Consider the following 57,671-nt stretch of genomic DNA (forward strand, 5'->3'; position numbering starts at 1 on the left):
ACCGCTCAAATGGCGCGCCAGCAGGGAAATACTCGGAAAATCGTAGACGACGGTAGGCGAGACCGGCAGCCCGAGCCAGTCCTGCAACTCGCCCGACAGCATGATGGCGTCCTTCGAATCGAGCCCGTAGATGCTGAACGGCGCGTCGGGGTCGATCTTGCCGGCATCGATTCCCGACAGACGCGAGACACGCTCGACGCACCATTGCACCAGCGCTTGCGTGTCGCGTAGCGCGGCCGTGGAGGGCGCGTACGCCGCGGAGAACGAACGCCGCCACTCGCCCGCGATCGCGAGCCCCTGTTCATCGAGGAACGCTTGCCTGATTCGGCGCCGCTGGATTTTTCCGCTGGACGTGCGCAGGATCGTGGCGGGCTTCAACAGGATCGCCGCATACAGATCGACGTCATGCGCTTCGGCGAGCGTGCGCCGGATCGCCGCGGCGACGGCTTCCGCGTCCAGCGTGTTGAGCGCTTCCCGGCGCACTTCGCATGCGATAACGACCCGCTCCACGTCATCGACGTTGATCGAGAAAGCCGCCGACGCGTTGGGCGCCAGCGCGGGGTGGCTGCCCTCGGCGGATTGCTCGAGATCCTGCGGGTAGTGATTGCGCCCGGCGACGATGATGAGGTCCTTGAGACGGCCGGTGACGAAGAGGTTCTCGCCATCGACGAAGCCGAGATCGCCCGTGCGCAGGTAATGCGCATCATCGCCATCGAGCTTCGCGCGAAACGTGTGCTCCGTTTCGTCGACGCGGTTCCAGTAACCGACGCCGACGCTCGGGCCCGTCACCCAGATTTCGCCGATCCGGTCGGGCGGGCAGCGCTCGCCGGTATCCGGATTCACGATCTGCAGGCGGTGCTCTGCCCAGGCCCGGCCGCATGACACCAGCGCGTGGCGCTTGCCGCCGTCGCTTCTCGTCGCCACGCCTTGTGCGAGGCCGTCGGCGTCGTAGTCGGCCACGAGCGGCAGCGAGCGTGCCGGCTGACCGGAGATGAACAAGGTCGCCTCGGCCATGCCGTAGACTGGGCGCATGGTGTGCGCGTGGAAGCCACATGCGGCGAAGGCACGCGAAAAACGCGCCACCGACTCCGCGCGCACCGGTTCCGCGCCGTTGAATGCAACGCGCCAACTGCTCAGATCCAGCTGCGCGCGGGCTTCATCGGAAATTTTGCGCGCGCATAGGTCGTACGCGAAATCCGGCGCGGCGCAATGCGTGCCGCGATACTTCGTGATTGCCTGCAGCCAGCGGATGGGTTTCTGCACGAACGCCGCGGGCGCCATCAGCACTGCCGGCACACCGAGATAGATCGGCAGCAGCACCTTCCCGAAGAAACCCATGTCGTGAAACACCGGGAGCCAACTGACGAACACCGTCGACGCATCGGCATCGCTCGCCTCGGCGATGACCGCCATATTGCTCAGGATGTTCGCGTGGCTGATCATCACGCCTTTTGGCGTACCGGTGGAGCCCGACGTGTATTGCAGAAGCGCCAGCGTCTGCGGCGTGATGTCCGGTGCGCGCCATTGGTCGGCCGGTGCGTCGAAGCCCTGGTCCGTCGCAAGGATCTTCAGTTCCAGCGTGTCGGAATAGCCATCCGCGCGATGCGCGATGCCGTCGAGCGTGGCTGCGTCGGTCAGCGCGACGACCGGGCTAGCGTCGGCGACGATGGCCTTCAGACGATCGGCGGGACGATGCCGGCGCGGAGGATAGGCCGGCACGCCGATCAGGCCGGCGTACAGGCATCCCGCCCATGCGCAGATGAATTCAAGGCCGGGCGGATAGACCAGCAGGACGCGATCGCCCGGTTGCGCCATGCCCTGCAGCCTGGCGGCGATGCCGCGCGCGCGTTTGTCCAGGTCGCCGAACGTGAGTCGAGCCCGCTCCGATTCGCCGTTCTCGAGAAAAATGAATGCCGTCTTCTCCGGTTCGACCTTGCCGCGAAATATGAAAATTTCTGTAACAGTCCTGAATTTTGTATCGGGAAGCATCTCGACCTTCGTTGTCTGCTGAACGTTGAATTCCTCAGGACCCGTTGCGACGATCCCGCCAAGCTTGCTTCTTGAATTGGATGGCATGAAATTAGAGCACCGCTCCAACCCGACGTCTGCCCCGTAATCCATGGACACGGCGTTTCGCGCACTGGATCAATACGGGTTTTAATTTGCGCGCGCGGCCCTGCTAACGACCGGCCATTCCTTCGATGTCGGGGGAGTACGGGTCCAGCAGAGACACGACGACCTTGCGCTCGCCTTCGAACGGGTTGCGGCCATGCGCGAAGCGCATGTTGTCGACCAGCAGCACGTCGCCTCGTTGCCATGGAAACGTGATCGCGCATTCGCGGAACGCGTTGCGGATCTGCTCGATGTCGGCGAGATCGAACGGACTCCCGTCGCCATGGCACGCGTTGCGCGGAATTCGGTCAGTGCCGAACAGGCTGACGATCGAACTGGCGAGCGATGCTTCCAGGTTCGAGATATGGAACAGGTGCGCCTGATTGAAGAACACCCTGTCGCGGGTGACCGGATGGTAGGCCACGCCCTGATTGATCTGTACGGTGCGTAACGTGTCGTCGTCGAGCCATTCGAGCTCGATGTCGTTGTCCGCGCAGAAGGCCGCAACCTCGCTGCGGTCGCAGGTCTGAAAGACGGTTTCCCACGGAATGTCGACATGCCGCCGGTAGTGCCTCACGTAGCGCACCCGTTTCGCCTCGAAGCGCTCCATGATGCGCGGCCCGATCCTGCGGCTCACCTCCCGCATGTCGGCAATCGGCGTTTCGCCGCCGGTCGTGGCCGGCGTCAGGCAACAGAATGCAACTCTCAGCGGCCAGCTTCGTTGATACGCGTTTTCGCAATGAAGTGCGATTGTCTCGCTCGGCGGATACTCGGTTGCGGTGAAGATGCCGTTGCCGATCGAGGTGCGCGGCGTGGAACGATAGACGTAGTCGGACTTATGGGCCGAAATCGCGTTGGCAAACGCTTCGAAGCCGCGCACGGATGAAACGTCGAAGCCGCGAAACAGCAGCGCACCCTGTTCCAGAAGCCGGGATTCGAGTTCCACCCGGTTGTCGTTCACCGCCAGCACGAGATCGTGCCCGTTCGCGCGTGCGTTCGACGCAGGCTCCAGCAGCCACGGAGAGCTCCCCTCGGCAAGCAGCTTGCGTTCCGTCATGCCCAGCATCGTCAATGGTCCTTTTCTGAACGAGGATCGCGGCGCAACCCGGACCGGTCGGCCTGCAGGGTCGCGCCGCCGTGCGGCTAGGCACGGCAGGCCGTTTCCACGGCATGCTCGAAGCGATTGAGGATTTCGAAGATGTCCGCTTCCGAAACGACCAGCGGCGGCAGGAATCGGAGCACCGCGCCGTTGCGGCCGCCGGTTTCGATCACGAGTCCGTTTCGCAGGCAGTTCAGCTTGATGGCTTTCGCCCGTGCCGCATCGGTCGGGCCGGTTTGGCCGTTCGTGCCGGGTACGACGACTTCAGCGCCGATCATCAGGCCGCGGCCGCGTATCTGGCCAAGACACGGGAAGCGTTCGGCCAACCTTTCGAGGCCGGCAACCAGCAGTTTGCCCACTCTGTCCGCGTGCGCCGACAGGCCGTCCCGTTCGACGATCTGCATGGTCGACAAGCCGGCCACCATCGCAATCTGGTTGCCTCTAAAGGTGCCGGCGTGCGCGCCGGGCGGCCAGGTGTCCAGGCGCTCGTCATAGACCACCACCGATAACGGATAGCCGCCGCCGAATGCCTTCGACAACACCAGTACGTCCGGCCGGATGCCGGAATGTTCGATGGCGAACAGGGCGCCGGTTCGACCGAGCCCGGTCTGCACTTCGTCGACGATCAACGGGATTTCATGCCGAAGCGTCAGGTCGCGCAATTCGATCAACCAGGCGTCGGAAGCGGGGATGCAGCCGCCTTCGCCTTGCACGACTTCGACGATGATTGCCGCCGGTTTGGTTATCCCGCTCTCGGGATCGGACAGGACGGTCCGAATGTAGTTGATGCTGAGTTGATCGGTCGCCGAGCCATCGGTGCCGAACGGGCAGCGAAACACATACGGATACGGCAGGAAATGAACGTCGCGTCCGTTGCCGCCGGCCGATTTGGGCGTGAGATTTCCCGATGCGGCGAGTGCGCCGGCCGTCATGCCGTGGTAGGCGCCGTGGAACGCCATGATCGTCGAGCGGCCCGTATAGTGCTTGGTCAGCTTGACAGCCGCTTCGACGCCATCCGCGCCGCTGGGACTGCAAAACTGGATCTTGCCGGATTCGGCGATCTTCCCGGGCAGGAGCGAGAAAAGCTTCTCGACGAACGCGTGCTTTGCCGGCGTTGCCAGGTCGAGTGCCTGTTGCATTTGATCGGACGACAGAAACCGCATGACGGCCTCATTGACTTCCGGGTGATTGTGTCCGAGCGCGAGCGTACCTGCATTCGACAGACAGTCGATGTATTCCTGCCCGTCGGAGTCGCGTACGCGTACGCCTTTGGCATGGGTAAACAGCCGTGGGAAAGATGTCGCGTAGGTCCGTGCCTTCGATTCGACATGCTTCAGATACTCGAGTTTTTCCATGCGCGGAGAGCCGGCTTGCGAGGCGGATTGATGGACACTGGCGCACGAGAATCGCTTCATCCCGGCCAATGGCGTGATTGGAGCATGTCCTCCCTATCACGTCTGTCACGTAAAAATGGGACACAGGCCATGCAACGTCACGACGTCATGCCATCGCCTCCCGACCATCGACGCGTGGTTTTTGGACGCGGCGTCAAGTCGGCACGGTCGAGCGGAAATAGTCGATGGTCCGCCGCAGCCCGGCTTCGAGCCCGACCGTCGGCGCCCAGTCGAGGTGGGCGCGTGCGAGGCCGATATCGGGGCAACGTTGTGTCGGATCATCCTTCGGCAGCGGACGGAATACGAGCCGCGACGTCGAGCCGGTCAGGCGCAAAATGATCTGCGCGAGTTCGCTGATCGCGATCTCGTGCGGATTGCCGAGATTGATCGGGCCGGTGAGGTCCGCGGGCGACGCCATCATCCGGATCAAACCGTCGACCATATCGTCGACATAGCAGAACGCCCGGGTCTGGCTGCCGTCGCCGTACAGCGTGATGTTCTCGCCGCGCAGCGCCTGCACGATGAAGTTGGACACCACGCGGCCGTCATTGGGATGCATGCGCGGCCCGTACGTGTTGAAGATGCGGACCACCTTGATTCGCACGTTTTGCTGGCGGTGATAGTCGAAGAACAGGGTCTCCGCGCAACGTTTTCCTTCGTCGTAGCAGGCGCGCGGCCCGAGCGGGTTGACGTTGCCCCGGTAACTCTCCGGTTGCGGATGCACATCGGGGTCGCCGTACACTTCGCTCGTCGAGGTTTGCAGCACGCGTGCATGCGTGCGCTTGGCGAGCCCCAGCATGTTGATCGCGCCCATCACACTGGTCTTGGTGGTCTGCACGGGATCGAATTGATAGTGGATCGGCGAAGCCGGACAGGCGAGGTTGTAGATCTCGTCCACCTCCACGTACAACGGAAAGGTCACGTCGTGGCGCAGCGCCTCGAAGCTCGGGTTGCCGAGCAGTGCGGCCACGTTCTGCTTCGTGCCGGTGAAATAGTTGTCGACGCACAATACGTCGTGACCGAGTTCGACCAGCCGCTCGCAAAGATGCGAACCGAGGAAACCCGCGCCACCTGTCACGAGGATGCGTTTTCGATTACGTTGCACAATTGCACTCCAAGTATCGCGCGCAAGGAAGCGACGCGCGGCCTCCACGCATGCTTGACCGGCCCGCGGCGCCGGCATGGAAGCCGATAACGCGCGAGCCTCTTCATTCGACGATCACGGCACCGGCCGGCACGCCGGTCGCGAGGATCGGCCCGTCATGCTTGCAGTGCGCTCCACGCAACGTGTTCCGTGCGCCGCAGGCGCGCCGCGATGATGCCGGCCATCGCCCGCATTTCGCTTCTCATAAAGAAATGATCGCCTTCGATCACATGAAAATCGAAGTGCCCGGTCGTCTCGGCGCCCCAGCCTGCAACGGCATCAACCGGGGCGTGTTCATCCGCGCGGCCCGCGAACGCGGTGATGTCCACCGCGAGCCGGCGCCCGGGCACGGGCCGGTAGTTTTCGATCAGCGTGAAATCCGCACGCAGCGCCGGCATCAGCAGCGCCATCAGTTCGCTGTTGTCCAGCACCGGCCTCGGTGTGCCGCCCATCTCGTGCAGTGCATCGACGAAGGCGCGGTCGTCCAGCGCCTGCATGCGTCGCACCGGCCGCTCCCTGCCAGGTGCGGCGCGCCCGCTCACGAACAGATGCCGCAGATTCGGTTGCGCCCGGGCGGGAAGCCGCAGCGCCAGTTCGACGGCAATAGCCGCGCCCATGCTGTGTCCGAGCAGTGCGAAGGGACGATCGAAGCAGTTGTCCAGGTCGCACAGCAACGCGTCGATCAGCGTCGACATTTCGCGTGCGGCAGGCTCGGACAGGCGGCTGCCCCGGCCTGCAAGTTCATGACGGCACACTTCGATGCCGGGCAACAACGCTTGCAGCGCACGATAAACGGCGGCCGAGCCGCCCGCATAGGGAAAACAGATCAGGCGCATGCGAGCGGGGTCTCGAACGGCTCGCTTGCTGCCGGCGCGCGGGAGATCGCGCTGCGGGAATTCACGTGTTCGGCGTTTTTCACCATTCAAGTTCCAGTCATTGTTGCCATGGCGATGCGCCGGCAATCTTCACGTGGAGCGAAACGGGCGCGACAGCCAGGCGCGCCCCGGTTCACGCTCCGATGGCCGGTTCGTCAACGCTACAAGGGCGGTGCGTCGAGCACGACGCAACGCATGGAAGCATCGATTTGCGTCATGAAAATTCACGGTGCGCGCCGCTCGGATCCGGAATACGCCCGATCCGCTCTGGCATGAGTTAAACATGCGGCCGCGTGAATGTATGTCGTAGGAAAAGGGGACGCGCGGAGTCGAAATTGGCTGCCCCTGACGTCATGCGCACATCACATGCTGGGCTTGGCGATCCATCCGGATCGCTTAAGCCGGCTGTCGGTCAGACCATCGCAGTCGCCTTCGACGCAAATCCCGATCCAAAGTCGAGACCGCGTCTGCGGTACACGGAAACCTGAGCGAGCCCCTCGCGTTGATGCGAGGACGGTACTGACGAACGGGCGCATCTTGCGCAGCGCGCGCCGTGCCGACTCGGGCGGGGAAACACGTAGGGAAACACCCGCTCTTGTTTCAGCGCGGATACATCGGAGTCGGTCCCGGTGCGTTGCGCGGCCGTGCGTATCGCAGTCCGCATGTCGGGCGGCATCCGACGCGTGCATGTGCAACGGTTGTGGATGAGAGTCGGTTGTCGGCTCTGCCGTCCGTTGCACGGCCTGTTCGCCGCGCGGAGCCGCGCGCGCAAACGGCCCCGTCCGGTCCGGGAAATCAGTGCGAACCTGACGCGGCACGTAGCAGATTTGAAACGAAAACGCGTTTTTGCGTCGCGATTCTCGTGCGCGCCGCCCGGTGTCCCTCAAAGGGGCTGGATTTCCGATGGGTGGCACGCTTCTCGCTGGCGCTCGGAGGTAAGGCCAACGCCGACGCATATCAGCGCTGTGCCTGCATGGCAGCGGTTCGCCCTCTGAAGGGTGGGCGCTCACGCGTTCGCACTGCATTGCGCGGAACGCTGCGGCTCTTGCGATCGTATGAACGGCCGGTGCCCCCATACACGCAACCTCGGCAGCGGTGCCCGTGCATTGCTGCCTCGATACGAAGAGGTATGACGCGATGTTACCTAATCGACGTGAACGGGCGAAGGCGCCGGGGCTTGAATCCGGCGGCAGGGCGGCTTCTGATCGACCAGTGGCCGCCATGGCAGCGGGCACGTCGTGGCTGGCGGTCCTGACCATCGCGGCGATCGTGCTGAACGGATGCACGCTGGCGCCGGGCATGAGCTTCAGCGACAGTTCGGCAGGGGGCGCCGCGACCACCGCACGGTTTGGCGACGCGTCGCGCGCGGTCCACGATGCCAGAGGCACCGGCGGGAAGGGCTCGGCTGCATCCGGACGCGACGCGGCCCCGGCGGGCTCGCTGATCGAGATCAATGACGAGCTGATCCGTACCGAACGCGCCGCCGTCGAACCGGGCATCCCCACCAAAGTGCGCAAACTGTTTGCCCGGCCCGGCCCCTATACGCTCGGTCCCGGCGATGTGTTGAGCATCGTCGTCTGGGATCATCCGGAGCTCAACATGCCGCCCCCGACGATCGGCGCCGGCGCGGACGCAGCCGGATCGAACTCGGTCGTCGCCGGCTATACGGTCGATTCCGGTGGCAACGTGCAATTTGCCTATGCCGGCCCGATCAAGCTGAGCGGCCTGACCGAGATGAAAGCGCGCGACCTGCTGGCGTCGAAGATCGCTCGCTACATCCGCAACCCGCAGGTGACGCTGCGCATACAGGCATATCGCAGCAAGCGCGTCTATCTCGACGGAGAAGTGCGCAACCCGGGCATCCAGATCCTCAACGACCTGCCGATGACGTTGCCCGAGGCGATCAACCGGGCGGGCGGCTTTACCGCGAACGGCGATCGTGCGGCGGTCGCGGTGACGCGTGGCGACGATACCGCCGTCGTCGACATCGCCGCGATGATCGAAAAGGGCATCAATCCGGACAAGATCCTGCTGCGCGATGGCGACCTCGTGCGCGTGTACTCCGTGAACGACCGAAAGGTGTTCGTGCTGGGCGAAGTCGGGCGCGCGACCTCGCTGCCGCTCAACAACGGACGGCTGTCGCTGAACGAGGCCCTCGGGTCCGCCGGCGGGGTCAGCCAATACTCGGGCGATGCCGGGCAGGTGTATGTCGTGCGCAACAAGCGTCCTGGCAAACCGGAAATTTTCCATCTCGACGCTCGATCGCCGGTTGCAATGGCGCTGGCCAACGACTTCGAACTGAAGCCGAACGATGTCGTGTTCGTCGATGCGTCGCCGCTCGTTCGCTGGAGCCGCGTCATCAACATGCTCCTGCCGAGCGCGCAGACCCTCGCCACCGGTCGAAACGCTGCGTACTGACGGCGGGCGGGACTCTGTAACCCTTCGTTTTCCGATCATTCAGCGCGCCGTCCTGGCGGCGCGCTGAATGATCGCGTTCATCCCATCGATCATGTTGTTAGAACGACGAAGCGTACGCATCATGCCATTGGTTGCTCATACATCTATATCGATGAATCTCTCAAGCCTTGGTCTCGCATCGCCGCTCGTATGCGAGTGTGCTCTAACACACCGTAACGGAGGCCACGTGCGCATAACCTTCTTCCTTGAGATGCGTCACCTGATTCGATTCATCGAGTCCGGGCCATTTGCCGATGCGCACGAAGGCGTTTCCCCGTCGATCGATGCGCATGCCGGGCTTTGACGAACACGAAAGGGTGCCGACGGGATTCGGCGTATGAAAGACACAATTGATGGAGACGTTTCCATGTCGCACGCATACGATTCTGACCAGAAGGTCGCGGTTGTCGTGGTCGGCTGCTCGCTCAACGGGCTGGGCGTTGTCCGCTCGCTCGCCCGCGAGCGGGTTCCGATCGTCGCGGTGGATTGCAAACGAATCGGGCCGGCCTTGTGGTCGCGCCATGTCCGCGGGCATTTGATCCGCAGCTTCGTGGGGCGCAAGTTTGTCGACGACATGGCGCGTCTCGGCGCGACGTTCGAGCGTCCGCCGGTGCTCCTGCTGACAGACGAGGATGCCGTTCATTCCGTGTCCGAGAACCGCGACGAGCTGGCGAAATGGTTCTGCTTCTGTCTCCCCGAGGATCGCAATGTCAAGCTCCTGAGCAGCAAGTCGTCGTTTCATGAATTTGCGTGGCAGCACGGTTTCCCGGTTCCGCGCTCCGTCATTCTGCAGACGCAGGCCGACCTCGGCCTGCTCGCCGAGCTGCGCTTTCCGTGCGTGCTGAAGCCCGACGACAAGCGCTACGTGCTGACGGGGAAGAAAGAGCGGGCGGTGCGCGTGCGGACGTTGAGCGAGGCGCGTGAGCATGCGGTCGTCATGCTCAGTTCACCGGGCGGCATCGTCGCACAGGAATGGATCGAGGGGCCGGGCAGCAATATCCATTTCACACTCTTCTATCGCGGAGCGGGCGGCGAAGTCGTCAGCGTGTTCACCGGCCGCAAGATCCTGAGCGATCCCCCCGACATCGGCAATACGGCGATTTGCGTCGCCGCGGATGAAGCGCGCGATGTCCTCGAGCCCATGACGCTGGACTTCGCGGAGCGCGCGGGCATGGTCGGCATGGGCAGCATGGAATACAAATGGGACGACAACTACAAGGAATTCGTGATGATCGAGCCGACCGTCGGAAGGACGGACTGGCAGGAGGAAATCGCGACGCTGTGCGGGGTCAATATTCCCGCGGCCGCGTATCGATATGAACTCGGCTTTCCGCCATTGCCCGCTCAAATGAATCATGCATCGGTCGCGTGGCGCGCGACCTTCCTCGACCGGCCTCCGCCCCGCCTGACGCGTGCCGGTACGAGGATGATCGACGGCTACTTCCGATGGAACGATCCGTTGCCGGCGTTGCAGTTTTACTGCGCGATTGGTCCTCTGCGCCGCGTCGTCAGAGGGTGGAGGGAAAAAAAGCGTACGCGGATTGCTCGACAAATACTCAGGGAGGCAAAGAATGCCATCGACTGACACGGTAATCATTGGCGCAGGTCCGTACGGCTTGTCGCTCGCGACACATCTGAAGGCCGCCGGCGTGCCGCATCAAATCCTCGGTCAGCCGATGTGCGCGTGGCGAAACTACATGCCGCCCGGCATGCTCATGCGCTCGGAGGCATTTGCTTCGAATCTCAGTGCGCCGCGACGCGGCTATACGCTGAAGGACTATTGCCGGGTGAAGGGCATCCCGTATCAGCCGGTGGGCATGAAGCTGACATTGGAAACCTTCGTCGACTACGGGCTTTGGTTTCAATCAACCCTGGCCGTCGAGACCCGGCCGGTCGAAGTCGTCGACCTGCGCCGCAGCGACGATGGCTTCAACCTGAGCCTGAGCGACGGCAGCACGTTGGACGCGCGCAGGGTGGTGATGGCGCTGGGCCTCAAGGGATTTGCCCACACACCGCCGGCGCTGCAGGGATTGCCGGATACCTACGTGTCGCATTCCGAAAAGTACGGCAGCCTGACGTGGGCCGCCGGACGGGACATCGTCATCGTCGGTGGCGGGCAATCGGCGCTCGGGCTGGCTGCACTGCTGAACGAAGTGGGCGCAAGCGTTCGCGTGCTGGTGCGAGATCAGTCGGTGGACTGGAATCCGACGCCGGAAACCGAGCGCTCGTTCGTGTCGAAGATGCGGAGTCCGGACGCAGGCCTGGGCCGTGGCTGGCGAACGCATGTGCTGTGCGAATATCCGCAGATCTTTCACGCGCTGAGCCCGCGATTGCGCAAGCATCTCATCGAGCGATTGCATGGGCCGTCCGGCGCGTGGTGGCTACATGATCGCGTCGTCGACAAAATCCCGATCGCCGTCGGCACGGAAGTACGAAGCGCGGCAATCGACGACGACAAGGTGGCGCTGCGGGTCGCGAACGGGAACGGAGAGTCGACCGTCACGGCTTCGCATGTCATTGTCGCCACCGGATTCAAGACCGACATGACGCGGCACACGTTCATTTCGAAAGAAATCATGGAGTCGATTTCACTCTTCAGCGGCGGGCCGGAGCTGACGAGCCACTTCGAGACGACGGTGCGCGGGCTTTACGTGATCGGCCCGGCTTCCGCGCAATCCTTTGGTCCGGTGATGCGCTTCGTCTACGGGGCAAAACACGCCGCTCCGCACGTGGCATTGCACATCGGCAACGCGCACCGAAGCGAGACGGCGAAGATCGGATGGCGCGACGCGGCAGGCCAACTCCTCGAGCCGACGAGCGAGCGAGACGGTTCGTTATAGGAAACCGGCACCAGCGCACCGTTGCTGAACGAAACCATTCGAATCGGTTGCTCGAATGCAACGATACGGAGAGTCGACGATGATCTCGGGTAAAGCAATGTTGAGAGAGATCCTTTCGCGATGTGTGATGCTGTTCGGCATCGACCATATGGTTCGCGTGTTGCTATGGCGCGATCGAGTGGCGATCCTGCTCTACCACGACCCCGATCCGGCGACGCTGGATCGGCACCTCACTTACCTGAAAACCATCTGCGATCTCGTGCCGCTCGACGCACGCGGTTTGCCGGGGAACGGGCGTCCGCGCGCGGCCATCACGTTTGACGACGGACTGGCGGGGAATGCCCGCCTGCTGCCGATCTTCATCAAGCACAAGGTGCGGCCGACGATTTTCCTGTGCAGCCGCATTGTCTGCCGGCCGCGCAGGCACTGGTGGTTGCATCCGGCCGCGGAGCAGCTTGGCGTCGAGCGCCTGAAGCGCCTCGCGAACGATCAACGCCTCGCCGAGCTGCGTGTGCACGGCTTTGACCAGGATGGCGACGACGAGCCGACAGGGCTGAACCTGCAACAGCTCGAAGCGATGCGCCCATTCGTGGATTTTCAGGCGCATACGCGCTTTCACCCGATACTGACGCGCTGCGGCGACAGCGAATGCAAAGCGGAAATCATCGAATCCCGGCGTGAAGTCGAGGCGTTGACCGGCAACCGTTGCGAACACTTCGCCTATCCGAACGGCAATTACGGCAAGCGGGAAATCAATCTGCTGAAGGCGGCGGGGTACAAGAGCGCGCGAACCTGCGATGTCGGCTGGAACGATCACCGTAGCGACGCGTTTCGTCTGAAAACCATCATCATCGACGATCGCGCATCGCTCCGGTGGTTCATCTGCAATTTGACGGGCATCCCGCCGTTTTTGGGTTATCTGCGCAAGGGCGGCGGTTTGCGCGGGCATTTTCCCCAGTTCTGATCCGGCCGCGACCCTGTCGATACGCGAGCGCGCCCCGATATGGAACGTGCAATGTGCGCTGGTGAACATACACGGCGCCCGCCGATGACAGACTACGGATATCGCAAGACGAACGACGTCTCTTGCGGATATTTCGGATTTCGAAAGAGTCGTGCGTAAGGAGTATTCGACATGATTGCCCGACAGCTTGAAATGGGGACGATCGATGCCAGCGATGAAACCGGCGGTTCGTCTCCGAAGGAGATGATGCGTTTCGTCATCGACAACATCTGGACCGTCATCCTCATCACCGCGGCGGTGACGATAGCGGCGAGCCTTTACTGCGTGTTCGCCACGCGCGTTTACTCCGCCGATGCGATTCTGCAGGTCGATCGATCGAATTCCGGCGGGCTGAGCATCGCTGCGCAGCCGACCGCGCAGACCCAGCAGCAGCCAGCCACGCCGATGGCGCAGCTGAGCCAGACCGAAATACAGATCATCCGCAGCCGCTCGGTGCTGACGCCGATCATCGAGCAATACCGGTTGTTCGTGTCCGTTACGCCGCGCACAGTCCCGGTGCTCGGCCAGATTGCCGAGCGATTTGCGACGCCCGGCCATCTCGCCGCGCCCTGGCTCGGACTGAGCGACTACGGCTGGGGCGGAGAACGAGCCGATATTGCCGTTCTGGATGTGCCGGCCAGTCTCGAGAGCAAGGAACTGCAATTGATCGCGCTGCAACATGGCGGCTATCGGCTTGCCGATCCGAATGGACGGGTGCTGGTGGAAGGGACGGTGGGCAAGGAGGCGACCGGCAATGGCGTGCGGATCCGGATTACGCAACTGGTGGCGCACTCGGGGATGCGCTTCGGCGTGGTCCGTTATAACGACATCGATGCCATGCAGCGCTTCTTGCGCGATCTGCGGGTGAGCGAGCAGGGCGCGGATACCGGCCTCATCAAGGTTTCCTACGAGAGTGCCGACCCCGCGCGTGCCACCGCGGTCGCCAACGATATCGCGCAGAACTACATGGCCTCGCATATTGCATACCGTCAGGACGAGGCCACCCGGATGCTGGCCTTCGTCAACGGCGAGCTGCCGCGCCTGCGTACCGAGATGAAGGAGGCGGAAGACAAGCTCACCAAGCATCAGGCGACGACCGCTTCGCTGCAGCCGGCCAGCGAGAGCCAGGTCTACCTGCAAGGGATCATGGACTTCGACCGACAGATCGCGACGCTCTCGATTCAGCGCACACAAATGCTCGAGCGCTTCACGACGGAGAGCGCGCAAGTCCGGACTATCGATCAGCAGCTCGGCCAGCTCAACATGGCGAAGCGCAATTTCGAGGCCCGCTTTGCCAGCATGCCTGCCGCCGCGCGCCAGTCGGCCGATCTGACACGCGATGCGAAAGTGGCCGAGCAGATCTACGTGGCAATGGTCGGCAAGGCAAACGAGTTGTCGGTCACGCGTGCGGGCACGATCGGCAACGCGCACATTCTCGATGCCGCCGTGCGACCCGCGGCGCCGATCAAGCCGCAGAGCGCCTTCATCATCCCCATCGGCGGCGTGCTGGGGCTCATGTGCGGCGTGTTGTTCGTTACCGTGCCGCGCCGGTTCTCGTCGAAGATCGAGGATCCGGTTGCCGTCGAGCGGCGCTTCCGGCTATCCGGTCTGGGCGTGATCCCGTTCAGCGAAGAACAGGTCAGGCTCTCGCGTTGCCTGCAGCAGGTCGATGCAATGCAACGCGAGCCGGATGCGTGCGGCGATGCGCAGGCTCCCCGGATTCCGGACGGACGTGCAGGCGCCGCGGACGAAGCCGCGCCGCCGGTGTGCGACTTGCGCGCCACGCTGCTGGCGATGCGGTGCCCTCAGGATGTGTCGGTCGAGGCGCTGCGCTGCGTGCGCACCGCGGTCGTCAACGAGATGGCGGACGTGCCCAGCAAGGTGCTGGTGATCACGAGCCCGACGCCGTCGACCGGCAAGAGCTTCGTCGCGTCCAACCTTGCCGTGCTCCTGGCGGAAACGGGCAGTCGGGTGCTGCTGATCGACGCCGACTTGCGGCGCGGCAATCTCGCCGCTCGCTTCGGGCAGCCGCGCGCATGCGGTCTTGCCGATCTGCTGGCCGGGCACATCGAAGCACGCCAGGCGATCCGGCCGATCATCGACGACAGGTTGTGGTTCATCTCGACCGGGCCGTATACAGCCAATCCGTCGGTATTGCTGTCGACGCCGCGGATGAACGAATTGCTGAACGAGTTCCGTGCCAGTTTCGACTTCGTCATCGTCGATTCGCCGCCGGTGCTGGCCGTCAGCGATGCGTCGATGGCGGCGGGCAGCGCCGACGCGACGATTCTCGTGCTGCGTGCAAACGTGCAGACCGAGCGCGAGATCGAGGAAACGCTGAGCCGGCTCGAGCGGGCAGGCGCGCGCGTGATCGGCCCGGTGTTCAATGCCGTCGCCATTCGACGCAGCGACAAGCGCCTTTACCAATACACGAGCGCCTATATCGCCGACGAGCCGGCCAGGTGGCAAATCAACTAACGACGTCGCCGGCGCCCCAAGGGTGCCGGTGAGAACACTATCCGACACCATTCGAGCTGCTTCCCGTGGTCTACATCACGCTCATCGCGCTGCTTTTCAGCATCACGAACTTCATCCCGGTCAGTGCGATCGGCTTCGCGCCGATTTGCCTCTGCGCGTGGCGCTTGTTCGACCGGCGCTATCCGCCGTTCGTGACCTGCTTGTCCGTGTTCGGGCTGTTGGCGCTGGGGTCGACGCTGCTTTACGACCCGCAAGCGTTGCTGTCGTACGACTTCTACCGCCACGACGGCAACTTCTTCGTGTCCTATGCGCCGATTCTCGCGGGTTGCCTGTATTCGCATGAGCTGGATCTCGACAAGGCGCTGAGACGCTTCTTCGTGTTTGCCGTGCTCGCGAACCTGCCGCCCTATGCCGTCTATGTCGCGCAAAACGGCCTGTTGGCGATATTCTCGAACGCCAACGACTCGTTCGGCAGCTACTTCATTGCCCGTAACGCCGCCGGCGGTTTCCTCGCGATGCTGTTCTGTCTCGGCTTGGCCTGCTACGTGAAGCGCCACGACAAGCTCGTGCTCGGGTTGCTGGTCCTCAACGCGATGTTCGTGTTTTCCACCTACAGTCGCGGATCGATGCTGGGGATGGCGACCGCAATCGCGTACCTGTTGCTGGGCCGCAAGCGCTGGTTGGTGGCGGTGCTGATGGCCGCGGCAGTGGCGTTCTCGTTCGGCGCGGCCTGGAACCACACGCAATCGGCAGTCGACTACATGGCCCACGAGCACACGGTGCAGGATGTGGACGCGAAAACGGCCAACGTGGACGTGCGCTTCGGATGGCTGTGGCCGCGGGCATTGGCGTATTTCGAAGCAAGCCCGATCATCGGGATGGGTGTCGGGTCGTTCGACGACGAAGTGCATGACGTCGTGAACTATTTCGGTGTGGTCGGCCAGCCGCGGGACGTCACCGTGCTCCATACCGATGCGCATGCACACAATTCCTACCTGCATATCGCCGCGGAGCTGGGCGTGATCGGTCTCGCGCTGATGCTCGCCTTCTATTGGCATCTCGTCAAATGGGCAGTGGAAGGCGCCGCATCGACGCTGCCTGCGCGCCGCAGCAGTGTCGGCGCGTATACGTTCGTCGAGTTGTCATCGGTGTGCCTGCTCGCGATGGGCACGACGGAGCACCGCCTGACCACGCCGTCGAATGTGCTGATTCTCGCGCTGGTCGTGTCGTTGCTGCTGTCGTGGCGCGTGCGGCGCGCCGGTGGGGCGGCAAAAGTGGCGCCTCCCGCGACGCGCGGCGTGGCACTTACGGCAGCGGCGTCACGACGAGATAGCCAAGACACGGGCACGGTTTGTCGTCAGCGCCGGGTCGCGGCTCCGGTACGTAGAAGCTGATCGACAGGTGGCCGCCGGCCCACGACGACACGAGACGCGGTTCCGGAATCGGCGTGCCGAGGATGGCATCGACGTAATCGATGCGAAACCGGCCCGATGCCGGTGCCGGCAGGCCGTCGACCGAAAGCCATCTGCGCCCTGGCGTACCGCCGACCTGGAACACGATGCTGTCGCCGGAGATCAGCGCGTTGCCCGACAGTTCGGGGCTGAATTCGATCCGGTGATGAAACGCAGCGAGCGGGCCCGACAAGACGGACCTGAGCGTGATCAGCGAGCGCCCGGACGCGTTATAGACGCGCGTCGACCCGCGATGCGTGAGCCGGTACGGCTCGCTGCCGTCCCAGTGATAGATCATCGACACGTATTTGTCGGGGTCGTCCCAATTCCGATCGAGCGCCCACGCGGCAAGATCGAAAAAGTACGTGGGCAGGTAATTCGGATTGTCGATGTAGGTATCGCCCATCTCGGTCTGCCACAAGCCGCGCACCTTGCCGGTGGCGACGTAGCGCTGGTAAAGCCGGTCGAGGCTGTCGAGGCCGAGATAATGGACGTCGAGATAGTCGACCCAATCGAGCATTCGGGTGTGAGCGGTGGGGCTGGTGTATTCGAGCCAGCGCATGTAGTTGTCGAGGCCGCCCTGGTCGGGCCAGCCGCCGTAGACGACGTACGCGTGATACTTGCGGATGATTCGGGCTGCCGGTATGTGAATCCGCTCGACATAGTCGCGCATCGCGTCGGGGTACGGGCGGGCCAGCGCCGGATTGCGGTTGTTGCCCGGTCCATGCCAGAACGACGCTTGCGGCGAGCCGCCCGAAAGCGGGCCCGCCGCCTCGTTCCAGATCTGGAAATACTTGACGTTGTACGGCGGTGCCGAATACTTCTTCACGACGGCCTCGACATACCGTTCCCACACCGCGACGTCCTTCGGCGCGGAAAACCCGTCTCCGGGCACGGACGCATTCCATGCCGGGGTATAGCCGACGAACAGCAGGGATTTGATGCCGTTGCGGTTGTTGCGCAACAGGATCGGCGGCAATTCCGCGCCGTAGCTCGGGCCGGTCCGGTCAATATCGATCCGGCCGTCGTGCGGGCCGGGCTGACCCGGGCCGACGGAATCGCGTCCCCAGCGAAGGCCCATGCGTTGCCAGTACGGAATATCTTCGTCCGAGCCCGGCCATCCATTGGTGCCGATCAACTCCGTGATCCGGTGTCGCGCCGGCGACGTGCGTGGCGCAGGATTCGTGTCGGTGCCGCTCCATGCCGGCAGCGCGTTTCCCAGCACCGCCAGCGCAAACGCAACGCACGCGCCGCGCGCCGCGCGCGTCATTTCAATGGGACGGCACATGGGCGTGCGCTCCGTTCGCGACTGGATCGCGCGCGTCGGGGGGCAGCGCGGTGTTCGGCTCGCCGAGCGACAAGTGACGCATCACCTCGCTCGCGTAACGCGACTTCGTGTACAAGCCCACGTCGTACGACAGCTGCGCGTTCGCGAGATGATCGGCGAGCGCATCGAGTGCTGCCGCGAGGCTGGCCGGGTTCGCCGAGTATTTGATCTTGTTGCCGATTTCGTCACCGAAGGTCGACATGCTGCCGAGATCATGAACGAGGATCGGCATGCCGAGCGCGGCCGCTTCGACGATCACCAGCGGCGCGTTCTCGCCGCAAATCGACGGGAGCACCAGCGCGTCGAGCCCACGCGCACGCGGAAACAGCTCGGCGTGCGGCAGGCTGCCCGCGAACGACACACGTCCTGCGTCGATCAGCGAAGCGTACTGGCTTTCCAACCGGCGTCTGTCGGGACCGTCGCCGAACAGCGTGATGCACCGCACGCCGTGAAATTGCGTGGCCGCCAGCAGCTCGAGGAACTGGCCGATGCCCTTTTCCGCCGAAATTCGCCCGATGAACGCGAGTTGCAGGCCTGCATCGCGTCGGCCGGCGCGCCGTGGATGACATTCCGGAATCGCGACGGGATTGGGAAAGAACACGCTGTTCGTGATGCCGCGCCGGCGCAACGCTTCGCGCATGAACACGCTCGGGCACAGGAACAGATCGAAGGCGCTGCGCGGATCGGTCAGCCGGTCCATGGCCAGCCAGTGCATTTTCCTGAGCGTGTCGTAGACGAAGCCGCGCGGGCTGGAGCGCGTCATCAGCGGACGCAGCGTGCCGATATCATCGAGCGCGACCGGCACCACGCGCCCGCGTGGGTAATAGAGCATCAGCGGGTTATGAAACACGAGGTGGTAGTCGTGGCAGGTCAGATAGGTCCTGTAGCCGAACCGCTGCCTGTTTCGCCGGATCACGCCGAGAATCGACGAAGACATGTAGCCGTGGTAATTGTGGACCCAGATGCGATCCGGCATGAACCGCTGAATCGTCCTGTCCAGCGCCAGCGCGGCACGCACGTTCCATACGGGATGGGCGGCCAGGCTGACCTCCGCGACATCGCCCTTGTCGAATTTCTCGACCACGACTTCGGGCATCTCCCGCAACGTCTCCACCGATAATCGATAGACCTGCTCGGCCCCGCCGAAGGCATCGTAGTCGTTCACGATCAGCACGCGCTTGCTTTGCATAAGAGGCCTCGGAGCGTGCCGTTCCGCCACAGGATCAGGACGCGATGATTGCGGCGCGCATGGCGATGGATGAATGGAATGGCTTCGATCCGGAACGGACCGATTCCGAGTGATGCCGCCATTGATTCACGAATACGCGCCGGATTTTCCCGATCCACTTCTCAGCATGCGGTATGCCAGCAGTGAAAGAAACGAGGCGTGCCAAGGGTAAGCGCGACGAGGCGGCATTTTTAAATGCCCAATTCGATGAAAAACGTTGCAGGAGTGAATCGTCGGCGCGTGGAACCAGTGCGGGGCGGGCATCCGTCGTTTCAAGAGAGAAACGTTGCGCGGGATAACGGCGCGATCGCTCGTTCGATGATCGTATGAATTTCGCCCGCCCGATTCGATATGAACATTTCGATTAATTAAAAGGAGCCGTCCACAGACGCTTTGCGGAATTACGGTATTTCTTTGTGGGTTTCATAACAGAGCACGCGTGCTTCCTTCAGTACGATCGATCATGAATCGGGGTGGCGGGCGACAGACGCCGAGTAGCGAAGGGACGGGGGCCAGCGGCCATTTCCAGTCCTCGGTCGGTGCTGTCGTCATAAGCGGAAGGACCGGCTACGTCGGCGGTTTCGTGGCACGACCGTCGCGGTGGCTGCAATGCTGGGGGAAGCTGAAATGCCTGGATATTTCCACAGAGCGATCGACGTCACGTTGATCGTGTTGGGCGCGGTCGGAACATCCCGTGTCGGTATGGCCGACATCGGCAGTCCACCCCGACTGGATCCCTCGTTGGTCGCATTCGTCGCCGCGCTTGCGTTGTCGGTATTCCCCGCGTGCGGCGCCTACTCGGCGCGATGCACGAAGTCGCTCGCAAGCGCGATCAGCCGCACGACGCTCGCGTGGTTCGTCGTGCAGCTGTGCGGCCTCGTATTGCTGTTCATGATTCATCGCAGCGCGCCGCCGTTGTTGCCGTGGTTCATCTACTGGACCCTGGTGAGCGGGATTTCGCTTCTCGTTTCACATACGGCCGCCCTCGTTGCATTGTCTGTCGCGCGGCCGGCGTGGCTCGGCCATTGGCAGACGGCACATGGCTACGGCATCGGCGCCGCCGCCCCGGCATCGGCCGGCGAAGCGCGCCCGTCCGTGCCGGCGCGGTACATCGTGAAGCGCTGTTTCGACGTGGTCGGCGGTGCGTTGCTGATCGTCGTGCTGTCGCCGCTGCTGATCACGCTGATGGTCGTCGTATGGTGCGACGGCGGGCCGGCGTTCTACGGACACGTTCGCGTCGGGCAGCATGGCCGCAAATTTCGCTGCATGAAGTTCCGCTCGATGGTCGTGAACGCGGACCAGATGCTCAAGCAACTTCTGGAAACCGATCCTCAGGCTCGCGCCGAGTGGGAGAGTGGCTTCAAGCTCAAGAACGATGTCCGCGTGACGCGTATCGGCCGCTTTCTGCGCCGCACGAGCCTGGACGAGCTGCCGCAGCTCTGGAACGTGATGCGCGGAGAGATGAGTCTGGTGGGGCCGCGGCCGATCGTCGATGAAGAGCTCGCGCGTTACGGCGCCGACGTCAAGTACTACCTGCAGGTCAGGCCCGGCATGACGGGGCTTTGGCAGGTCAGCGGCCGCAGCAATACCGACTATGCGACGCGCGTGTCGCTGGATGTGGACTATGTGAAGAACTGGTCGGTCCTTCGGGACGTGGTGATCCTGTTCAAGACGATCAAGGTGGTCGTCAAGGGCCACGGCGCGTACTGATCACCCGGGCGCGATCCTGTCGCCGGGATCGATTACCTCACGCACATACTGAAGAGATGTCGACATGGCTCATGTGATGCAAAGCGATACGGCCGTCAGCGATTCAACGCGCTTCGGCAGGGTGGCGATCGTGCACGACTGGCTGACGACGTATGCCGGCTCCGAACGCGTGCTGGAGCAGATCATCCGGATCTGGCCTGACGCGGACTTGTTCAGCATCGTCGACTTCTTCCCGGAAGAGCATCGCGCCGCGCTGGGCGGCAAGCATGCGAAGACCTCGTTCATCCAGCATCTGCCTCGGGCGAGAACGGCTTTTCGCACGTACTTGCCGCTCATGCCGCTGGCCGTCGAACAGTTCGATCTCTCCGCGTACGACCTCGTGATTTCGTCGAGCCATGCGGTTGCGAAGGGGGTCATTACCGGGCCCGACCAGGTTCATGTCAGCTATGTGCATTCGCCTATCCGCTACGCGTGGGATCTTCAGCACCAGTACCTGATGCAGGCCGGCGTGACGAAGGGCCCGAAGAGCTGGCTCGCACGCAGCGTGCTGCATTACATGCGGATCTGGGATCAGCGCACCGCGCATGGTGTCGATGCGTTCGTCGCGAACTCGGAATTTATCGGCCGCCGGATTCGCAAGATCTATGGAGCCGGCTCGACGGTCGTGTATCCGCCGGTAGACGTCGATCGTTTCGACCTCGGCACAAACCGTGAGGATTTCTATCTGATCGCGTCGCGGATGGTGCCGTACAAACGTATCCCGCTGATCGTCGAGGCGTTCGCGAGCCTCCCCAATCGACGTCTGGTCGTCGTCGGCGACGGGCCGGACTTCAAGCGCGCGAAGGCGCTGGCGGGGCCGAACGTCACGTTGCTCGGGTATCAGCCGACACCCGTGCTGGTCGACCTGATGCGGCGCACGCGCGCGTTCGTGTTCGCCGCGGAAGAGGATTTCGGCATCACGCTCGTGGAGGCGCAGGCCTGCGGCGCGCCGGTCATCGCGTACGGCCGGGGCGGGGCGCTCGAAACGGTCATCGAGTCGCAGGATCCGAACTACGGCACGGGCCTGTTTTTCATGCAGCAGAGCGTGCCGGCGATCGTCGATGCGATCACGCGCTTCGAAGCGCATGAGCCGATGCGTCCGGAGGTGTGTCGCGGCAATGCGGTTCGCTTTACCGCGGAGCGCTTCAGAGCCGAGTTTCTGCAGGTCGTCGACAACGCCATATGCGAGGCGCGCGCGCGATGTTCGCCACACGGTGCATTCGAGGGAGCATGAATTGATCGCACAGATCGCAGCGTGGCGGAGCCGCCTGTCCCGGCTTCACCCCGACCATCTGCGGATCGCGCGGGGCGCGATCTGGATTTCGACGTTTGTCTTGCTCGGCAAAGTCGCGGCCGCGCTGCGGGAAATGGCGATCGCCTACCACTACGGCATCAGCCCGGTCGTCGATGCCTACCAGCTCACGTTCAACCTGATTACATTTCTGCCGGCGGCATTCGTCGTCGGGCTTCAGATCATGCTGGTGCCCACGCTGGTCGGATTACGCACGCAGCCCGTGCGCGAGCAGGCCCGCTTTCTGGGCGAATTGCAGATGGTGGCGCTCGTGTTCGGCAGCGTCTGCGCAACGGCGTTGCTGGTTGCGTGGCCCTGGATGCTCGGACTGTTCGAGCGCAACCTGTCCGGCCAGACGCGCGAGATGTCTCGCGCGATGATGATGACGATGAGCCCGATCGGCATCCTGATGATGACGATCTGCGTGTTCGCGGCGCGCCTGCAGGCGCGCGAGCGCCACATCAATACGTTGCTGGAAGCGCTGCCTGCCGTCGTGGTGCTGCTCTTCCTGATCGTCTGGCAGCAAGGGAATTCGCCCGCGCCGCTGATGTGGGGCACGACGATCGGCTTCCTGCTGCAAGCGGCGTGGCTCGCCGCGCTGGCGCGCGCCACCGACGGTGTGCAAACCCGCTTCTTTTTTTCGCTGCGGTCGCCGCAATGGTCGCGCAACTATCGCACGGTCGGCATGTTCATGCTGTGTCAGCTCGTGTTGAGCCTTGCGGTGCCCCTCGATCAGTATTTCGTCGCGGGCCTCGGCGATGGCGCGATCGCGACGCTCTCCTATTCGGGCCGGCTGATTGCGCTGCTCGAGGGCGTCGGCGCGATGGCCATCGGCCGCGCGACATTGCCGGTGTTCTCCGATATCCAGAGCAACGGCGAGCCGGCGAGGGCACGCGAGATGGCGCTCAAATGGTCGTTCCTGATGCTGGGCGTTGGCGTGCTGGTGACGGCGATCGTCTGGCCGCTCGCGCCGATCGTCATCAAGCTGATTTTTCAACACGGCGCGTTCACGGATGCGGACACGGCCACCGTCGCCCATCTGGTGCGCTGGAGTCTCGTAAAGTTGCCGTTTTATTTCGCACAACTGGTGCTGCTGCAGCTGTTCGCGAGCGAAGGGCGCCTGAAGGCGTTGGCCGGCATGGCCATCGTGTGCTTCATCGTCAAGGCGCTCGCCAATGTCGTGTTGATCCAATGGCTCGGCATCGTCGGTATCGTGCTCGCATCGGCGGCATCCGCCGCGAGCGCGTTCGCCTACCATCTCTCGCTCATGGGTTGGGACCGGCACGTTCGAACGGTCACCCGGAGCGGGAAGCGAGCGTCATGATCGTCGTCAATTCACTGCGCGGCCGTGGAGCGGTGGCGGCGACCTGATGAACCACGCATGTCGCGAATCGAACGTCCAGTGTGTCGTTACGCACGGTCTGCGAAATCGATGCGACTTAGAGTGAATGCATGAAAGGGCGGGCGCGATCGTCCGGAAAGCATCGCGCGTCCGAATGCGCTTCAGTCGCGGGAGACAGCGGCGCGTTCCTCGACAGCGGAGCGATACCATGTCATCACTGCAAGTAGAGACGTGCGACATCGACGAAGGCCGGCAGCCGGAGTGCGGTCCGGTCGTCGATCAGTCGACGGCGCCGGTGCGTACGCGGATTCTGCCGGTCATCCTGGCCGGCGGTTCGGGCACACGGCTATGGCCGGTTTCGCGCGAGCATTATCCGAAGCAACTGATCGACGTCGTCGGATCGGATTCGTTGCTGCAAGCCACCGCAACGCGGATGACCGATCTCCCGGCCGGCTGGCAGGTGTCGGGCTCACCTGTCGTCGTGTGCGGCGCCGATCTTCAATTCCTGATCGCCGAGCAGCTGCGCGCGGGCGGGATCGACGCGCGGTTCATCGTCGAGCCCGTGCGGCGGGATACCGCGCCCGCGTTGACACTGGCGGCCTCGTTTGCATGCGCCGCCGGCGACGACGCGATCCTGGTCGTCATGCCGTCCGACCAGTTGATCAAGGACACGCCGGCGCTCAAGCGGGCAGTTGCCCTGGCCGCGCGCCATGCGGAAGCGGGAGCGATCGCGACGCTCGGTGTGCCGCCGACCCACGCCGCGACTGGTTTCGGGTACATCTGCGTGGGTGCCGCGATCGGCGACGGCGCGCACCGGATCGAGCGGTTCGTCGAGAAGCCATCGGCGGAGCGCGCCGCCGAGTACCTCGCGGCGGGCGGCTACTGGTGGAACAGCGGCATCTTCGTGTTGCGCGCGTCGGTCTGGCTCGCGACGTTGCAACGGCTGCAGCCGGACATGCACGAGTCGTGTCTTGCTGCGTTCGTCGCCGGCGCGTCCAGCGGCAGCGTCTTCAATCCCGAGCCCGGCGCGTTCGCCCGCGTCGACGCGAACTCGATCGATTATGCAGTCATGGAGCGCATCGGCATGCCCGAATCGGAGTGCGACGGGGTCGTCGTGCCGCTCGACGCCGGCTGGTCGGACCTCGGTTCGTGGGATGGCGTGTGGGACGCGCTCGACAAGGACGATTGCGGCAATGTGGGGCGCGGACGCGTCATGTTCGAAGGCGCGGCTTCCACGTACGCTCATTCGAACGGACGCCTCGTGGCATGCGTGGGTACCTCCAATGTGGTCGTGGTGGAAACGGCCGATGCGGTGCTCGTGGCCGACCGGGCGCACGTGCAGGACGTAAAGCGGCTCGTGGCGCGCATCAAGGCGGAGCGGGCGCCCGAGGCCGATTCGCATCGCAAGGTGCATCGCCCCTGGGGCTTCTATGATTCGATCGATCGCGGCGAGCGTTTTCAGGTGAAGCATATCGTCGTATCGCCCGGTGGGCGGCTGTCGTTGCAGATGCATCACCACCGTGCGGAGCATTGGGTCGTCGTGCGTGGCACCGCGCTCGTCACGCGCGGTGACGAGCAGCTGCTGCTCACCGAAAACGAGTCGGCCTTCATCCCGGTCGGCGTGCGTCACCGGCTCGAGAATCCGGGCAAAGTCCCGCTCGAGATCATCGAGGTTCAATCGGGCACGTATCTGGGCGAAGACGACATCGTTCGTTTCGACGACAGCTATGGGCGCTGCGACTCGCACACGTGATGCCGGATGAAGCACGTGCGACGTCCGCCGCAGCGGCGTCGCTCGCTTTGTCCTGGTGCCACGCCTGCCGCGCCTGCCGGGGCGTCGGTTCGTCTCGGCACGGCAACGCCGCGCCGACGCGCGTTCGCGGCGCGGCGCACTGCTGCCGCATTTCGCATGCGGGTTAGACAGAGGGGCTGGGCAACGGGGTGAGGTTGCAAACCGCTTCGCCCTCCGGCCGCCCGACCGTACCAGCATCGGGCAGGGCCGCGCGGTGGCGATGCGGCAACAAGCGGTCGAACTCTCGCTTGACGAGTCCATAGCATTCGCAGGCGTTCGCTTCGAGACCGTTGCGATCCAGCACCCGGATATGGCCGCGGCGATGGAGGATGAGGCCTTCGCGATGCAGCTTTCCGGCCGCTTCGGTGACGCCCTCGCGCCGCACGCCCAGCATTTCCGAGATCAGTTGCTGGGTGACCGCCAGTTCGTACGAGTCGACCCGGTCGACCTCGATCAGCAGCCACCGGCAAAGTTGCTTGTTCAATGAATGGTGCCGGTTGCACGCGGCCATCTGCGCGATCTGGGTGAGCAGCGCGTGCATATAGAGCAGCATCAGGCGCTGCATGCGTTCCGATCGCGCGAAATGGAGCCGGAGCGCCTGCGCGCTCATTCGGTACGCGAAGCCGGCGTACTGCACCTGGACGCGGTTCGGCATCGCTTCGCCGCCGGTCAGGACGGGCACGCCGGTCATGCCTTCGCGGCCGACTGCGGCAACCTCGACGGAGCCGCCGTTTTCCATCATGTAGAGGATGGAGATGACTGCCGTGGTCGGGAAGTAGACGTGATGGATCCGCTGCCCCGAGTCATATAGCAACTGTTCCGCGCGCAAACGAACGAGTTCGAGGTGAGGGGCGAGCGCTTGCCATTCATCGTATGGCAGTGCGCTGAGGAGGTGGTTGCCGTGAAGATCCGATTGCAGCGCCAACATGTCAAGTTCTCCATCCGAAGCCGCATGTGACGCAGCTTGTTGCATCCGCATCCGGTTTGCACGGCTAGCCCTGATCTGCCGGATGAACGGCGAGCAGGGCAGTACCGTGTCGATTCAACGCTATGCGACCCCGGATGCAGATGCTGAATTTATCGAGCAAGTGGCTAGGTTTAAAGCTAGAAACATGCCAATCGAACGGAAAGCAAGCGCCGATATGGTGCAACGAGTTGGCCGTGCGAGCGCTTGCGGAAATACGTACGCCGACGATTGCGTTGTGTTTCAATTTCGAACGCCATTTTCCGGCGAGCGGCGCGGCGATCTTCCCAATGATTCAACGGAGGTGGTTGATTCGATTGGGTTTCCATGGCGAAGACCCGCGCACGTCCGCTGCGCACCGCACGTCAGGCGGCTGCATCTGCAGCAAATCGGCATCCGGCCGGGATCGAATTGTTTCAGAAGTGTTCACGGTGGTTTCCCTATGGCGGACCGCAGGATTCGATGTGCGGTAGGCGAGCGCCGGGTGCCTGTGTGTGTACCACGGTCTGTCCCGACACGGGATCGATCTCCCCGGCACACTGGCCGAGATCGGATGTTCCGCGGCCATTTGGGTAAACGTGCATCACCTTCTGCGGAAGGAAATCGCGGTCAATCGTGCCAGGCGTTATCGTGGTTGCGTCCGCAAGTGTCGGCTGCGAACGCAAGCGTGACCGCGTCATCGCAGCGACATTTTTCTCGCGTAAATCTATCGCACTTCGTCAGTCGGCGGGGTACCGTCTTCTCAAGGAATACCGACCATGGCGGCAAAACGCCTTCGCATCAACATGATTACCCGTCGCCAGTCGACGTTCGATGGCCGGCATCTCGACACCGAGTCGGCACGCCGTTTCGACGCGCACGCGCAGGACGCGACTCCTGCTCATCTGAAAGGTACGCAGGGCGCCGTGGCTGAATGGCAGCCGCGCGTGAAAGTCAGCGAGAGATAACCCGGTCGTCTCGCGGCGCGGGCCCCGCAGGTCGGCTCACCAAAGGAGCTGCGATGCGCCCGCGGCGCCATGGGATTGCGGCTGCCGCCGTCATCGCCTGCCTGATCTGGCGAATTCGTCAAGTCACCGGCGGCGCGTGCTCATGATCCCCCAAACCCCGAGCGTCGTCGTATTCCCGCGAAATATCCTTGTTCGTGTAGTCCCCGAGCTTCGATGCGGCAACCACGCTCAGCACCGCACACACCAGCACGTACGCCGCGATCGCATACCCCGAGTGGTAGTAGGCAAACAGCGCCGTTGCGATAAGCGGTGCCGGGCCGCCGGCAATGACCGAAGCGAGCTGATAACCCATCGACGCGCCGCTATACCGCAAGCGCCCTGTGAATGACTCGGCAATCAATGCAGCCTGCGGTCCATACATCATCGAATGCGGGACCAGCGACAACACGATGGCCGCGAATATCCATACCGGATTCCGGCTATCGACCATGGCGAAGTAGACGAATCCGAACACGCCGGCGGCAGCCGCACCGATCATGTACATCCTTCGCCGCCCGATCAGATCCGACACGTGCCCGAACAGCGGAATGGTGAAGAACTCGACCACGGATGCGACCAGCACCGCCGCCAGCAGCAGTTCGCGCGTGACGCCCAGCGCCGTGATCCCGTACGTGAACACAAACGCCGTATAGATGTAGAACGGCGCCTGTTCGGCCATCCGCGCAAACGCCGACAGCACGATATCCCTCGGCTGCTTGCGCAGCACTTCGAGCATCGGCGTCTTCTCGATCCGGCGCTCAGCCAGCAGCTTCGCGAAGATCGGCGTCTCGAGAATATTCAGCCGGATATAGAGCCCGATCGCGACCAGCACGATGCTGAGGAAAAACGGCACGCGCCAGCCCCACGCGAGGAAAGCGTTGCCGGAAAACCAGCTCATGGCCAGCACGGCAAGGTTGGCGAGGAACAATCCCGCAGGCACGCCGAACTGCGGCCACGACGCGACGAAACCGCGATGCGTATTGGTGCGCGCCCACTCCATCGACATCAGGACCGAGCCGCCCCATTCGCCGCCCACGCCGACGCCCTGGATGAAGCGCAGTACCGTGAGGATAACGGCGCCCCAGATGCCGATCGCGGCATAGGTCGGAACAAAGGCCACAGCGAACGTGGCGAGCCCCATCAGCAACAGGGTCACGATCAGTGTGGCCTTGCGTCCGATGCGATCGCCGTAATGGCCGAAGATCGCCGCGCCGACCGGCCGTGCGACAAAGCCGACGGCATAGATCAGGAACGCCTGCAGCGTGCCGACGAGTGGGTGGGATTGCGGGAAATAGAGCTTTGCGAAGACCAGGCCGGTGACCGTGCTGTAGAGGAAGAAGTCATACCATTCGATCGTGGTGCCTATCGTGCTGGCGATGACGGCGCGATGCAACTGGCGCCGGGCTTCCTCGTCGGAGAGGGGCGTGGCCGCGGATTGCATGGCAGCCATTTTGATATCTCCCGGAAAAGGGCGATAGAGAAATAAACCTTACGCCCAGCGACAGGTTCCTGCAAGCAGCAAGCTGCGAATTTTTCCACGGCGTCCGGGTGTGTTTATTCAGCCATCCTTATATATCACAATACGATATATGATTGCCATTCGCCACTGGTCCGATGGAGTTGGCCTGATGTTCGAAGTGAACGCACGAACCGATTTGCGAATCCACGGTATTTCATATCCGGCCGGAGCGTTGCGATCTCGTTGTGCGAAGCGGTGTGGAAGCGAAGTTCGTTGGCTGAGGCATCGCCTAACTCGACGTTCGCCGAAATCAAGAGACGGTGGAATTCAAGGCCGATGGTTCGAGGAGTCTTTGCCGCAGACAATCATTCGGTCGACTGGTCTTGCACATGAATCGTCGCCGTCGAGCTGCAGCGATTTCGACGGCAAGGCGCATGGCCGGAGGCATCCGGCACGTATGGCAGTGGCATATCTCACGATCAGATATCTATCGAAAAAATAACCATTTGGTACACGCATCGGCAGGCACTAAAGTCACGCATCCCGATGCCGGTGCGACACCGGTGATTTCGATGTTATCTCGGAAGCCTGCCAAATGAATCGTTTGATGTATTCAACGGTCCGCCGTGCTGCGGCCGCACTGTTCGTCCTCGGTCTTGTGCCGGCAGTCCATGCGACCCAGCCGGTACTGCGCGTCGGGATCGACGCCGAGTCGTACCCGCCGTTCTTCTCCAAGGATGCAACCGGCAAGTGGAAAGGCTGGGAAGTCGACCTGCTCGAGGCCGCATGCGGCAAGCTCAATGTGCGCTGCGAAGTCACCGACATCGCGTGGGACGGGCTGATTCCGGCGCTGCAAAACCGCAAGATCGACGTGATCTGGTCGTCGATGACGATCACCGGCGAACGGCAGAAGGCGATCGACTTCAGTCGCGCCTATTACGAATCGCCGACGGTATTCGTCGGCGCGAAAAGCGATCGACGTCGTATCGATTGCGCGGTGCCCGCAACCTTCAAGGATCGCGTGATCGGCGTGGAAGCCGGCACGAATTTCTCGGCATTCCTCGATGCACGCTTCAAGCGTGACGCGCAAATCAAGGCGTTCGATAAATTCGACAACGCGCTCGCGGACCTGGTCTCCGGACGGGTCGACTACGTGCAGGAAGCGAAGGGCTTGTTCACGGCGTTTTTGTCGTCGCGCGACGGAAAGGATTTCGAGGTCAAGGCCGCCTGCGCGGACAACCCGGTGCTGGGTCTCGGCATCGGCGCGGGCGTGCGGCAAGGCGATGCACTGCGCGGCCGGTTGTCGACCGTGATCGCGCAACTTCAGCAGGACGGCACGTGGGACGCGATCACCGCGCGCTATCCGAACCTGAAGGGCACGATCGAGAAGGGCCGGTGAGCGGATGGCCGCGGATGATTCGCTGCTGGCATTGCTCGCGTTCGGTGACGGCGGTTACGGCCGCATCTTTGCGAGCGCGTTCGCGCTGACGCTTGGCGTCGCCGCGGCGTCGTTTGGCGCCGGGACGCTGCTCGGCATCGCCGGCGCGCTCGGCAAGCTGTCACGGCACGCGTCGCTCGCGTGGCTCGCACGGATTTACACGACACTCGTGCGCGCGCTGCCCGAACTGTTGTGCCTGCTGCTCGCGTTCTACGCGGTCGCGCCAGCGCTCGAGGCCGTTCTGCACCGCATCGGTGTCGTGCCCGACGGTTTCGCATTCGATCCGTTCATCGTGGCCGCGTTGTCGCTCGGTTTCATCCAGGGTGCTTATCTGACCGATATATTCCGCACGGCGCTCGTCAACGTGCCGGTCGGGCAGATCGAGGCCGCGCACGCATACGGAATGAGCCCGTGGCAAACCTTGACTCGCGTCCGGCTTCCGATTGCGGCGCGGCTCGCGCTGTCCGGCGTCGGCAACGTGTGGCTGAACGCGACCAAGGACGCGTCGTTCATCAGCGTGCTGGGCTCGTTCACGGATCTGCTGAAGGCGAGCCAGCTCGCCGCCGGTGCGACGCGGCATTACGTTTTCTTTTACCTGGTCACGGCGGCGCTGTTCCTGGTGATGAGCATCACGTCGACGGGGCTTTTCGCTCTGCTCGAGCGGTACGCTAATCGTGGCACGAGGCGCGCCACCGCATGAATTTTTCTCTGACGTTCCTGCTCGACACGGTGATGCCGAAGCTGCTCGCCGCGGTGCCGACGACCCTGGCGTTGCTGCTGTTGTCCGGTATCGCCAGCGTGGCGATCGGCATTCCGCTCGCGCTTGCGGCGGGTTCGCGTCACGCACCCTACCGCTGGCCCGCGCGCGGCTGGATCATGCTGATTCGCGGCACGCCGTTGCTGGTGCAACTCTACCTGCTGTATTACGGCTTCGGCCAGATCGTCCCGCGCGAATGGATGCGCGACAGCTTGGCGTCGCCGCTGTTGCGGGACGCGTACTGGTACGCCGTCGTCGCGTTGAGCGTGAACGAGGGCGCCTATGTCGCGACGATCCTGCGCGGCGCGATTGCCGGCGTGCCGGTCGGCGAGATCGAGGCCGGCTATGCATACGGAATGACGCGGGCGGGTGTACTGCGCCGGATCGTCGGTCCGCGTGCGTTGCGACTCGCGCTGCCCGCGCTTACCGGCGAAGCGATCCTGCTGCTGAAATCGACCGTGCTCGCGTCGACCGTCACGGTGTTCGACGTGATGGGGACGGCCAATACGCTTCGCTTCGAAACATTGCGAGTGTACGAACCGCTGGCCGGCGCGGCGATCGTCTATGTCGTGCTGGTCGCGCTGCTGACGATTCCCGCCGCCCATCTCGAGAAACACCTCAACCGCTACCTGACGCGCGTGCCCGACGATCGCATGCCCGCACGGCGCCGCGGCACATCGTCCGGCGCGTGGGCGGCACCCAACTGATTCCTCCTTTTGCACTGAACACGACGATGTCCGATCCTCGCCCCTTGCTGTTTTCCCTTTATGAACAAGCCAGCGTCGGCTGCGGCGGCGCGCCGAGCCTCTGGACCCATCCCGCCGATGAGCGACTGCGCGCGAATACGCTTGCGTACTGGTCGGATCTCGCGCGCAAGGCCGAGCAGGCCGATCTCGACATGCTGTTCTTCGCGGACGTGCTCGGTCTGTATGACGTATATGGCGGGTCGGCCGATGCGGCACTGCGATGGGCGGTGGAGTTGCCCGCGAACGATCCGATGATGCTGATCCCCGCGCTTGTCGCCCAGACCGAGCGGCTCGCATTCGGCGTGACCGCGAGCACGACGTATGAGCATCCATTCGCCCTCGCGCGGCGCTTCAGCACGCTCGACCACCTGAGCAACGGCCGGATCGGCTGGAACATCGTGACATCCTACCTGACAAGCGCAGCGCGCAATTTCGGGCTCGACCGGATGATCAGCCACGACGAACGCTACGCGCGTGCGGAGGAGTTCCTCGACGTAGTGTACAAGCTGTGGGAAGGGAGCTGGGCGGACGATGCAGTCGTCGCCGACAAGCTTGAGCCGCGCTACGCGCGCGGCGATCGTGTGCGGCCGATCGAACACGTGGGCACCCATTATCGCGTGCACGGCCCGCACGTCTGTGCGCCGTCGCCGCAGCGTTCACCAGTGCTGATCCAGGCTGGCTGGTCCGGGCGAGGGCGCGAATTCGCGGCAAAGCACGCCGAAGTGGTGTTCGTCGCGAAGTCGAATCCACACGAGATCCGCACCGGCCTCGATGAAATCCGGCGGCTGGCGATCGAGAACGGCCGGGCAGCGGAAGATGTGAAGGCGCTCACGGTGCTGCGCCTCGTGACTGCGCGTTCGTCGGCCGACGCGAAGGAGAAGTACCACGCGCTGCAGCAGCACTATCACCTGCAGGCGCAGCTCGTCAGCTATGCGGGCGACACCGGTATCGACATCGATCGTTATGCAGACGACGAGCCGCTGACGACGCAAACGGAAGGGCTGACATCTTATGTGGTGCGGCCGGACGGCAGCGGCAAGCCGCTGACCGCGGGCGACGTGCGGCGCAAGTTCGCGAGCGTCACGCGCGGCACCGACCTGATCCTCGTCGGCGCGCCGGACGAAGTTGCGGACCAGCTCGCCGAGCATGCGCGGCAGTCGACGACGAGCGGCTACATGCTCAATCCGCTGGTCAGCCCGGGCACGCTGGACGACTTCGCGGAACTGATCGTGCCGGAATTGAAGAAGCGCGGCCTGTACCGGACGGCGGCGCCTACCGGCACCTTCCGTTCGCGGCTGAGCGGACGCGATCGCCTTCCGGACAGCGCGTATGGAGCGTCTTTCAGGCAATCCGGATCTGACGGACTCTGACGAGCGGGTCGATACGGCACAGTCGTTCCGAGCGCGCTCGGTAGCACCACGCGCTTCGACGCGACAGTCGCGCCGCCTTCGAAGCGGTCGAAGTCGTCCTGATAATGGGCGCGAACGGCGCGGGCAAGTGCACGTTCATCGAGGTCCGGAGCGGCATTCAAGAACTGGATGGCGGCACGCTGGTGCGGTGGCTCGGATCGACCGGATTCTCAGTGCCTCGGGCGTGGCGATGGTTTGTCAGCCTGAGCAAGTGATCGGGCTGCTGGTCGAGTACCTCGTATTCGACACGCTCGAGCGCGTGACGGTGCGCCGCTGGGACATCCGGCGCTGACACGCGCCGATCCGGGCGTGCACGCGTGCGCATTCCCGGCGCACGCATAACCAAAGCTGAAATCGGTTTTTCACGCGCGGCGGATGCGTCCCTATACTTTTCGGTGCCGCCTGCGGGCTGCGTCGACGGCTCACGCAATCGTGCGTGTGGACGTCGTTTTCCTGGAAGAGGGACTGCCGAATGAATGCCCGTCATGGCGCCGAAGCGCGCGACGCGCTGCGTACCGCGCTCGCTGCACTGCCTGAACTCGCAGCCGAGATCGGGCGCGACGCCGCGCAACGCGAGGCGCGCCGCGAACTGCCGTTCGAAGGCTTTGCGCTGTTTCGCCGCTCGTCGCTCGGCGTGCTGCGGATTCCGGTCGAACGCGGCGGCATCGGGGGCACGCTGGTCGATCTGTTCGACACGATCGCGACGCTCGCCGCCGCCGATTCGAACCTCGCGCACGCGCTGCGCATCCACTACGACCTGACCGAGACGCTGCGGCTGTCGCCGCGCACGCCGTTCAACGACGTGCAACTCGAGCGCGCGCTGGCCGGCGCGATCTTCGGCGGCGCATCGACCGAGCGCGGCACGTCGCGGCCGGGCGAGAACACGACCGTGCTGCGCCGCGATGGCGACCATCATCGCGTGACCGGCCACAAATACTATTCGACGGGCACCGCGTTTGCCGATTTCGCGCGCATCAACGTCGAGAACGAGCAGGGCGACGCGCTCGCCGTGATCATCCCGGTCGCGCGCGACGGCGTGCGGGTGCTCGACGACTGGGACGGCATGGGCCAGCGCATGACCGCGAGCGGCAGCCTGCTGCTGCACGACGTGCAGGTGTTCGCGGACGAAGTCGCGGCGCGCGACGGCTCGACGCTCGTCGGCCGCCACTGCGGCGCGCTGCGGCAGCTGCATCTCGTCGCGACGGCCGCGGGCATCGTGCGCAACGTGGTGGCCGATGCGCGCCACTACGTGCTGACGCACGGCCGGCCGGTGCTGCACAGCCCGGCGCCGAGCGCGCGCGACGATCACTTCATCCAGCAGATCGTCGGCGAACTGTCCGCGCACAGTCACGCGATCGATGCGCTCGTGCGCGACAACGCGGCGGCGCTCGACCGCTCGGCCGATGCGATCGAAGCCGGCGACGCGGATGCGCACGAACGCGTGCTCGACAGCGCGCTCGCGACCGCACGCACGCAGCTGATCGTCGGCAAGCTTGCGCTGTATGCGTCGGAGCGGCTGTTCGAAGTGGGCGGTGCATCGGCGACCGCGCGCGTGCACAACCTCGACCGCCACTGGCGCAACCTGCGCACGATCTTCAGCCACAACCCGCTGCTGCACAAGGCGCGCGTGATCGGCGACTACGACCTGAACGGCGTGACCACGCACCTGACCGAAGGACGCGTGTTCTGATTCCGCTGCATCCGCAGCCCATTTTCCGGAAACGTCACGATGACGACCCGCACCGGCCATCGCGTCGCCGCATGGCGTCATTCGGATTCGCAGGCGGACGACGGCATCGATTTTCGTCACGACATGCGGCTCGCGCAGGCGGCCGAAGCCGCGAAGTTCGATCTCGTGTTCCTCGCGGACGGCGTCGGCACGCGCGGCGACGACGTCGAGTTCCTGAGCCGCGCCACGCCAAGCTATGTCGCGCAGTTCGAGCCGCTGACGCTGCTGTCGGCGCTCGCGGCCGTCACCGAACGCAGGCTGTTTCGCAGCGACTACGCAGGCCGCACGCCGCGCGATCATCCCGCGTTGCGACGGGCCCGCGCGGTGCGCGTTCGCCGTCTCCTCGGCGCTGGCGACGTCTGCGGGTTCGACGGCCGCGTTCGCCTGAACTCAGCGCCGCAGGCCCGCGTCGCGCAGCAGCGGCAGCACGCGCGCGCCGAAGAAGTCGAGATCCGGCTTGAAGTCGTAGAAGCTCAGCTGGATGCCGTCGATGCCGGCCCGATGCAGCCGCACGATGTAATCGGCGACTTCGTCGGGCGAGCCGGTGATCGAGATGTTGCCGCCAATCGCGCGCGCGGCCGCCTGCGACCGCTGCTCGAAGCCGCCGCGCCACGCATGGGCGTCGCTGTCGAAGCGATGAAAGCTGCCTTCGTCCGCATGCGCGACGATCGCATCGCGGTACGCGCGCGCTTCGGCCGCCGTTTCGCGGCAGATCACGAGCGGATTGAGCAGTGTGCGGATCGTCCGGCCGCGCGCGGCTGCGGCCGCCTTCACGCGGGCCGTGTGCGCGGGTAGCGTGTCCAGCGCGAGCTCGACATCCGGGCCGGCGGGGCTCGTGACGAACACGATGTCCGAATAGCGGGCCGCGAAATCGATGCCCGCGTCGGAGCCCGTCGCGTTGATCAGCAGCGGGCGGCCGTATTGCGGCTTCGGCGTGACGAACGCGCCGGAGAGCCGCCAGCTCGACAGCGCGGGCGCGTAGCTGAAGTTGTCCGGTTGCGCCCACAACTGGCTGACCGCGTCGACGAATTCGGCGGCCATCTCGTAGCGCCGGTCGTGCTCGATCCGGTTCCAGCCGAACATCTCGTGTTCGATCGCGCGGTGGCCGGTCACGACGTTGATGCCCCACCGTCCGCGCGAGATGTGGTCGAGCGTCGCCGTGAACTTCGCGAAATGCAGCGGATGCCACGGACCGTACAGCACGTGGCTCGTCGCGACGAGGATGATCCGCTCGGTGCGCGCGGTGAGCGCGGCCAGCGTCATGAACGAGTCGAGCGCGTGGCCGTCGAACACGCCGCCGTAGCCGCCTTTCGGCAGCCACTGCGACAGCGCGAACACGAGATCGAAGCCCAGCGCTTCTGCGCACGCGACGAGATCGGCGTTGTAGTCGAACGTCCAGTCGGTCGAGCGCGGCAGCGTCGATGCGCTCCAGCCGCCGGCCTGGATCGGCAGGAACAGGCCGAGCATCAGCGGTTGCGCGAGCACGCGCGACGCGGGGCTGTCGGGAAAATCGGCCGGTGAACCGACGTCGACGAACGGCGTCGGCTTGAACGGGGCATCGGCCTGGGCGGCGGCGGAAGTGTCAGTCAAGATGGGCTCCATGCGACGCGCGCCGGCGTCGAGCGAAAGAATCGTGCGTGCCGTGCCCGCGGTCGACGCGCGTTGGTTTCGGGCATGCCGGCAAGCGCGTCGTGTCGCGTCACAGGCGTCCCGGCCGCGGGTCGGGCACGAAGCCGTCGCGGTTCGGCATCCGGATGCGCGGCAGCGTGCGGGCGTCGAGCGTCGCGTCGTCGGGCACGATGCCGTTCAGGTTCAGCACGTTCGCGGTGACCGCATAGAGTTCGTCCGCGCTCAGCGATTGCGGCGCGTTGTACGGCATCGCGCGGCGGATGTAATCGAACAGCGTCGTCGCATACGGCCAGTAGCTGCCGACCGTCTTTTTCGGGCTGACGCCGGCGAGCGAGCCGCTGCCGCCGACGAGCGGATCGCCGACGCCGCCCTGGCCGCCGGCGCCATGACACATCGCGCATTTGTCCGCGAACACGTGCGCGCCGCGCGCGACCGTTCCGGCGCCGCGCGGCAGGCCGCGGCCGTCGGGCGCGACGTCGATGTCCCACGCTGCGATCGCCGCGCGGTCGACCGGCTGACCGAGACCGAAGCCGGCGCCGAAGGCCGGCAACGCGATCGTGCCGATCGATCCCGACAAGACGGCGAGCGACACGAGCAGACGGACGGTCGGCCTACGCATTGCGCACCTCGCCGTCCGCACCGACGCGCCAGTTCTGGATGCCGTTGTAGTGGTATTGCGAATTGACGCCGCGCGCGGCGACGAGCGCGTCGCGGGTCGGCTGCACGTAGCCCGTTTCGTCGGTCGCACGGCTTTGCAGGTCGGCCGGCTCGCCGCTCCAGACCCAGTCGGCTTCGAAGCGCGTCAGCGCGCGATCGCGCACGTCGCCGGCGAGCCGCGCGGCGCGCCAGGTGCGGCCGCCGTCCGTCGACACCTCGACCGCGCGAATCCGGCCGCGTCCCGACCACGCATAACCGCTGATCGGGTAGTAGCCGCGCGACGCGAGCCGGTGGCCGGCCGACGGGCGCGTGATTACCGATTTCGCATCCATCTCGAACACGAACTGGCGGGCGCATCCGTTCGGCAGCAGGCTCGTGTATTTCGACGTTTCCTCGCGGGTCATCTCCGGCGCGCGTACCAGCTTCAGCCGACGCAGCCACTTGATGTTCGTGTTGCCTTCGAAGCCCGGCACGATGAGCCGCACCGGATAGCCGTTCTCGGGGCGCAGCCGCTCGCCGTTCTGCGCATAGACGACGAGCGCGCGCTCGAGAATGCGATCGAGCGGCAGGCTGCGCGTCATCGCTGCGCCGTCCGCGCCTTCCGCGAGCAGCCATTGCGCGGCCGGGTCGATGCCGGTTTCGTCGAGCAGCGTCGACAGCCGCACGCCGGTCCATTCGCAGCACGACAGCAGCCCGTGCGTGAACTGGACGGGCAACCCGCTCGGGCCGTTCCATTCGCTGCCGGTGTTGCCCGAGCATTCGAGGAAATGGATTCGCGACTCGGACGGAAAGCGCAGCAGGTCGTCGAGCGTGAAGACGCGCGGCTCGCGCACGAGCCCGTGGACGACCACGCGATGACGCTGCGCATCGATATCGGGCACGCCCGCGTGATGGCGTTCGTACACGAGGCCGTTCGGCGTGATGTCGCCGAACAGGTCGGCGAGCGGCGTCATCGAGGAGCCGGAGCCGGGCAGCGCCGGCGCGCGCGCGCTGCGGCGGATCACGTCGCGTTCGTGCCCGCCCGGCACGCCGTACGGCGGCGACAGCAACGGTGCGCCCGGCGTGCGCGTCCACGGCGGTACGTCGAGTGGCGCGAGCGTCTGGCTCGCCAGCGCGCCGCCTGTTGGCAGCAGCGCGGCGGCCCAGCTGCCGGCGAGCTGTCGCAGTGCCGCGCGACGGCCGGTGCGGCGTGGACGGGAAGAGGTATCGGTCATCAGCGAAGCCATGTCGCGCGCGGCGCGGCAGCATCCGGAAAAACGGACATTGTCGGCAACCGCGCGCGGCGCGACAAACAACGATTCCCGCTTTGCTTATCGCGCCGCGCTCGTGTCATGTTGCGCGCACGTTCAGAACTTCACGCGCAGCCCGCTGACGAGCGCGACCTGACGGTTCGTCGACGACGCGCTGCCGATGTTCGAGATCGCCGCGATCTTGCGATAGCCGCCCGACGACGCGGTGCTCGCATCACCTGCGGCGAGCTGGTAGATGCCGGACAGATAGATGTCGGTGCGCTTCGACAGCGCATAGTCGAACCCGAGCGTGAACTGGTGCCAGCGCGGCTTCAGCGTCTGGCCGCCGGTACCGGGCAAGCCGCTCGCGCGTCCGTCCGTGAACGTGTAGACGCCGATCAGCGTCGCCGCCGGCGTGATCTGGAAGCGCCCGTTCACGTCGTAGTTATTGAACTTGCGCGACGAGCCGTCGACATAGTCGAGCCGCGTATGGCTCCACGCGAAGCCGAGCGTCGCGCGGCCGAGCGCGTAGTTCGCGCCCGCGACACCGATCTGCTGTTTGCGCACGCCGCCGTTCAGCCCGTAGAAGAACGCGCCGCTGTAGTCGTTACCGGTCGTCGTGGTCGCGCCGCCCACCGCGCCGCTCGTGTTCGACGTCGCGTTCGGGTGATTCAGCCGCACGTAGCCCGCACCCGCCGAGAACGGGCCATTTACGTAGTTCGCCGACACGCCCCACGCGTTGTTGTTCGAGAAACCGGTGCCTGCGCCGCCGTTCGCCTGGTTGCTGAATGCATAGAGCACGTCGGCCGTGAAGCCGGCGATCGTCGCGCTGCGGAATTTCACCGCATTGTTGATGCGGAAGCTCTGGTTCAGGTTGTCGTTGTCGCCGATGTGGGTTGCCGGCGACCAGAAGCCGGACCCCGAGTACGGCGCGACGAGGTCGGTGATCGGCTCGTACTGGCGGCCGAACGTCAGCGTGCCGAGACCGGTCTTGTTCAGGCCGACGTACGCGGAGCGGCCGAACAGGCGGCCGCCCTGGCCGAGGCCGCCGTCGCTCGGCCGGAACCCGCTTTCGAGCGTGAACACCGCCTGCAGGCCGCCGCCGAGATCCTCGACGCCTTTCAGGCCCCAACGGCTGCCGCTCAGCTTGCCGCTCGTCTGCTGGATGTTGCTCGCGCCGCCCTGGTTGTTCGTATAGGAGAGGCCGGCGTCGACGACGCCGTACAGCGTGACGGAACTTTGCGCATGCGCACCGATGGAACCGATCGAAACCAAACCCAGGACTACCGACTTCTTGATCATGAATATCCTCTGTTTTTTTGGGGTACCTCTGCGAGGATCACGATGCTATTGAAATCGGCATGGTCGGCGAACACTCGATCCGTGGTTTGCAATTCGCTGCGCGACCGGATTGCAATGCGTGGCGATGCCCGCCCGGCGCACGCGCCGCGATCGCGTCCGACACGCATGCTGCGGCGGACGCATTGGCATCGATGGCAAACACCGTGCGACGACGATGCGCGGTCGTGGACATATCGTTCGATGAAATCGTTGGATATCGCAACGAAGACCGTTTGGATGACGATGCATTTATGCAACGCAGCTATGTGAGATGCACGGCCGATGCGGTAGGCACGCCCGCATATCGATTCCGCAAAACGTTGGTAGGGCCGCGCGATGCAACGCTGTAGAGTCGGGCATCCGGCCGCGAGCCGGCCAGCACCGGGTTAGGGGTTACGCACACGCTGCGTGCGCGTAACCCGGTGGAATCACGAGCATGGGAGCCGTGTGAAATGAGTCGGGATGTGCTGTTTCTGCTGGAACCGGGCTTTGCCGATCCGAAGTATCCGGGTCAACACTTCGTCTGTCCGCACGGGCTGGCGATCGAAGGGCTGCTCGCGAGCGCGCGCGATCGGGCTGGCCGCGTCGACGTGCGCCGGGTCGGTTTCGAACGGCCGCGGCGCGCGGTGATCGACGCGCTCGACGACGCGCATCAGGGCCTGCCGGTGCTCGTGCTCGATAGTGCGCAACCGGCACCGGACGATGCGCAAACGCTCGGCGCGGTGCGCTTCGTCACCGACCCGCGCCGGATCCTCGACCTGCTGGCCGAGCGCCACGGCTTTCCGGCGGTGCATTGACGCACGTCGGCCGGCGCGCGCGGGGGCTTCCCCTTTTCCATTTTCTTTCAATCGACAGGAGCATTCGATGGCGCCAACTTCGGCGGCACGCCGCCGCCTGCTGTTCGCCGGCGCCGCGCTCGCGGCGTCCCCCGTGGTCGCGCGGGTCGCGCTTGCCGCGCCGGTCGCCAACACCGATCTGGCCGGCACCACACTGCGTGTCGCGACCTACAAGGGCGGTTGGCGTGCGTTGCTGCAGGCGGCCGGCCTGAGCGACACGCCATACCGGATCGAGTGGCGCGAGCTCAACAACGGCGTGCTGCACATCGAGGCGTTGAACGCGGATGCGCTTGACATCGGCTCGGGCAGCGAGATCCCGGCGGTATTCGCCGCGCGCCAGAAGGCCAGCGTCAGATTCATCTCGCGTACGCGCGAAGACCTGAACAACCAGGTCACGCTCGCGCGCAGGGACACGCCGATCCGCAGCATCGCGGACCTGAAGAGCAAGCGCGTCGGATACGTGCGCGCGACGACGTCGCACTATTTCCTGTACCGGCAACTCGCGGAGGCCGGTCTCGGTTTCGACGACATCCACCCGATCAACCTGTCGCCGACCGACGGGCTGTCCGCCTACGATCGCGGCGATCTCGACGCGTGGGCCATCTACGGCTACAACGGCCAGCTCGCGCGCAACCGGTATGGCGCGCGTGTGCTGAGGACGGGCAAGGGCTATCTGTCGGGCAATTTCCCGGTCTATGCGAACCCGCGCACGCTCGACGATCCGCGCCGGCGCGCCGCGACCGGCGATCTGCTGCTGCGGTTCCAGCGCGCGTACGCGTGGGCGAACGGGCATTTCGATGCGTATGCGCGCGTGCAGAATGGCGAGACGCGCGTACCGGTCGCCGATCTCGCGGCGATGTTCGCGCAGCGCAGCGACGACTACGCGCTGCTGCCCGTCACGCCCGACGTGGTCGCGCAGCATCAACAGGTCGCGGACGTGTTCGCGCGGATCGGCGTGCTGGACGGTCCGGCGAATGTCGCGCCGTTCTGGGATACGTCGTTCAATCCGTTGGTGGCGTCGGCGTAAAGGCTCCCGCACGCGGGCAGCGACGTGGAACGCCTTTGACCTGCGTCAAGGCCCGCCTTGGCCACGAACGTACTGTGGGTCCAGCTAGGCGGCGCAAAGTGTGTCGCGCGATCGCAGCGGGGGTGGAATGGACCACAGTAACCACAACCACAAGACGTCACGAGCAAACATCGTGTTGATCGGGTTCATCGCGATCGGCGGGTTTTATCTGGTGACGGAACACCGCGCACACCTGCTGGGATGGTTGCCGTTCCTGATCATTCTCGCGTGTCCACTGATGCATCTCTTCATGCATCACGATCATGAGCACGGCAATTCGAGGAGCACGCCGGACAAGAACGAGCCGCGCGACCCGAACATCGATTCTCGCCATTGACGAGATCATCCCTGGAGCCTGTCATGCACGACGATACTCCCGCTTACGGTCTCTGGTCGCTGGTCGTGATCAACTCGGCCTTCTTCATCTTCTTTGCGTTTACGTTCTTCAAACCGAAGACGAAGCGCGACTGGCGCTCGCTCGGTGCGTTTTCCGGTTTCATCGTCGCGCTTTTCACCGAGATGTACGGCTTCCCATTGACCATCTATCTGCTTTCCGGCTGGTTGCAATCTCGCTATCCGCAAGTGGACTGGTTCTCGCATGACGCGGGCCATCTTCTGGAGGAAATGTTCGGTTGGCGTGCGAACCCGCATTTCGGCCCGTTTCATCTGCTGAGCTTTCTGTTCATCGGAGGCGGCTTCTGGCTCATTTCGGCCGGCTGGAAGGTTCTGTATCGCGCGCAACGCACGCGTACGGTCGCGACGATGGGCGCCTATGCCTATATGCGCCATCCGCAGTATGTCGGCTTCGCGCTGGTCATGTTCGGCTTTCTGCTGCAATGGCCGACATTGCTGACGCTCGTGATGTTTCCCGTGCTCGTCTACATGTATGCGCGACTGGCCCGCTCCGAAGAAAAGGATTCCCTGACCGAGTTCGGGGAGGCCTACCGCCAATACATGGCGGAGGTGCCGCCATTCATTCCGAAGCTCGGTCCTCATCATGGCGACGTGACGCACGGGCCGACCAAGTGATATTGATTGGAGCGGATCGGATCGAGCAAGGGGGCGTACATGAAGGCACTATTCCTGATGTTCTGCCTGGTCGCGGCCACCATTGCGCACGCACAAGACGATGCCGCGCAGCACCTGCCGCCGCGGTGACGCTTCTCATCTCGCTTGCTGTAAGTGTTCAGTATTAACGCTAGCCGTGTCCAGTAACGTTGCTAGCAGAAATTTGCGGAAAGGCCCCGGATTTAAGGGCTTTTTCTAAAGTTGCTTGCGGCTGAGTGGTCGTTGCATTCCTACAACAGAATCCGTGCCGATGTTCTCTAACGTTGCTAGCACGTTGGCTCGATCCGTCAGCTGACTACTGCAAGGTACATCACAGCCTGCTTGATACAGTTCCTCAGTCGATTCTCGCGCGAGCCGTCAATTTCGACGCTGCGCTCCGTGCGATATCGCGTTACCGATACCCGCCGCATACAGTCAGGAAAACACGGCGCTAGCAGTATTACTGGACGCTGCTAGCACTCTTGTGAACGCCGCTAGCAGTGATTGTGAACGCCTACACTTGGCGCCGACTCCGCAAATATCTGATTGTTCCGCGACAGCGACCCTTGACGTCAATCCTGCTCATTGATGTTCGGATAGTCCTCGAAGGTCTCCTTGATCAGATGGCGGAGCCAGACGTTGGCTGGATCGGTATTCAGCCGCGAATGCCAATGCTGTCGAAGGGCGAACGGCGGCAATTCGACGGGCGGAGGCAACATCCTGACGGTACCCAGCTTCGAGAAGACCTTGCCGAGTTCCAGCGGAACAGTCGCGATGAGGTCGGGTTGTGCATCAATCAGATGGGGCACGGCCAGGAAGTGCGGCGTGGTGAGAAAGATGTTCCGTCTGATGCCATAGGCGTCGAAGGCACTGTCGTACGCTGCGCTGGCCCGCCCCGTCAGAGAGACGACGATTTGCGGCATCGATTCGAATTGCGCACGCGTCAGTGTCTTGCCGATCTTCCGGTTTCGAACGCTCACCAGTGTCACGAACGAATGCACGAAGAGCTGCTGCTGATATAGCCCTTCCGGCGCAGCGTGAATCGAGCCAAGCACCAAATCCGCTTCACCGGAGGACAACATCCCTTCGATCTGTTCCAACGGCCCCTGTACCGAGCGCAGCGTACAACGCGGCGCCATCTTGCGCAGCCGGCGGATCAACGGCGGCAGAAAGACCAGCTCCCCCATGTCGGTCATGCAGAGCACGAAAGCACGCTGAGCAGTCAGCGGGTTGAAGCCAGCCTCGGCTACGACCCTCTCCCGAATCGATGCGATCAATTCCGAGATGGTGCCGCCCAATTGATCGCCCTTCGCCGTGGGCATCATGCCTTCCGCTGTCTTCACGAATAGCGGGTCTTCGAAGAATGTCCGAAGGCGGTTGAGCGCGTGACTCATCGCGCCCTGTGTCAGCCCGATATCCTGCGCCGCACGCGTCACACTCCGCTCGCGGAACAGGGCTTCGAACACGACCAGCAGATTCAAATCCAGGTCTCTGATATGCATGGTGTGCATTGTCTCCATTAATGGCATTAGCTTGACGCAAGCATCACGTCAATCCTATCTTGCAGTCAAGCGCCCGACGAGCCGGCGCAGTCAAGGATTCAAGGAGACGAGCATGTTCATCCAGAACACGTGGTATGTGGTCGCGTGGTCACACGAAGTCGCATCCGATGCGCTCTTTTCACGCGTCGTCATTGGAAAACCCGTGGTGATGTATCGCAAGGATGACGGGGGCATCGTTGCCCTTGAAGACCGGTGTTGCCATCGTGGTGCACCGCTGTCCATCGGCCGGCGCGAAGGCGATTGCGTGCGCTGCATGTATCACGGACTCAAGTTTGACAGCGCCGGTGTGTGTGTCGAAGCACCCGCTCAGCAGCGCATTCCGCCGCGCGCGAAAGTCAGGAGTTACCCCGTCGTCGAGCGGCACCGCTGGATCTGGATCTGGATGGGCGATCCCGCGCTTGCCGACCCGAACACCATTCCCGATACGCATTGGGTCGACGATCCTTCATGGCGCAGCCTGCCCGGGTACATTCACTATCACGTCAACTACCTGCTCATCTGCGACAACCTGCTCGACTTCTCGCACCTGCCCTTTGTTCATCCGACGACGCTCGGCGGCTCCGAGGACTACGCGAAAGTGCAGCCTAAGGTCGAGCGCATCGAAAACGGCGTGCGCATCACGCGATGGGCGTTGAATACCGATGCGCCGCTGTTCGCGGCGGCTGTCAAGGGCTGGCCCGGAAAGGTGGATCGATGGAATATCTACGACTTCACCCTGCCCGCCATTCTGCGCATGGACTCTGGCATGGCACCGGCAGGCACGGGTGCGCGCGACGGTGTGCGCGTCGATGCGGCTGAATTTCGCGGATGTCAGGCGCTGACGCCCGAAACGGAAAGTTCGACGCATTACTTCTTCGCCCATCCTCACAACTTTGCGATCGATCACCCTGAGGTCACCCGCTCCGTTCACCAGTCCGTCGTCGATGCGTTTGATGAAGACCGTGACATCATCACGGCGCAGCAGAGAAATTTGCAACTCGATCCCGGCTTTGAAATGACGCCCTTTGGTATCGACTCGGCGCTTTCCCAGTTTCGCTGGGCCGTGAACGCCCGTCTGGAAGAAGAACGTGAGGCCCGAACACAGGCCGGTGCGGAGCGCTGACATGATCGAGATGAAGGTGACGGCGCTGCGGATCGAGGCCGAAGGAATCATCGGTGTCGATTTGCGTCCCACTGACGGCGCGCCGCTTCCGCCGTTCGAACCGGGCGCGCATGTCGATGTTCATCTACCCGATGGCATGACGCGTCAGTACTCGCTGTGCAACGAGGCTTGGGACAGGTCGCGTTATTGCCTCGGGATCGGCCGATCCGCGACGTCGCGAGGCGGGTCGGCCTACGTTCATGAACGGCTGCGACTCGGTGACACGCTGATGATCGGCAAGCCGCGCGCGTTGTTCGGATTGTCGCCGGTAGCGAAGCGGCATCGGTTTATTGCAGGCGGCATCGGCATTACGCCAATACTCGCGATGATCCGCTGGTGCGTGCGTCACGAACTGCCGTGGGAACTCCACTATTGCGTTCGTTCGCGTGCCCATGCGGGATGGATGGACGAACTGCGCTCGTTCGGTGGACCGGTGCATGTGTACGCGGACGACGAGAACGCAGGGTCTCTTCCGCACGACGTCGGCGCGATGATGCGCGATCTGTTTCCCGATGAGCATCTTTATTGTTGCGGACCCGCAGGTCTGATGGACGCCGTAGCGGCACATGGCGCACAAGCGGCGCTCTCACCGGAGCGGCTTCACTTCGAGCGATTTGCTGCGCCTGCCCAAAGTAAGGAAGTCGCGGAAAACGGATCGTTCTCCGTGGTGCTTGCCAGACAGGGTCTGCGATGCGTTGTCGAGCCGGACGAATCGATTCTCGAATGCCTCGAGCGCCACGGCGTACGTGCGGCGCATTCGTGTCGAGAGGGCCTGTGCCGGAGCTGCGAAGTTGCGCTACTGTCGGGCCAGGCGGACCATCGCGACTATGTGCTTGGCGACGATGAGCAGAAAGCGAATCGATCGCTGATGATCTGTGTTTCGCGCGCAATGTCCAGCGAGTTGGTGATCGATCTCTAGGATGATGAGCCATATGACGACACCGGACCGGCTGGCCATCGAGGCGAGGAAAATGGAAGGCTACGGCGCGAGCTGCATCTACGTGGTCGATTCCGGTGGCGCGTTGAACATGAACGACGTGCGCGACCGCTTCCGCGCGATCAAGGCCGTGCTGAATCCCGACACGCAGAAGGGCATGCATGCGCACCACAACCTGAGCCTCGGCGTCGCGAACTCGATGGTCGCCGTCGAGGAAGGCTGCGACCGGATCGATGCGAGTCTTGCCGGGATGGGGGCGGGTGCCGGCAACGCGCCGCTCGAAGTGTTCGTCGCGGCAGCCGAGCGCCTGGGCTGGGATCACGGCACGGATCTTCACCTGCAGTGGTGGCGCGGAAGTACGGGCTGAAGGCGGTCGATATTCTGGTCGCGCTCGGCAAGCGCCGGATGGTCGCCGGGCAGGAGGACATGATCGTCGACGTCGCGCTGGATCTTCTTAGTACGCTTTCCACCGCTCGATAGCGGTTCGATCACGAAGCAGTCGTGCCTGTCCGCGCAGGACAGGCACTGCCGGCACGCATCGTTTCGATGCGGCAGTACGAAAATAATAATCAATATAACTAAATAAACTGGAAATCAGGTCAACGGAGACGAGCAATGAAAAGTATAGTCTGGATGGGAATCGCGCTGGGCGCTTCGGCATGCACGCACGACGCACGGGCGGGAACGAGTAGCAGCGTCACGCTGTATGGTCTTCTGGATGCGGGCATCACCTACATCGGCAATTCGGGCGGACACGGCAACCTCAAGTTCGACGACGGCATCATGGTACCCAATCTGCTGGGTATCCGGGGGGACGAGGATCTCGGTGGCGGCACGCACGCGGTCTTCGATCTCGTCAGCCAGATCGCAGTTGGAACGGGGGCGATCCAGCCGCCCGGCAAAGGCCTGTTCGGGCGCAACGCCTGGGTCGGGTTGACCGACGACCGGTTCGGGTCGATCAAGTTCGGCAACCAGTACGACTTCATGATCGACTCGCTGTTCTTCGGCCGCACCGATGCGGCGTTTGCGGTCGGCGGCCTGTACGGTTTTCGCGCGGGCCCTTTCCAGAAAATCGCGCTTCCATACGACCCGCCTTACGCGGCCCAGTTCGACTGGGACCGGATGTCCGGCCAGACGGTGGCGAACTCGGTCAAGTATCAGTCGCCGTCCCTCTACGGCTTCCGGATGGGCGCGATGTACGGGTTCGGCGGTGTGCCCGGATCGATGGGAAGCGGAAACAGCGTCAGTGCCGGCCTGAACTACGATCACGGCGCGTTCGGTGCCGCCGCCGCGTTCACCGAAGTCAAATATCTGCAGCCGGGCGGGCCGCAAGTCGGCATCCGCAACTGGGGTGTCGGCGCGCGCTACGATTTCGGCCGCCTCGCGATGAATGCGCTCGTCACGACCGTGCGAAACGGGGCCAACGGCGGTGCGATTGCGCAGGGCGAACTGGGGGCGACGTTCCTCGTCACGCCCGCGCTGCAGCTCGGTGCGAGCTACCTGTACATGAAGGGCAACGCGTACCTCGAGAACAACCACGCGCACCAGCTGAGCGCGTCGGTGGACTATTTTCTTTCCAAGCGGACCACCGTGTACGCGGTTGCCGTGTACCAGCGCACGAACGCCAACGCGCAGGCACTCGTCAGCGGCATCATCGACCCAAACGGCGCCGCCAGCGGTCCGAATCAGCTGCTTGTGCGCGTGGGGGTGCAGACGCGCTTCTAGTAGGCTGTAGAAAAGCGCCGCGTTTTGGTGGCCGAGGCACTGATTGAATGGATTTCGAATGCGATTGGCCGCAGACTTTCCGATAGATCGTCGTGGCAATCCCGCTGGCGGGCGGGATTGCCGCGCGGCCGCTGCGCTCGGGCGACTCATTGCACTGCTCCTTGCGGCGCCACCGTCAGCATTCGCGCCATTCGAGTCAGATTGCGCGCCAGCATCGTCAACTTGAAGTGTTGGCCGACCCGTTTGACGCCCCGTTCACGGTCTGTCGAATCTTGCCGATAGTCTTGCCCCAGCCGAAGTGCTCTTCGATGCATTTGCGTTTCACCTGGCTGATGCCTTAGCCGGCGTGCCGCGAGGTGCGTCCATCGATCGCGCTGCCGCCTTGATGCGTGTGATTTAGGTGCGGCGTGCGGCGTCACCTTGCGCGCACGGCAGTCCCGCACAAAGCCGCGCGTCTCGTAGCCATTGTCGGCACAGAGCGTTTTGGTATGACGCCCGCCACGCAATCGAGCAGGCGCAACGCATTGGCGCGGTCGGCAAAGCCGTAGGCATGGCTCACCACGGCGCCGACCACCAAGCCCGAACGGTTCTCCGTCAGGATGTGACCGTGGTAGCACAGGATGGATGGCGTGCCTTTGCTCTTCTTGAAGAACCGGGCGTCTGGCTACGTACTCGACTCATGCGTGTCGTTGCTGCGCCGTTTGCCTTTCCAATCGGTGTCGGCATTACGTTCGCCGCCGGCGGGCGGATCCGTCCGAGCCGTCCTTGGGACGGAAGCTCTTGTGACTGGCCCACACCTGGAACAGCGTGCCATCGACCAAGAAGTGCTCTCTGGACAGCAACCCTTGCTTGTCTGCCAAGCTCATGACTTCGGTAAATAACGCCTCGATCACTTCGTGCTCAAGCAGCCAGTCGCGGGTCTTCGAGAACACCGAGTCGTCCCAGACGGCGTCTTCGATGGCAAAGCGAACGAACCGGCGGAACAGCAAGTAGCGCATCTGCTCCATCAGCTTGCGCTCACTGCGTACGGCAGTAAAACACCGGCAACAATAGCGCACGCAGCAGCTTCTCGAGTGCAATCGACGCGCGGCCGCTGTCGGCGTAGATTGTGCGAACTGGCCGTTGAGTCGTTTCAGCACCTGATTGTCATTGCGAACGACAAACTCGTCGAAGCCGGCAGAACCAGCAACGCAATCGCGCCTGTCTGGAAGGCCCCGAGCATCTCGATTATCAGGATGCCTTTGTTCCACCCCGGCCACTTCTCCGGCTCCGCCAGGACGCTGAAGACCTATTGCCGGTGTCGCGGCACGTTCGCCTGTAACCTCAACAGACCACATGCATGCTACCAACGCAGACGCCATCGGCCGCGGCGGCACCCGCATCACGCCCCGGTGATGCGGATGCCGCAAGCAGCGCCGGCCAGCGCCGCGCCCGGCGACAACGGCCCGTCGCATGACGAGATTTAGGCCCGCTATGTGTTACAGGCCGTGCAATGCAGCCATCTCGTCGATCAGCTCGCGCTGAAGTTCGTCGAAACGACGGCCGGGCTGCATGAGCGAGAGGAATCCGGACAGCGGGTCGACGGCGTCGGTCTTGCGCCCGGTCAGTTCCTCCAGCAACGCAAGGCCGCAGAAGGGCACACAGGCCTCGGAGTAGCCGCCTTCGTGCACCAGCACCAGCTTGCCGTCGGTGTGGCGCGCGGCGAGTTGCCTGGCCTGTCGGGCAAGGAAGCGGAAGGCGTCCGGCGTGAGCTGCATCCGCGACAGCGGGTCCAGTGCGTTGGCGTCCAGCCCGCTGGCGACGATGATGAGCTCAGGCTTGAAGCGGTCGATCGCCGGCACCACCATGCGCTCGAAGGCGTACGTATACGACGCGAGGCCGCCGCCGGGTTGCAGGGGGATGTTCATGTTGAATCCCAGGCCTTTGCCGGCGCCGCGGTCCTCGGCACCGCTGTAGCCGGGGGGAAAGCAGTGCTCCTGGTGCAGCGAAATGGTGAACACATCGTCTCGCTCATAGAAGATCTCCTGCGTGCCGTTGCCGTGGTGCACATCCCAGTCGAGCACGACCACGCGGCCAAGGCCGTGGCGCGCCTTCATCGCCTCGATGGCCACCGCGATGTTGTTGAACAGGCAGAAGCCGAGGCCGAAGTTGCGCGTGGCATGATGGCCGCAAGGCCGCGTCATCGCATAGGCGGTCGCGTGGTGTCCCAGCAGCACGGTCTGCACGGCGGCCAGCGCGAGGCCGGCCGACACGCGTGCAATGTCGTAGCCGCCCGGGCCGTAGGCCGCCAACTGGCCCATGTCGCCGCCGCCAGCCTCGCTGCCCGCCTTGAAACGGAGCAGATAATCCCGGTCGTGCACGCGCAACAGGTCTTCCTCGCTGACCATCGGCGCGCGGCACACGTCCATCACATCGCTCAGGCCGGCGACGTCGAGCAGCGACACCATCCGGCGCTTGCTCTCCGGCGAATCGACATAGCCAAAGCCCGACATCGGCTGCACCGAATGGCCGACCGGCGCGATGAGCGCGTACAGATTGCCGGGGGCGTGCCAGAGGGTTCGCTCGTCGTGGAAGAATGCGGTCTTGGTGGTCATAGCTCTCTCGAAAGTGTGACAAAGAGGATTTGCCCGGTTTACTCGACGGCCTGATAGACCGTCTCGCCTTCGACCAGCGTCAGGAGGCTGCGGGTGGCGGGCAGCGCGTCGGGCGTCACGGTGAAGATGTCCTGCGACAGCACCGCCAGGTCAGCCAGGTAGCCGGGGGCAAGCATGCCCTTGCGGTCCGCCTGCTGTTCGGCCTGTGCGCTGCCCAGCGTGTAAGCGATGACCGCCTGCTCCATGCTGCAGCCTTCTTCTGGGCGGGCGGGATGGGTGAGCGCGGCCATCAGACCGAGGAAAGGATTGAGCGGCCCGTCCGAGCCGATGCCCACGGCCAAACCCGTCTCCATCAAGGTGCGGAAGCTCGCGAAGGGCGTGCCCGCGCCGAAGCGCGGCCCGTAGATCTGCGGGAAAAGGAAGTGGGTCGGGTTCTGCACGACCATCAGGCCGACATTGCGCGCGCGCTCGATCTGGGCGGCGTCAAGACCGTCCCCATGCTCCATGCGCAGGCCGCGCACGGCCCAGTCGACGTTTGGCAGCGACTCGGCGGCGCGGATGACACTCTCCACCGCCTTCGGGCCGATGGCATGCAGCAAGAGGGGGGCGTCGGCACGTACGCTCTCGCGCATCATCTCGCACACTTCGGCCAGGCTGAAGTTCTCGCGGCCCTCAGTGGAAGGGTCGTCGGCGTAAGGCCGGCCCATCGCGGCTGCGCGCTCCACGCTGGTACCGTCGAGGATCCACTTGGTGCCGCTGACGCCGAAGCGTTTGCCGATGGATGGCGTCAGGTCGGCGCCTTCGTGCAGCACGCGCCCCTCGGGCCCCGCCGGCGGAAAGCGGATCAGCCGGACGCGGATGGGCACATCGGCGGCCTGGAGCATCTCGACGTAGCGCGCCACCGGCGTCCACGACATGTTCTGGATGGTGGTGATGCCGAACTGCACGCAGTCGGCCGCCAAGGCGCGGATGCTGGCCGCGCCTTCCTCCACGGTAGCCATGGAGGCGAAGCAGCGTTGCGGCGCCCACTGTGCGTACTCATGGATGCGGCCCGACAACCGGCATGTGCCGGGCAGGCGGTCGAAGAAGCCGCCCAGTGGATCTGGCGCCTCTTCCTCGATGCCCAGCCTCGCCATAGCGGGCGTGTTGACCACGTTGGTGTGGTTGGTCAGGCCCAGGAGGATCACCGGGTGTTCGGGCGCCAGCCGGTCCAGTGAAACGCGGTCCACGCTGCGGTCATTGATGAGCTCGACGCCCATCACGCCGTAGATCCAGGTGCCGGGCCGTGTGGCAGCGACGGCCTCACTGATCATCCTCCCTACCTCCTCGAACGGCGGGTCTACCACCGGGTCGATGGGCAGGCGCACCCCAGTGGGGTCGGGCGTATGGTGCATGTGCGCATCATTGAAGCCGGGGATCACCACCCGACCGCCGAGATCGAAAACCTCGGTGTTCAGACTGCACAGCTCTTCGATCTCCGCCACCGTGCCGGCGGCAGCGATGCGACCGTCCTGGATGGCCAGCGCCTCGCACCAGGGCCGGCGTGCGTCGCAAGTGAAAACCTTGCCGTTCAGCAATGCCTTGTCGACGCCGGAGCCGACTAGCTGTCGCGCAGGCTGGCGTTTGACGGCGGGCGCGGCGACCGACGGCTGCGCTGTCGCGGGTGCCAGCACTGATGGCGATACGGCATCGAAGCCACCCTGCAATAGTGCCTTCTGCAGGCCTTGGGATGCACAAGTCCAGTGGAAGGGCTGGACCAACCGACGCGGGGTAGTCCAGTGGAGATCCTGGCCGGCGTGGCAGGCGTAGGCCTCGACCATTTCGAGGAACTGCGAAGGCGTCATGCGGCAACTGCAGGCGGGGGCATAACGCGGGTAGCGGTCGCTGCGGGGCGCATCGGTAACCGTGAGATTGTTCATCGAGAAAGTCTGCATGGTCTTGTCCTGAGGAGATGGCCCGCCAGCGAGTACGTGAGGATGCGTGCGGCGTCAGGCGCCGAAGCCGCGGCGCTTCGCGGTCGCGTCGACGACCGCGTTGGGCATTTCCCTGGCCAGGATCTCATTGGCAACCGCCAGCACCTCCGTCGGTGCGAGTTCGGGCAGGCCGGCGTTGTACGGCGGCTTCGGCGCGTACTCCATGCACAGCTGGGTCAGCTGTCCCGAGAACTCGCCGGCCCAGAGGCCTATCATGCCGAGCGCAAAGTCGATTCCGGCAGTCATGCCGCCGCCGGTCGCACGGTTGCGATCGACCACGATGCGCTCGTTGACCGGCTCGGCACCGAACCTGAGCAGGTAGTCGCGCGAGTACCAGTAGCAGCCGGCCTTGTAGCCCTTCAGCAGGCCGGCGGCGCCCAGCAGCAGCGAGCCGTTGCACACGCTGGTCACCCAGCCGGCCTTGGCACCCAGGCGGGCTATGTGGTCGATGAAGCGGTCGTCCTGCAGCGCTTCGAATACACCGCGCGCGCCACCCGGAACCAGCAGCACATCGGGCTCCTGGAAGCAGTTGTCGAAGTCGTGCGTGGCGTTGATCGTCAGCCCGATGTCGGTGACCACCGGGCCGGGTGTTGCAGCCGCCAACTGGATCTGGACCTCCGGGATGAACATCCAGGTATTGGTGGGACCGATCAGATCGATGGCGGTGAAGCCCGGGAACAGGACGGCGAGAATCTTCATGTTGGGTCTCCGGTGGAGCGGGGTCAGTTGCCCGCGCCCGGGGCGGTACCGGGCATGACGAGCTGGATGTGCTGGCGGAGCATGTCCGGCGGGGCCACCAGTGTGCCGCCGGCGTTGACGTGCTCGAAGTAGTCATACCAGCCGGAACCAGCAACGGCCTTCTGAAACTCGTCGAATAGCGCCTGGTTGGGCATGCGGTATACGCCGAAGGCGTCGTAGTCGGCACGACGGTCCACGCCGGGATCGTTGTAGCCCCAGGCGACGATCTCGATACCCGCGGAGAGGAGGTCCTGCAGCGAAGGCAGCAGGTTTTCGACGTACTGGGTTCGAACGTCCACGCCGGCGTTCTTCCAGCTATCCTTGAATTTCCAGAGTTCGATGAAGATGTGTTCCATGACCAGGGTTCCTGCACGAGTTGACGGGGAAGGGTGTCGGTAGAATAAGCAGCCCACTCTTCACGCTTGGGACAATTGACTGTCAAATCCTGCCAAGGCTGCGGCAGTTCGATCGCGGCCCATCGTCGGCTCTCAAACGCTCCGCTACCATGACCCTGTCCTTTTCAGCTGCCCGTCAGCCGACCGCCGACGCGGCATCGCCGCGCACCGTCGTCATCCTCGCCTTTGACGAAGTGACCGCCTCGGACATCTCCAGTGCCGCCGACGTCTTTGCCGTGGCCACGAGGTTTCATCAGGGCCCGCGCAACTGCGTCTATCGGGTCGTGGTCGCCTCGGTGCATGGCCAGCCGATCACGAGCTTCTCGGGCATGACCATCGCCACCACGCCGCTGTCGGCGATCGACCCGGCATCGATTGAGACGTTGATGGTGCCCGGCGGCGGCCCACCGGAGGCGCCACCGGTGCCGCGGGACGTCGTCGAGTGGCTGGCACGCGAGGGGCGAAAGGCGCGGCGCTTGTGCGGCATCTGCACCGGCACCTTCTTGCTGGCCGAGGCCGGGTTGGTTGGCCACCGGCGGGTGACCACCCACTGGCAGGCGACAGAGGCGTTGAAGACGCGCTACCCTCGGTTGCGGGTCGAGCCGGATCGGGTCTATCTGCACGACGACGGGCTCTGGACCTCGGGCGGTTTCACCGCGGGCCTGGATCTCGGCCTGGCACTGCTGGAAGAGGGCCAGGGCCATGCCACGACCATGGCCGTGGCGCGCTCGCTGCTGTTGTTCGTCAAGCGACCGGGGGACCACGCACAGGTTTCCGCCGCGCTGTCCAGTCAAGCCGCGTCGGATCGGCAGTTCAGCCTTCTGCATGCCTGGATCATGGATCATCTCGACGAAGACCTGCGGGTGGAGGTGCTCGCCGAGCAGGCCGGCATGTCCCCCCGCACCTTCGCACGCCACTACACCAGGCAGACCGGCCGCACGCCGGCCAAGGCGGTGGAGGCCATGCGCATGGAAGCGGCGTTGCGCGAATTGAATGATGCCGGCGCGAGCCTGAAGCAGGTGGCGCGCAGATGCGGTTTCGGCAACGAACAGAACTTGCGTCGTACCTTCCTTCGGCTACGCGGCACGACTCCCGAGCACTATAGCCAGCTGCGCCCTGGGCTCGATGGCACCGCGGGAGGGTGAGGCCGAGCACCAGCCCCTCGTGTTCGAGATCTCGACGAACACGTGCTGATCGGGGTCGCCGAAGTAGTCGACCTTGGCGACGCCGGGCACGCGCAGCAGCACCGCGCGCAGCTTGTCCGCGTAATCGTGCAATTGCGCCGGCGAGTAGCCGTCGCCTTCGAGCGCATAAATGTTCGTATAGACGTCGCCGAATTCGTCGTTGAAGAACGGGCCGACCGTGCCCTTCGGCAGCGTCGCGCGGATGTCGCCGACCTTCTTGCGCACCTGATACCAGGTTTCCGGCACCTGATTGACGGGCGCCGAATCCTTCATCGCGAAGAAGATCATCGACTCGCCGGGGCGAGAGTAGCTCTTGATGTTGTCGACGTACGGCGCGGCCTGAAGCTGGCGGCCGATCCGGTCGGTGATCTGCTCCTGGACTTCGCGGGCGGTGGCGCCCGGCCAGTAGGTCTGGATCACCATCGTGCGGAACGTGAACGGCGGATCCTCGGACTGCGCGAGGCGCGTATAGCCGATCACGCGGAAGATCGTCGCAAGGCCGATCAGGAAGATCACCAGTTGCTGATGCTTGAGCGCCCAGGAGGACAGATTGAAGCGACGGTCGTCGGCCGGGCCGGCGTCGGTTCGCGCGTCGTCCGGCAGATGATGCTCGGGGGCGTTCATGACGGGAAGTCCTCCGGATGCAGCGGCGGCACGACGCGCACGCGTTCGCCGGCGGTGACGGTATGGACACCTTGCATCACGACGCGCTCGTCGCTCGCGAGCCCCGACGTGATGGACACCGTACGTTCGTCGTAGCGTCCGATCGACACCGTGCGCAGTTCCAGCGTGTCGCTGCCCTTGCGGACGACCCAGACCGCCGGCGCTTCGCCGCGGTGAAAGAGCGCGGTGGCCGGCAGCGTGATCGTATGGTCCGCGGCGGCGTCGGTGCTGCCGTCGAACGCGACGTTGGCCGCACCCCGAGCGCACGCCGGGCTCGGCGCGCAGCCCCCCCCCACCGCGCCGCGGCGCCCCCCCGCACGCGCCCCCCCCCCCCCACCCCCCCCCCCCCCCCCGAGCTCGCCGCTCAAGTCGAGATGAAACAGCGCCTGGCCGGGCTCGACGTTCTGCTCGGTACGGGCGTCTTCCGACGTGATGGCGCCGTCGTGATCCGCGACCAGCGTTGCATAGCGAAGATGATCGCCGGCGAGGCCCATCTGCGCGAGCGCGGAATCGCGTTGCGCGAGCGCCGACGTATAAGCGTCCTGCGTTGCCTCGAGCTGCGCGGGAGCGATCAGGTTCGCCTGGGCCTGCGCGCGGTCGCGATCAAGTTGCTGTTCGCGAGCGCCCTCTCGGCGGCGCGAGTGCGCGCGGGGATTGTGAGAGGGGGGGCGCGGGTTGTCCGGCGCCGATTCGCACGCGCCGCTCGACGATCTTGCCGCCGACCCGGAACGACAGCGGCGTCGAATAGCGTCCCTGGACCTGCGCGGGCAGCACGCGCTGCACTGCGTCGTTATCTGCATGAGCCGGCAGCGCGACCACCGCCGTGGATTCGGGCGCGGGGGCCTCATGCGAATGACAAGCCGTCAGAAGAATCGCACAGCAGGCGGGGCCAACTGAAAAAGATTCGGCGACCACGGCGGGGCGCCCGGTTTGCGCAAGCGCGCTCCGGCTTCGCCGCCGACGACGCTCCTGCAGATAAATCAGTACTCCAATGTTTGTGATGCAAATCGTCCTGGTTGCCGGCATACCGATGCCCATGATGTTGCCCGCGTTGCGGATCACGGTGAGTGGATGAACGGGAGTGGGTTGTGTGCGCACGCGGCATTTCTTGTACGCATGACGACGAGGTGTAACGGCTGAGATCGCAACGCATCGAGGAGGGCGATCGATCTAGCGGTTGATGCGCCCGCTGTCAACTGACTGGAGCACCCTGTCTAACTATCCGCGCAGTTTTGTCGAATGTGATTCACTTCGCGTGCTGGTGCGAAAACGTTCGTTTGTGTTCGTTTGTGTTCGTTTTCGGATATCGGTGTGTGTCGCGCCAAGCCGTCGAGACCGGTATGGCCGACACCGCGTGCGGGCGACGCTTCAGTGCCGGAAGCGTCGCTGCATCAGCGATTTTCGCATCCTCATCCTCGAGCAATTGATATGCACTTAATAAATGGAGAGCAAAGATGAGCAGATCGATACGAGCGAAGGCAGCGGCGACCGTGGTCGCATTCGCAATGAACGCGGCCCCCGCCGCGAGTGTTGGAACCTTTCTGTCGCTGGCCGGCGTGCACGCCGCTTCCGCCGCGACGACCGCCGTCGACGATTATGCGGCGACCAAGTACCCGATCATTCTCGTGCACGGGCTGACCGGCACCGACAAATATGGCGGCGTCGTCGAGTACTGGTATCACATTCCGGAGGATCTGCAGGCGCACGGCGCGAAGGTATACGTTGCCAATCTGTCCGGCTTTCAGAGCGACGATGGCCCGAACGGACGCGGCGAGCAATTGCTTGCATACGTGAAGCAGGTGCTCGCGGCGACGGGCGCGCAGAAAGTGAATCTGATCGGCCATAGCCAGGGTGGCTTGACATCGCGTTATGTGGCATCTGTTG

44 protein-coding genes and 5 pseudogenes (2 of these 49 only partly in view) are annotated in these 57,671 nt (G+C 64.2%); 28 read left to right on the top strand and 21 right to left on the bottom strand.

Annotated features, from left to right (window positions below; genetic code table 11):
• The 5 genes from ACP26O_RS33400 to ACP26O_RS33420 form a co-directional block, all read right to left on the bottom strand.
• Positions 1-1,989 carry the beginning of a beta-ketoacyl synthase N-terminal-like domain-containing protein gene (locus tag ACP26O_RS33400; protein WP_175666242.1) on the bottom strand. The gene continues 2,436 nt to the left of window position 1, outside the view, so 1,989 of the gene's 4,425 nt are visible here — the first part of the coding sequence; it begins with the start codon at positions 1,987-1,989; the stop codon falls past the left edge of the window.
• 190 nt (positions 1,990-2,179) lie between these two features.
• Positions 2,180-3,178, bottom strand: coding sequence for a TauD/TfdA family dioxygenase (locus tag ACP26O_RS33405; protein ID WP_175666241.1), 999 nt, complete (start codon positions 3,176-3,178; stop codon positions 2,180-2,182).
• Between the two features lie 77 nt (positions 3,179-3,255).
• Positions 3,256-4,566 (bottom strand): diaminobutyrate--2-oxoglutarate transaminase family protein, encoded by a 1,311-nt coding sequence (locus ACP26O_RS33410; RefSeq protein ID WP_175666240.1) that lies wholly within the window; start codon positions 4,564-4,566, stop codon positions 3,256-3,258.
• A gap of 193 nt (positions 4,567-4,759) precedes the next feature.
• Positions 4,760-5,710, bottom strand: a complete 951-nt coding sequence (locus ACP26O_RS33415) for a UDP-glucuronic acid decarboxylase family protein (RefSeq protein ID WP_175666239.1) — start codon at positions 5,708-5,710, stop codon at positions 4,760-4,762.
• A 155-nt stretch (positions 5,711-5,865) separates the two neighbouring features.
• Positions 5,866-6,585, bottom strand: a complete 720-nt coding sequence (locus tag ACP26O_RS33420; RefSeq protein ID WP_175666238.1) for a thioesterase II family protein — start codon at positions 6,583-6,585, stop codon at positions 5,866-5,868.
• A 1,176-nt stretch (positions 6,586-7,761) separates the two neighbouring features.
• On the opposite strand from ACP26O_RS33420, the gene ACP26O_RS33425 reads away from it, so the two are divergent.
• The 6 genes from ACP26O_RS33425 (at position 7,762) to ACP26O_RS33450 (ending at position 16,796) form a co-directional block, all read left to right on the top strand.
• Positions 7,762-9,042 (top strand): polysaccharide biosynthesis/export family protein, encoded by a 1,281-nt coding sequence (locus ACP26O_RS33425; protein ID WP_175666237.1) that lies wholly within the window; start codon positions 7,762-7,764, stop codon positions 9,040-9,042.
• Positions 9,043-9,448: 406 nt separating this feature from the next.
• Positions 9,449-10,666 (top strand): carboxylate--amine ligase, encoded by a 1,218-nt coding sequence (locus ACP26O_RS33430; RefSeq protein WP_175662141.1) that lies wholly within the window; start codon positions 9,449-9,451, stop codon positions 10,664-10,666.
• The gene (locus tag ACP26O_RS33435) at positions 10,653-11,921 is read left to right on the top strand and encodes an NAD(P)-binding domain-containing protein (protein ID WP_175666236.1); all 1,269 of its coding nucleotides are present in this window, start codon (positions 10,653-10,655) and stop codon (positions 11,919-11,921) included. The genes ACP26O_RS33430 and ACP26O_RS33435 overlap by 14 nt, the downstream gene beginning before the upstream one ends.
• Positions 11,922-12,000: 79 nt before the next feature.
• A complete protein-coding gene (locus ACP26O_RS33440) occupies positions 12,001-12,885 on the top strand; it encodes a polysaccharide deacetylase family protein (protein ID WP_175666235.1) in 885 nt (294 codons plus the stop codon).
• Between the two features lie 171 nt (positions 12,886-13,056).
• A complete protein-coding gene (locus tag ACP26O_RS33445; RefSeq protein WP_175666234.1) occupies positions 13,057-15,402 on the top strand; it encodes a polysaccharide biosynthesis tyrosine autokinase in 2,346 nt (781 codons plus the stop codon).
• 65 nt (positions 15,403-15,467) lie between these two features.
• Positions 15,468-16,796 carry an O-antigen ligase family protein gene (locus ACP26O_RS33450; protein WP_175666233.1) on the top strand — a complete coding sequence of 443 codons (1,329 nt, stop codon included), beginning with the start codon at positions 15,468-15,470 and terminating at the stop codon, positions 16,794-16,796.
• Here ACP26O_RS33450 and ACP26O_RS33455 read toward each other — a convergent pair.
• Entirely contained in the window at positions 16,708-18,141 is a 1,434-nt protein-coding gene (locus ACP26O_RS33455) for a hypothetical protein (protein ID WP_175666232.1), read from the bottom strand. The genes ACP26O_RS33450 and ACP26O_RS33455 overlap by 89 nt on opposite strands.
• Positions 18,125-19,369 carry a glycosyltransferase family 4 protein gene (locus tag ACP26O_RS33460; protein WP_175666231.1) on the bottom strand — a complete coding sequence of 415 codons (1,245 nt, stop codon included), beginning with the start codon at positions 19,367-19,369 and terminating at the stop codon, positions 18,125-18,127. Before ACP26O_RS33460 ends, ACP26O_RS33455 begins: the two co-directional genes overlap by 17 nt.
• A gap of 666 nt (positions 19,370-20,035) precedes the next feature.
• On the opposite strand from ACP26O_RS33460, the gene ACP26O_RS33465 reads away from it, so the two are divergent.
• The 4 genes from ACP26O_RS33465 to ACP26O_RS33480 all read left to right on the top strand — a co-directional run bounded on the left by ACP26O_RS33465 (position 20,036) and on the right by ACP26O_RS33480 (position 25,543).
• Positions 20,036-21,118 (top strand): sugar transferase, encoded by a 1,083-nt coding sequence (locus ACP26O_RS33465; protein ID WP_175666230.1) that lies wholly within the window; start codon positions 20,036-20,038, stop codon positions 21,116-21,118.
• Between the two features lie 64 nt (positions 21,119-21,182).
• Positions 21,183-22,391, top strand: a complete 1,209-nt coding sequence (locus tag ACP26O_RS33470) for a glycosyltransferase family 4 protein (protein ID WP_175666229.1) — start codon at positions 21,183-21,185, stop codon at positions 22,389-22,391.
• Positions 22,392-22,524: 133 nt separating this feature from the next.
• On the top strand, positions 22,525-23,772 hold the full coding sequence (murJ, locus tag ACP26O_RS33475) for a murein biosynthesis integral membrane protein MurJ (RefSeq protein ID WP_426356440.1): 1,248 nt from the start codon (positions 22,525-22,527) through the stop codon (positions 23,770-23,772).
• 226 nt (positions 23,773-23,998) lie between these two features.
• Entirely contained in the window at positions 23,999-25,543 is a 1,545-nt protein-coding gene (locus ACP26O_RS33480) for a mannose-1-phosphate guanylyltransferase/mannose-6-phosphate isomerase (protein WP_175666228.1), read from the top strand.
• A 163-nt stretch (positions 25,544-25,706) separates the two neighbouring features.
• Here ACP26O_RS33480 and ACP26O_RS33485 read toward each other — a convergent pair whose 3' ends face one another.
• Complete coding sequence (locus ACP26O_RS33485) at positions 25,707-26,510, bottom strand: Crp/Fnr family transcriptional regulator (protein ID WP_175666227.1); 804 nt, start codon at positions 26,508-26,510, stop codon at positions 25,707-25,709.
• Positions 26,511-27,304: 794 nt separating this feature from the next.
• Between ACP26O_RS33485 and ACP26O_RS33490 the strand changes: the two genes are divergently transcribed.
• On the top strand, positions 27,305-27,493 hold the full coding sequence (locus ACP26O_RS33490; protein ID WP_175662073.1) for a hypothetical protein: 189 nt from the start codon (positions 27,305-27,307) through the stop codon (positions 27,491-27,493).
• A gap of 118 nt (positions 27,494-27,611) precedes the next feature.
• Here ACP26O_RS33490 and ACP26O_RS33495 read toward each other — a convergent pair whose 3' ends face one another.
• Positions 27,612-28,982 carry an MFS transporter gene (locus ACP26O_RS33495; protein WP_126224773.1) on the bottom strand — a complete coding sequence of 457 codons (1,371 nt, stop codon included), beginning with the start codon at positions 28,980-28,982 and terminating at the stop codon, positions 27,612-27,614.
• A 604-nt stretch (positions 28,983-29,586) separates the two neighbouring features.
• Here ACP26O_RS33495 and ACP26O_RS33500 point away from each other — a divergent pair.
• The 6 genes and pseudogenes from ACP26O_RS33500 to ACP26O_RS33525 all read left to right on the top strand — a co-directional run.
• Positions 29,587-30,390: a transporter substrate-binding domain-containing protein gene (locus ACP26O_RS33500; protein ID WP_175666226.1), complete on the top strand. Its 804-nt coding sequence runs from the start codon at positions 29,587-29,589 to the stop codon at positions 30,388-30,390.
• A 4-nt stretch (positions 30,391-30,394) separates the two neighbouring features.
• Positions 30,395-31,129 (top strand): ABC transporter permease, encoded by a 735-nt coding sequence (locus tag ACP26O_RS33505; RefSeq protein ID WP_175666225.1) that lies wholly within the window; start codon positions 30,395-30,397, stop codon positions 31,127-31,129.
• On the top strand, positions 31,126-31,893 hold the full coding sequence (locus ACP26O_RS33510) for an ABC transporter permease (RefSeq protein ID WP_175666224.1): 768 nt from the start codon (positions 31,126-31,128) through the stop codon (positions 31,891-31,893). Before ACP26O_RS33505 ends, ACP26O_RS33510 begins: the two co-directional genes overlap by 4 nt.
• Positions 31,894-31,919: 26 nt before the next feature.
• A complete protein-coding gene (locus ACP26O_RS33515) occupies positions 31,920-33,302 on the top strand; it encodes an LLM class flavin-dependent oxidoreductase (RefSeq protein WP_175666223.1) in 1,383 nt (460 codons plus the stop codon).
• Positions 33,303-33,813: 511 nt separating this feature from the next.
• On the top strand, positions 33,814-35,031 hold the full coding sequence (locus ACP26O_RS33520) for an acyl-CoA dehydrogenase family protein (RefSeq protein ID WP_175666222.1): 1,218 nt from the start codon (positions 33,814-33,816) through the stop codon (positions 35,029-35,031).
• Positions 35,032-35,070: 39 nt separating this feature from the next.
• Positions 35,071-35,325 (top strand): annotated as a pseudogene (locus tag ACP26O_RS33525) (LLM class flavin-dependent oxidoreductase); the annotation flags it as partial.
• A 135-nt stretch (positions 35,326-35,460) separates the two neighbouring features.
• Here ACP26O_RS33525 and ACP26O_RS33530 read toward each other — a convergent pair.
• The 4 genes from ACP26O_RS33530 to ACP26O_RS33545 form a co-directional block, all read right to left on the bottom strand.
• The gene (locus ACP26O_RS33530; RefSeq protein ID WP_175666221.1) at positions 35,461-36,672 is read right to left on the bottom strand and encodes an LLM class flavin-dependent oxidoreductase; all 1,212 of its coding nucleotides are present in this window, start codon (positions 36,670-36,672) and stop codon (positions 35,461-35,463) included.
• A gap of 97 nt (positions 36,673-36,769) precedes the next feature.
• The gene (locus tag ACP26O_RS33535; RefSeq protein WP_175666220.1) at positions 36,770-37,318 is read right to left on the bottom strand and encodes a c-type cytochrome; all 549 of its coding nucleotides are present in this window, start codon (positions 37,316-37,318) and stop codon (positions 36,770-36,772) included.
• The gene (gene soxC, locus ACP26O_RS33540; protein ID WP_425101224.1) at positions 37,311-38,582 is read right to left on the bottom strand and encodes a sulfite dehydrogenase; all 1,272 of its coding nucleotides are present in this window, start codon (positions 38,580-38,582) and stop codon (positions 37,311-37,313) included. Before soxC ends, ACP26O_RS33535 begins: the two co-directional genes overlap by 8 nt.
• A 120-nt stretch (positions 38,583-38,702) precedes the next feature.
• Complete coding sequence (locus ACP26O_RS33545; protein WP_175666219.1) at positions 38,703-39,887, bottom strand: porin; 1,185 nt, start codon at positions 39,885-39,887, stop codon at positions 38,703-38,705.
• A 59-nt stretch (positions 39,888-39,946) separates the two neighbouring features.
• Between ACP26O_RS33545 and ACP26O_RS33550 the strand changes: the two genes are divergently transcribed.
• The 5 genes from ACP26O_RS33550 (at position 39,947) to ACP26O_RS33570 (ending at position 42,857) form a co-directional block, all read left to right on the top strand.
• A complete protein-coding gene (locus ACP26O_RS33550; RefSeq protein ID WP_175666218.1) occupies positions 39,947-40,276 on the top strand; it encodes a hypothetical protein in 330 nt (109 codons plus the stop codon).
• 102 nt (positions 40,277-40,378) lie between these two features.
• The gene (locus ACP26O_RS33555) at positions 40,379-40,723 is read left to right on the top strand and encodes a DUF3088 domain-containing protein (RefSeq protein ID WP_175666217.1); all 345 of its coding nucleotides are present in this window, start codon (positions 40,379-40,381) and stop codon (positions 40,721-40,723) included.
• A gap of 67 nt (positions 40,724-40,790) precedes the next feature.
• Positions 40,791-41,789, top strand: coding sequence for an ABC transporter substrate-binding protein (locus ACP26O_RS33560; RefSeq protein ID WP_175666216.1), 999 nt, complete (start codon positions 40,791-40,793; stop codon positions 41,787-41,789).
• Positions 41,790-41,916: 127 nt separating this feature from the next.
• Complete coding sequence (locus tag ACP26O_RS33565; RefSeq protein ID WP_175666215.1) at positions 41,917-42,165, top strand: DUF2933 domain-containing protein; 249 nt, start codon at positions 41,917-41,919, stop codon at positions 42,163-42,165.
• A 23-nt stretch (positions 42,166-42,188) separates the two neighbouring features.
• The gene (locus ACP26O_RS33570; RefSeq protein WP_175666214.1) at positions 42,189-42,857 is read left to right on the top strand and encodes a methyltransferase family protein; all 669 of its coding nucleotides are present in this window, start codon (positions 42,189-42,191) and stop codon (positions 42,855-42,857) included.
• A 590-nt stretch (positions 42,858-43,447) separates the two neighbouring features.
• On the opposite strand, the gene ACP26O_RS33575 is transcribed toward ACP26O_RS33570, so the two are convergent.
• On the bottom strand, positions 43,448-44,377 hold the full coding sequence (locus ACP26O_RS33575; RefSeq protein ID WP_175666213.1) for a LysR family transcriptional regulator: 930 nt from the start codon (positions 44,375-44,377) through the stop codon (positions 43,448-43,450).
• Positions 44,378-44,489: 112 nt separating this feature from the next.
• On the opposite strand from ACP26O_RS33575, the gene ACP26O_RS33580 reads away from it, so the two are divergent.
• From ACP26O_RS33580 to ACP26O_RS33595, 4 genes and pseudogenes are all read left to right on the top strand, one after another.
• Positions 44,490-45,539, top strand: a complete 1,050-nt coding sequence (locus ACP26O_RS33580) for an aromatic ring-hydroxylating dioxygenase subunit alpha (protein ID WP_175666212.1) — start codon at positions 44,490-44,492, stop codon at positions 45,537-45,539.
• A gap of 1 nt (position 45,540) precedes the next feature.
• Positions 45,541-46,497, top strand: coding sequence for a PDR/VanB family oxidoreductase (locus ACP26O_RS33585; protein WP_244099075.1), 957 nt, complete (start codon positions 45,541-45,543; stop codon positions 46,495-46,497).
• Between the two features lies 1 nt (position 46,498).
• A pseudogene (locus tag ACP26O_RS33590) lies at positions 46,499-46,995 on the top strand (4-hydroxy-2-oxovalerate aldolase); the annotation flags it as partial.
• A gap of 153 nt (positions 46,996-47,148) precedes the next feature.
• Positions 47,149-48,240, top strand: coding sequence for a porin (locus tag ACP26O_RS33595; protein WP_175666295.1), 1,092 nt, complete (start codon positions 47,149-47,151; stop codon positions 48,238-48,240).
• Positions 48,241-48,386: 146 nt separating this feature from the next.
• Here the strand turns inward: ACP26O_RS33595 and ACP26O_RS33600 are convergent.
• The 5 genes and pseudogenes from ACP26O_RS33600 to ACP26O_RS33620 form a co-directional block, all read right to left on the bottom strand.
• A pseudogene (locus tag ACP26O_RS33600) lies at positions 48,387-49,490 on the bottom strand (IS5 family transposase).
• A 228-nt stretch (positions 49,491-49,718) separates the two neighbouring features.
• A complete protein-coding gene (locus tag ACP26O_RS33605; protein WP_175666211.1) occupies positions 49,719-50,834 on the bottom strand; it encodes a class II histone deacetylase in 1,116 nt (371 codons plus the stop codon).
• A gap of 38 nt (positions 50,835-50,872) precedes the next feature.
• On the bottom strand, positions 50,873-52,768 hold the full coding sequence (locus ACP26O_RS33610; RefSeq protein ID WP_175666210.1) for an amidohydrolase: 1,896 nt from the start codon (positions 52,766-52,768) through the stop codon (positions 50,873-50,875).
• Between the two features lie 54 nt (positions 52,769-52,822).
• On the bottom strand, positions 52,823-53,506 hold the full coding sequence (locus tag ACP26O_RS33615) for a DJ-1/PfpI family protein (protein ID WP_175666209.1): 684 nt from the start codon (positions 53,504-53,506) through the stop codon (positions 52,823-52,825).
• A 23-nt stretch (positions 53,507-53,529) separates the two neighbouring features.
• The gene (locus tag ACP26O_RS33620; protein WP_175666208.1) at positions 53,530-53,901 is read right to left on the bottom strand and encodes a DUF6616 family protein; all 372 of its coding nucleotides are present in this window, start codon (positions 53,899-53,901) and stop codon (positions 53,530-53,532) included.
• 149 nt (positions 53,902-54,050) lie between these two features.
• Between ACP26O_RS33620 and ACP26O_RS33625 the strand changes: the two genes are divergently transcribed.
• Positions 54,051-55,085, top strand: a complete 1,035-nt coding sequence (locus ACP26O_RS33625; RefSeq protein ID WP_426356426.1) for a GlxA family transcriptional regulator — start codon at positions 54,051-54,053, stop codon at positions 55,083-55,085.
• 15 nt (positions 55,086-55,100) lie between these two features.
• On the opposite strand, the pseudogene ACP26O_RS33630 reads toward ACP26O_RS33625, so the two are convergent.
• A pseudogene (locus ACP26O_RS33630) lies at positions 55,101-55,748 on the bottom strand (efflux RND transporter permease subunit); the annotation flags it as partial.
• Positions 55,745-56,660: pseudogene (locus tag ACP26O_RS33635) on the bottom strand (efflux RND transporter periplasmic adaptor subunit). The pseudogenes ACP26O_RS33635 and ACP26O_RS33630, both read right to left, overlap by 4 nt.
• Before the next feature lie 581 nt (positions 56,661-57,241).
• Here ACP26O_RS33635 and ACP26O_RS33640 point away from each other — a divergent pair.
• Positions 57,242-57,671, top strand: the 5' portion of a protein-coding gene (locus ACP26O_RS33640) for an esterase/lipase family protein (protein WP_175666205.1). 659 nt of this gene lie beyond the right edge of the window; 430 of the gene's 1,089 nt are visible here — the first part of the coding sequence; it begins with the start codon at positions 57,242-57,244; its stop codon lies beyond the right edge, outside the window.

Source organism: Burkholderia sp. R-40, assembly GCF_049942845.1.
Lineage (GTDB): Bacteria > Pseudomonadota > Gammaproteobacteria > Burkholderiales > Burkholderiaceae > Burkholderia > Burkholderia ambifaria.

What these genes read in the sequence shown, in the direction of transcription:
- ACP26O_RS33405 (WP_175666241.1), bottom strand. Translation starts at nt 3,178, where the DNA reads ATGCTGGGCATGACGGAACGCAAGCTGCTTGCCGAGGGGAGCTCTCCG.
- ACP26O_RS33410 (WP_175666240.1), bottom strand. Translation starts at nt 4,566, where the DNA reads ATGGAAAAACTCGAGTATCTGAAGCATGTCGAATCGAAGGCACGGACC.
- ACP26O_RS33420 (WP_175666238.1), bottom strand. Translation starts at nt 6,585, where the DNA reads ATGCGCCTGATCTGTTTTCCCTATGCGGGCGGCTCGGCCGCCGTTTAT.
- ACP26O_RS33425 (WP_175666237.1), top strand. Translation starts at nt 7,762, where the DNA reads ATGTTACCTAATCGACGTGAACGGGCGAAGGCGCCGGGGCTTGAATCC.
- ACP26O_RS33430 (WP_175662141.1), top strand. Translation starts at nt 9,449, where the DNA reads ATGTCGCACGCATACGATTCTGACCAGAAGGTCGCGGTTGTCGTGGTC.
- ACP26O_RS33435 (WP_175666236.1), top strand. Translation starts at nt 10,653, where the DNA reads ATGCCATCGACTGACACGGTAATCATTGGCGCAGGTCCGTACGGCTTG.
- ACP26O_RS33440 (WP_175666235.1), top strand. Translation starts at nt 12,001, where the DNA reads ATGATCTCGGGTAAAGCAATGTTGAGAGAGATCCTTTCGCGATGTGTG.
- ACP26O_RS33445 (WP_175666234.1), top strand. Translation starts at nt 13,057, where the DNA reads ATGATTGCCCGACAGCTTGAAATGGGGACGATCGATGCCAGCGATGAA.
- ACP26O_RS33455 (WP_175666232.1), bottom strand. Translation starts at nt 18,141, where the DNA reads ATGTGCCGTCCCATTGAAATGACGCGCGCGGCGCGCGGCGCGTGCGTT.
- ACP26O_RS33460 (WP_175666231.1), bottom strand. Translation starts at nt 19,369, where the DNA reads ATGCAAAGCAAGCGCGTGCTGATCGTGAACGACTACGATGCCTTCGGC.
- ACP26O_RS33465 (WP_175666230.1), top strand. Translation starts at nt 20,036, where the DNA reads ATGCCTGGATATTTCCACAGAGCGATCGACGTCACGTTGATCGTGTTG.
- ACP26O_RS33470 (WP_175666229.1), top strand. Translation starts at nt 21,183, where the DNA reads ATGGCTCATGTGATGCAAAGCGATACGGCCGTCAGCGATTCAACGCGC.
- murJ (WP_426356440.1), top strand. Translation starts at nt 22,525, where the DNA reads ATGGCGATCGCCTACCACTACGGCATCAGCCCGGTCGTCGATGCCTAC.
- ACP26O_RS33480 (WP_175666228.1), top strand. Translation starts at nt 23,999, where the DNA reads ATGTCATCACTGCAAGTAGAGACGTGCGACATCGACGAAGGCCGGCAG.
- ACP26O_RS33485 (WP_175666227.1), bottom strand. Translation starts at nt 26,510, where the DNA reads ATGTTGGCGCTGCAATCGGATCTTCACGGCAACCACCTCCTCAGCGCA.
- ACP26O_RS33490 (WP_175662073.1), top strand. Translation starts at nt 27,305, where the DNA reads ATGGCGGCAAAACGCCTTCGCATCAACATGATTACCCGTCGCCAGTCG.
- ACP26O_RS33495 (WP_126224773.1), bottom strand. Translation starts at nt 28,982, where the DNA reads ATGGCTGCCATGCAATCCGCGGCCACGCCCCTCTCCGACGAGGAAGCC.
- ACP26O_RS33500 (WP_175666226.1), top strand. Translation starts at nt 29,587, where the DNA reads ATGAATCGTTTGATGTATTCAACGGTCCGCCGTGCTGCGGCCGCACTG.
- ACP26O_RS33505 (WP_175666225.1), top strand. Translation starts at nt 30,395, where the DNA reads ATGGCCGCGGATGATTCGCTGCTGGCATTGCTCGCGTTCGGTGACGGC.
- ACP26O_RS33510 (WP_175666224.1), top strand. Translation starts at nt 31,126, where the DNA reads ATGAATTTTTCTCTGACGTTCCTGCTCGACACGGTGATGCCGAAGCTG.
- ACP26O_RS33515 (WP_175666223.1), top strand. Translation starts at nt 31,920, where the DNA reads ATGTCCGATCCTCGCCCCTTGCTGTTTTCCCTTTATGAACAAGCCAGC.
- ACP26O_RS33520 (WP_175666222.1), top strand. Translation starts at nt 33,814, where the DNA reads ATGAATGCCCGTCATGGCGCCGAAGCGCGCGACGCGCTGCGTACCGCG.
- ACP26O_RS33530 (WP_175666221.1), bottom strand. Translation starts at nt 36,672, where the DNA reads ATGGAGCCCATCTTGACTGACACTTCCGCCGCCGCCCAGGCCGATGCC.
- ACP26O_RS33535 (WP_175666220.1), bottom strand. Translation starts at nt 37,318, where the DNA reads ATGCGTAGGCCGACCGTCCGTCTGCTCGTGTCGCTCGCCGTCTTGTCG.
- soxC (WP_425101224.1), bottom strand. Translation starts at nt 38,582, where the DNA reads ATGGCTTCGCTGATGACCGATACCTCTTCCCGTCCACGCCGCACCGGC.
- ACP26O_RS33545 (WP_175666219.1), bottom strand. Translation starts at nt 39,887, where the DNA reads ATGATCAAGAAGTCGGTAGTCCTGGGTTTGGTTTCGATCGGTTCCATC.
- ACP26O_RS33550 (WP_175666218.1), top strand. Translation starts at nt 39,947, where the DNA reads ATGGTCGGCGAACACTCGATCCGTGGTTTGCAATTCGCTGCGCGACCG.
- ACP26O_RS33555 (WP_175666217.1), top strand. Translation starts at nt 40,379, where the DNA reads ATGAGTCGGGATGTGCTGTTTCTGCTGGAACCGGGCTTTGCCGATCCG.
- ACP26O_RS33560 (WP_175666216.1), top strand. Translation starts at nt 40,791, where the DNA reads ATGGCGCCAACTTCGGCGGCACGCCGCCGCCTGCTGTTCGCCGGCGCC.
- ACP26O_RS33565 (WP_175666215.1), top strand. Translation starts at nt 41,917, where the DNA reads ATGGACCACAGTAACCACAACCACAAGACGTCACGAGCAAACATCGTG.
- ACP26O_RS33570 (WP_175666214.1), top strand. Translation starts at nt 42,189, where the DNA reads ATGCACGACGATACTCCCGCTTACGGTCTCTGGTCGCTGGTCGTGATC.
- ACP26O_RS33575 (WP_175666213.1), bottom strand. Translation starts at nt 44,377, where the DNA reads ATGCATATCAGAGACCTGGATTTGAATCTGCTGGTCGTGTTCGAAGCC.
- ACP26O_RS33580 (WP_175666212.1), top strand. Translation starts at nt 44,490, where the DNA reads ATGTTCATCCAGAACACGTGGTATGTGGTCGCGTGGTCACACGAAGTC.
- ACP26O_RS33585 (WP_244099075.1), top strand. Translation starts at nt 45,541, where the DNA reads ATGATCGAGATGAAGGTGACGGCGCTGCGGATCGAGGCCGAAGGAATC.
- ACP26O_RS33595 (WP_175666295.1), top strand. Translation starts at nt 47,149, where the DNA reads ATGGGAATCGCGCTGGGCGCTTCGGCATGCACGCACGACGCACGGGCG.
- ACP26O_RS33605 (WP_175666211.1), bottom strand. Translation starts at nt 50,834, where the DNA reads ATGACCACCAAGACCGCATTCTTCCACGACGAGCGAACCCTCTGGCAC.
- ACP26O_RS33610 (WP_175666210.1), bottom strand. Translation starts at nt 52,768, where the DNA reads ATGCAGACTTTCTCGATGAACAATCTCACGGTTACCGATGCGCCCCGC.
- ACP26O_RS33615 (WP_175666209.1), bottom strand. Translation starts at nt 53,506, where the DNA reads ATGAAGATTCTCGCCGTCCTGTTCCCGGGCTTCACCGCCATCGATCTG.
- ACP26O_RS33620 (WP_175666208.1), bottom strand. Translation starts at nt 53,901, where the DNA reads ATGGAACACATCTTCATCGAACTCTGGAAATTCAAGGATAGCTGGAAG.
- ACP26O_RS33625 (WP_426356426.1), top strand. Translation starts at nt 54,051, where the DNA reads ATGACCCTGTCCTTTTCAGCTGCCCGTCAGCCGACCGCCGACGCGGCA.